Origin of the sequence: Actinomadura sp. 6K520 (assembly GCF_004349245.1) — a bacterium.
In the GTDB taxonomy this organism is placed as follows: domain Bacteria; phylum Actinomycetota; class Actinomycetes; order Streptosporangiales; family Streptosporangiaceae; genus Spirillospora.
The window spans coordinates 1-40379 of sequence record NZ_SMLC01000059.1 but is presented as its reverse complement, the minus strand read 5'-3'; the positions used below and the strand labels follow the sequence as shown (position 1 = coordinate 40379).

The following is a 40379-nucleotide window of genomic DNA, read 5'->3' as shown; positions in this document are numbered from 1 at the left end:
CCCCGTAGCCGTAGCCCCTGCCCGCCTACCGACCTTGTGGAGTTTTGGGCGGGTACGAGGGGCTCGTTGCGGTTGCGTCCGAAAGGGAGCGGTTGGGGCGCCGGATTTCTGGCCCGGAACGGTGAATCGGCCGCCTGACCGGTATGCATACTTGCCGGTATTTATGTCCCGGTCGATGGGAGTCACGGGAATTCAACTGATTGGCCTTGCGTGGGGCAAAGCTCGGTCTAAGGTCGAGTTCCTGCAACTCTCATTCGGTGGGGGAATGGGCGTGCGCATTGACGACTGCCTTGCGCGGATGATGGCGATCCCGGGCGCGCAGCGGGTCACGCTGGTCGACTGTGCCAGCGGGCTCGCCGTGGCGGCCGCGGGCCGGGAGGACCTCGTCGACCAGCACGAGGACGCCGCCGGCGCGACCGACGTGGTGCGGGCCGTGCTGACCTCGCCCGCGCTCAGCGCCACCGCGGCCGGCGACGACGTCGAGGAGATCATGGTCTGCGGTACGGACGGATATCACCTTCTGGCCCTCACCGGAGCGGACCTCGACGGCCATCTGTTCGTCCATTTGCTGCTGGACCGGGAAAAGGGGAATCTGGCGCTCGCCCGGCTGCGGATGCGGGGCCTCATCGATGAGATGACAGAGCCGAGATGACGGAGCCGAGATGACCGAGCCGAGATGACGGGACTGAAATGACGAAGATGACATGACGGACGGCTGACGTGGCGGATATTCCAGAAGTCCTCGGTTCGCTGGAGCGTGCGCGCCTCACCGGCTCACTCCGGGTCGGAGCGGAGGGTGCGTTCCATATCCGCCGCGGGCTCGTCACCGGTGCCGAAAGCCGCCACGCGCCCGGCGCCGGTGGGCACGATCCCGAACTGGCGGCGCTGCTTTCGCTGTTCGACGCCGCCTATTTTCTGCTCGGCTCGGACGCCGAACCGGTCTTCACCGAGGAGCCGGTGGCCGGGACGTCCCCGGAGATCACCGTGGCGACGCTCGTGCACGAGCAGCGCAGGCGGCGCGGGCTGCTCGACGCCGCCTGGCCGGACGGGGCCGTGGACGTCGCGCCGGTCGAGCCCGTCCGGCGCGTCCGGCGGCAGCGCGTCATCCTGACCGGCCTCCAGGCGGAGATCCTCCTCAACGCCGACGGGACGCGGCCGCCGGCGCGGCTGGCGCGGGACCTCGGGCGGACGGCGTTCGCCTGCCTCCTCGCCGTCCGCGGGCTCGCCGCCGCGTCGCTGCTGCGGACGGGGCCCCCGCGACCCGGGCCGGTGCCGCGGCCGGAGCTCCCGGCCGAGTGGGCGCCCGCCGACCACGACCTGCTCACCCGGCTCCGGACGGCGCTCGTGGAACTCGGCTGACCGTGTGGACACTGATCGAAAGGCTGACGAAGGTGGCGAAACGAGCGGCGCCGGCGGTGCGGCTGCCGGAGGCCGAGGTGACGGCCGAGCTGAGGACGCTGCGGGCCCGCATCCCGCAGCTCACCGGAACCCTGGTCGCGTCGGCGGACGGGCTGCTCATCGCGCAGGACCTTCCCGGGTCCGTCGAACCGTCCGGCATGGCGGCCGTGACCGCGACCGGCCTGTCGCTCGCGCACCGCATCGCGCAGACCGCGCACGGCGGCGCGTTCCACGAGGTCGTGATCCGCGGCGTGGACGGCTACGTCGTGATCTACGCCGCGGGGCCGACCGCGTCCCTCACCGTCCTCGCCGGCCCGGCCGTGAACGTCGGGCGGCTCCACCTGGAGTCCCGGCCCACCGCCCGCGCCATCGCCGCGCACCTCGCAGGACCGCGCACCACGAACCACCGCACATGACAACCACGGAAGGGGAGCACGCATGTCCAACCTGGATCTCGCGCTGAAGGACATGATGTCCATCGACGGGGCGATCGGCGTGGCCGTCGTCGACTACAACAGCGGGATGGCCCTCGGCCAGCTCGGCAGCTCCAAGGCCCTCGACCTGCAGGTCGCGGCGGCCGGGAACACCGAGGTCGTCCGGGCGAAGCTCCGCACCATGGAGCAGCTCGCCATCAAGGAGGAGATCGAGGACATCCTCATCAGCATCTCCAGCCAGTACCACATCATCCGCCCGGTGACCGGACGCAAGGGCAAGGGCCTGTTCCTCTACATGGCGCTCGACCGCGCCCGCGCCAACCTCGCCCTGGCCCGCCACCGCCTCCGCGACATCGAGGAGAACCTGGAGGTCTGACACGGCCAACGCCCGCCGCCCCCCACCAGGGGACGGCGGGCACAGGTTTGTCCGGCATGACGGTAGGAGGTTTGTTCCTGCGGGGGTGCGGATTCGCGGGTGGAGTGCGGGTGCTCCAGTCGCCGTCAGGTCGGGCAGGTGCCGCCGGTCCATGGGCAGACGTCCGGGTCGTAGTCCGGGAGCCCGTCCAGAAATCGGGCGTTGTCCGCGTAGTTCCTTTTGATCCAGCGGGCTGCCACCAGAGTCGACACCCTTTCGGCGCCCGCACGTCGCAACGACAAGGCCGCCGACTGGGCGTGCCCCCCTCTGGCCCAGGTATCGTCCAAGAGCAGTACGTGCGACCTCGGAGGCAATGTCACCCCCGCGGTGAAATGGTTCGCACTGACCGCACGCGCGTCCGAGGGCCTCACCGCAGCGCTGAGCTTCACCTCGACCCCCGGGGCCGACCCGCTGACAATGCGGTGGAAGGGATGCTCTCCTGGCCGTGCTGGCAGCGATGGTATGGATGCCCAGTGGGTGACCGGGCAGCCGGCAATCATTCCTGCGCAGGCACCGTGCTTCGATAAAGCCAGGACCGTGAGCATGCCTACCAGGCGATAGTGCGCATCGACGCGAGGTCTGGCTTTGTAGCCGCGCATGATGTAACCCGACTGCTGTAACGCGACCGCATAAGTGACGGGCGCGACGATGTCAGCGGTTCCGATGTGCAGGCGATGCTGCTTGCAGGGGAAGCAGAGCGAGTACCGCTCCTCAATCGGAGTTGTGCACACCGCGCATGTCACGTGGTCTCGTCGTATCGGGTTGCGGAGAAATCCTCCGGCGGAGGCGACCAGAGCCGCGCTCAAGCGCTTCTCCAAGTCGGGCTCCATCATTCTCACGTCGAGACCAGCCGACGCAGATCGGCGTCTATGATGGACTCCTCGCTCAGCAGGCCACCGACGACTGCGAGTACCTGCTGGAGGCTACTCGCCACATGGACGCCGGGTCGGTTGACGAGAGCCTGAGCCCAGGCGTTCTTCCCGACCACCAGATCCGTCAGAATGACCGGGCGGCCGTGTTCGACCGCCATGCGGGCCTGGGCGCGGGCACCGCTGTGCTCCCCTGCCTCCACGACGACCGTCGCCATTCCGTAGCCGGACATGGTGGCATTCCGCATCAGGAAATTACGCTTCTGCGGAGGTGCGTCGGGCCAGAACTGCGAGAACAGGAGGCCGTGCGTGGAGATCTCCTGATGCAGGTCGCGGTTGGCGGCCGGGTAGACCTTGTTGATGCCCGTTGCTATGAAGGCCACCGTACGTCCGCCCGCGTCCAGGGCTGCCCGGTGGGCGGCGGTGTCGATGCCCACCGCAAGCCCCGCTACGACAGTGATATTCCGGGAGACCAGCTCACGGGCGACACTCGTGGCGATGTCCAGCCCGCGATCTGACGCGGCGCGGGATCCGACGACTGATACGGCCCTGTCGCCGGGCACGAGTGATCCGCGTGCGAAGAGGATCGGTGGAGCCTGGTGCACCGCTCGCAGCCGCTCCGGATAGTGGCCATCGAGAATGGTGAGCACCGTGTGCCCCTGGTCCGTCCAGCTCTGGATGTCACGGGAGGCCGCCTCCAGGGGATCGACCTCTCCCGGTGGGTGGACCAGGGCGGGGGGCACGAGCCGGTGCCAGACGTCGAGGGCGCTGCCCGCCTCGACCACCTCGCCTGTGATCTCACCCCAGCCCATGCCCCGGGGACGGACCTGGAGCAGCGCCACCAGGGCGGCTCTCTCCTCAGGGCTGACAGTGTCCATGCCGTCAGAGTACGAGGGTGACCTTGACATCTCCACACTCCGGCGCCGACTCGAATCTCTGTTCGATCATCTCATGCCGAGCCGACAGGAGCTGCGGGGCCGCCCGGGCGGGCCGGGCGGCCGGTGGCGGCTACTTGGTGAGGGTCAGGCCGCGGGCGGGTTGGACGGTCAGTTTGTCGGCGGGCTCGTCCAGGTCGACGACCACCTCGTCGCCGTCGCGGACCTCGCCGGAGAGGAGCTCGCGGGCGAGCTGGTCGCCGATGGCCGTCTGGACGAGGCGGCGCAGCGGACGTGCCCCGTACAGCGGGTCGTAGCCGGTCAGCGCCAGCCACTCGCGGGCCGCGTCGGTCACCTTGAGCGTGAGCTGTCGCTCCGCGAGGCGCCCGGCCAGCTGGTCGACCTGCAGGTCCACGATCTTCGTCAGCTCGGCGGTGGACAGCGCGTCGAACAGGATCACGTCGTCCAGGCGGTTGAGGAACTCCGGCTTGAACGAGCTCCGCACCGCGTTCCAGACCGCCTCGCGCTTCGCGCCGTTCTCCAGCGTCGGGTCGACCAGGAACTGCGAACCGATGTTGGACGTGAGGATCAGGATCGTGTTGCGGAAGTCGACCGTGCGGCCCTGGCCGTCGGTGAGGCGGCCGTCGTCGAGGACCTGAAGGAGGATGTCGAAGACCTCGGGGTGCGCCTTCTCCACCTCGTCCAGCAGGACCGCCGAGTACGGGCGGCGCCGGACGGCCTCGGTGAGCTGCCCGCCCTCCTCGTAGCCGACGTAGCCGGGCGGGGCGCCGACCAGCCGCGCCACGCTGTGCTTCTCGGAGTACTCGCTCATGTCGATGCGGGTCATCGCCCGCTCGTCGTCGAACAGGAACTCCGCGAGCGCCTTCGCCAGCTCCGTCTTGCCGACGCCGGTCGGGCCGAGGAACAGGAACGAGCCCGTCGGGCGGTCGGGGTCGGAGATGCCCGCGCGGGCGCGGCGGACCGCGTCCGACACCGTGCGGACGGCGGCGGACTGCCCGATCAGGCGCCTGCCGAGATCCTCCTCCATCCGCAGCAGCTTCGCCGTCTCGCCTTCGAGCAGCCGACCGGCCGGTATGCCCGTCCACAGCGCGACCACGTCGGCGACGTCGTCGGGGCCGACCTCCTCCTTGACCATCGCGTCGCGGTTCTCGGCGGCCTCCGACGCCTCCTCCAGCTGCTTCTCCAGCGCCGGGATCTCGCCGTAGGTGAGCCGCGCGGACGTCTCCAGGTCGCCGTCGCGCTGGGCGCGCTCCGCCTCGCCGCGCAGCTGGTCGATCCGCTCCTTGATCTCGCCGACGCGGTTCAGGCTCGCCTTCTCCTTGTCCCAGCGCGCGACGAGCCCGGTCAGGTGCTCCTGCTTGTCGGCCAGGTCGGCGCGGAGCCGGTCGAGCCGCTGCCGCGACGCCTCGTCGGTCTCCTTGGAGAGGTTCATCTCCTCCATCTTGAGGCGGTCGACGGTGCGCTGCAGCTCGTCGATCTCGACGGGCCGGGAGTCGATCTCCATGCGCAGCCGGGACGCGGCCTCGTCCACCAGGTCGATCGCCTTGTCCGGCAGGTACCGGGACGTGATGTAGCGGTCGGACAGCGTCGCCGCCGCCACCATCGCCGAGTCGTTGATCTGCACCTTGTGGTGCGCCTCGTAGCGGCCCTTCAGCCCGCGCAGGATCGCGATCGTGTCCGCCACGGACGGCTCGCCGACGAAGACCTGCTGGAACCGGCGCTCCAGCGCCGCGTCCTTCTCGATCCGCTCGCGGTACTCGTCCAGCGTCGTCGCGCCGATCATCCGCAGCTCGCCGCGGGCCAGCATCGGCTTGAGCATGTTGCCGGCGTCCATCGCGCCCTCGGCCGCGCCCGCCCCGACAACGGTGTGCAGCTCGTCGATGAACGTGACGACCTGCCCCTCGCTCTCCTTGATCTCGGTCAGGACGGCCTTCAGCCGCTCCTCGAACTCGCCGCGGTACTTCGCGCCCGCGACCATCGCGCCGAGGTCGAGCGACACGAGGCGCTTGCCGCGCAGCGACTCGGGGACGTCCCCCGCGACGATGCGCTGCGCCAGGCCCTCCACCACGGCGGTCTTGCCGACGCCGGGCTCACCGATGAGCACCGGGTTGTTCTTCGTCCGCCGCGACAGCACCTGCACGACCCGGCGGATCTCCGAGTCGCGCCCGATCACCGGGTCGAGCCGGCCGTCGCGGGCCGCGGCCGTCAGGTCGACGCCGTACTTCTCCAGCGACTGGTAGGTGCCCTCGGGGTTCTCGCTGGTGACGCGGGCGTGCCCGCGCACCTTCTCGAACGCGTCCAGCAGCGCCTGCGGCGTCGCGCCGAACTCCTTCAGCAGGCCCGCGACCGGGCCGCCGTCGGCCGCCAGCCCGACCAGCAGGTGCTCGGTCGAGACGTAGTCGTCCTCAAGCTGCTCCGCGCGGTGCCCCGCGGTGTTGACCGACCGCTGGAGCTGCCCCGACAGGCGCGGCGTCGCGACCGTCGAGCCCTGCGCCTTCGGCTTGGCCGCGAGCTGCTCCTCGGCCTGCCGCCTGATGGCCTGCCAGTCCGCGCCGACGGCCTCCAGCAGCGGGACGGCCGTCCCGTCCGTCAGCCCGATCAGCGCCACCAGCAGGTGCTGCGGCTCCACCTCGGGGTGTCCCTCCGCCGCGGCCCGCCGGACCGCGACCGACACCGCTTCCTGGCTCTTCTGCGTCAGTTTGTAGTCCATGTGTCCCCAGCCCCCGTGAAGTGAGACGCCGTGATTTTCAGCCTTGGTCCCGGTCGCGTTCGTGCCAGACCACGACGCTCGTCTGCCTGATGGGCACCAGGTCGGACCCGGGCGTGCCGCCCCGTTCCCCCTGCCGCCGGCGCTGCTGCGCCAGCCGGGCCGCGACGGAACGGGTCGATTCGAGTTCCATGGCGAGCTCCTCCAGCGCCGCGTGCGCCTTCGCGAGCTCCTCCCGGAGCCGCGCGTTGTCGCGCTGCAGCTCCAGGATGTGCTTGATACCGGACAGGTTGATGCCCTCCTCCTGCGAGAGCCGCTGGATCTCGCGGAGCATCACGATGTCGCGCATCGAGTAGCGGCGGCCCCGGCCCGCCGTCCGGCCCGGGGACACGAGGCCCATCCGGTCGTAGGTCCGCAGCGTCTGCGGATGCAGCCCGGACAGCTGCGCCGCCACCGAGATCACGTAGACCGGAGTGTCGTCACCGAACGGATCAGAATTCATGGCCCACTCCGTTCACCCGCACCCGGGAGACAACGCGCCCGCTCATGTCGTCACTCCTGCTTGGCCTGCTGGAGGAGATCCGCGCGGAGGTCGTCGCCGGAGCTCGTCTCGCGCAGCCGTGCGAGCGCCTCCCGCGTCTGGTCGTCGAGCTTCTGCGGGACCTGGACGTCGACGGTGACGAGCAGGTCGCCCTTGGTGCCGTCGCGCCGGGGGGCGCCGCGGCCCTTCACGCGGAACGTGCGGCCGTTCGGGGTGCCCTCCGGCAGGCGCAGCGTCACCGGCTGGCCCTGGAACGTCGGCACCCGGATCTCCGCGCCCAGCGCCGCCTCCGGGAACGTCACCGGGACGCTCAGCGTGAGGTTGTCGCCGCTGCGGCCGAACACCTTGTGCGGGAGCACCTTGATGTTGACGTACAGGTCGCCTTGCGGGCCGCCGTTCTCGCCCGGCGCGCCCTTGCCCTTCAGCCGGATCTTCTGGCCGTCGGCGACGCCCGCCGGGATCCGCGCCTGGATCGTGCGGGTGCCCGTGGCGCGGCCGCTGCCGTGGCAGATCGGGCACGGGTCGTCGACGACGAGGCCCCGCCCGTGGCAGTCCTTGCACGGCTCCTGGAAGCCGAAGTTGCCCAGGTTGCGGGTCTCGTGGCCGGTGCCCTCGCAGTTCGGGCAGACCCGCGGCACGGTGCCGGCCTTGGCGCCGGTCCCGCGGCACGCGTTGCAGGCGGCCTCGCTGGTCAGCTTGATCGGCACGGTCACGCCGTTCATCGAGCGGCCGAACGACAGCGTCACCTCGGTCTCGACGTCCGCGCCGCGCCGGGCGCGCCGCGTCGTCCCGGTGGTGGTGCGCCCGCCGCCGCGGCCGAACAGCCCGCCGAACAGGTCGCCGATGCGCTCCCCGGTGCCGCCGGTCTGGGGTCCGCCCCCGGTCTGGCCGAACAGGTCGCCGAGGTCGAACGGGAAGCCGCCGCCGCCCTGCTGGCCGCGGAAGCCGCCCGGCATGGACCGCACCGCGTCGTACTCCTTGCGGCGCTTCTCGTCCGAGAGGACGTCGTACGCCTCGGAGACCTCCTTGAAGCGGTCCTCGGCCTCGGCGTCGCCCTTGTTCGCGTCCGGGTGGTACTTGCGCGCCAGCTTCCGGTACGACTTCTTGATCTCCTCCTGCGAGGCCGTCTTCGCGACACCCAGGACCTTGTAGTAGTCCTTCTCCAGGTAGTCCTTGGTGCTCACGGCGCCCCGCCTTCTGCTATCGCCACTTGCCACATGTCTTCACGTGCCCCGGTGGTCCCGTCCCGGCCGTGCCGGCCGGGACGGGGCACCGGGTCCTTCCGGGGGGCGTACCCCCAGATCCCTCGGCGCGGGGCCGGGGATCACTCGCCGTCGCCGCCCGCGTCGCCGCCGCTCTCGCCGCCGGCGTCCGGGTCGGGATCGGCCACCGCCACGCGCGCGGGCCGCAGGACCCGCTCGCCGATGCGGTAACCCGGCTGGAGGACGTCCATGACACTCGTCTCGGTCACGTCGGGTGACAGCGAGTGCATGAGCGCCTCGTGCACGGTCGGGTCGAAGGGCTCGCCCTTCTCGCCGTACTGCTCCAGGCCGAGCTTGCCCGTGATGGCCTCCAGGCTCTCGGCGACGGACTTGAACCCGCCTTGGAGCTCTTCGTGCTCGCGGGCACGGCCGATGTCGTCCAGCACCGGGAGCAGCTCGGACAGCACCTGCCCGAGGGCCTGCTCCCGGACCGCGACCCGGTCGCGCTCGACGCGCTTGCGGTAGTTGTCGTATTCGGCCTTCAGTCTCTGGAGGTCGGCGATTCTCTCCGCCACCTGGCCCTTCAGCGCGGTGACCTCCTCCTCGTCGGCGGCCTCGGCGCCCTCGGCGCCCTCGTCCACCGGGGTCTCCGGGGCGGGCGACTCCTCCGCCGCCTGCACCCGGACCTCCCCCGTTTCGGGATCGATGCGCCGCTTGTCGCGGATCACCGGGCCCTCCTTCTCCTCGCCCTCGTCAGGGGAGGACGTCACGATGCATCACCCTTCGGCTTCTCGTCGTCCACGATCTCGGCGTCGACGACCTCGTCGTCCTGCTGGTCGCCGCCCTGGGCGTCGGCCGTCGGGCCGGCGTCGCCGCCCGCCTGCGCGCCCTCGGGGTTCTGCGCGTACATCGCGGCGCCCATCTTCTGGCTGACCTGCGCGAGCTTCTCGGCGCTGGTCTTGATGGCGTCGACGTCGGTGCCCTCCAGGGCCTTCTTCACCTCGGCGACCGCGTCGTTGACCTCGGTCTTCAGCTCCGCGGGGACCTTCTCGTCGTTCTCCCGCAGGAACTTCTCGGTCGAGTACGCGAGGGTGTCGGCCTGGTTGCGGACCTCGGCCTCCTCCTTGCGCTTGCGGTCCTCCTCGGCGTACTGCTCGGCGTCGCGCATCATGCGGTCGATGTCGTCCTTGGGCAGCGCGCTGCCGCCCGTGATGACCATCGACTGCTCCTTGCCGGTGCCCTGGTCCTTCGCGCTGACGTTCACGATGCCGTTCGCGTCGATGTCGAAGGTGACCTCGATCTGCGGGACGCCGCGCGGCGCCGGCGGCAGACCGGTGAGCTGGAAGGTGCCGAGCTTCTTGTTGTACGCCGCGATCTCGCGCTCGCCCTGGTAGACCTGGATCTCCACGGACGGCTGGTTGTCGTCGGCGGTGGTGAACGTCTCCGACCGCTTGGTCGGGATCGTGGTGTTCCGCTCGATGATCTTGGTGAAGATGCCGCCCTTGGTCTCGATGCCCAGGCTCAGCGGGGTCACGTCCAGCAGCAGGACGTCCTTGACCTCGCCCTTGAGCACGCCGGCCTGGAGGCTGGCGCCGATCGCGACGACCTCGTCCGGGTTGACGCCCTTGTTGGGCTCCTTGCCGGTCATCTCCTTGACCAGGTCGGACACCGCGGGCATCCGGGTCGAGCCACCGACCAGGACGACCTGGTTGATCTCGTTCACCGAGATGCCGGCGTCCTTGAGCACCGAGTTGAACGGCGCCTTGGTCCGGTCGAGCAGGTCGGAGGTCATCCGCTGGAACTCGCCCCGGCTGAGCTTCTCGTCCAGGTGCAGCGGGCCCTCGCTCGACGCGGTGATGTAGGGCAGGTTGATCTGCGTCTCGGTCGAGCTGGACAGCTCGATCTTCGCCTTCTCCGCGGCCTCGCGAAGCCGCTGGAGGGCCATCTTGTCCTTGCCCAGGTCGACGCCGTTGGCGTTCTTGAACTTCTCGACCAGCCACTGGACGATCTTGTCGTCCCAGTCGTCGCCGCCCAGGTGGTTGTCGCCGCTGGTGGCCTTCACCTCGACCACGCCGTCGCCGACCTCCAACAGGGACACGTCGAACGTGCCGCCGCCCAGGTCGAAGACAAGGATCGTGGCCTCGTTCTCCTTCTCCAGGTGGTAGGCCAGCGCAGCCGAGGTCGGCTCGTTGATGATGCGCAGGACGTTCAGCCCCGCGATCTGGCCGGCCTCCTTGGTGGCCTGGCGCTGGTGGTCGGAGAAGTAGGCGGGCACGGTGATGACCGCGTCGGTGACGGTCTCGCCCAGGTACGCCTCAGCGTCGCGCTTGAGCTTCTGCAGCACGAAAGCGCTCATCTGCTGCGGGTTGAAGTCCTTGCCGTCGATCGTGGTCTTCCAGTCGGTGCCCATCTCGCGCTTGACCGAACGGATCGTCCGGTCGACGTTGGTCACCGCCTGGCGCTTGGCGACCTCGCCTACCAGGACTTCGCCGTTCTTGGCGAAGGCGACGACGGACGGCGTGGTCCGCGACCCCTCCGCGTTCGCGATGACGGTGGGCTCGCCGCCCTCCAGAATCGCGACGACCGAGTTGGTCGTCCCGAGGTCGATGCCGACCGCACGTGCCATGTTCTCGTCCTCCGTCGTTTCCGGTGTTCAGCGCGTTTCCGGTTGTGAACGCCCCCCGGTCGCCCCCGGGGTGCGGCCGGTTCGTTGCTGTCCGCAAGGTTGCCCGGCCCGTGCCTCGTTGTCAAATGACTTGAGTCGAGCGGACTCAACTTTGCTGACGTCCTCTACAACAGGACGATTGAGCCACCTATTCCGGTTCCCGGCTGGCTGCAAGAAAACGGGATCTATCGACACTCCCGCCATGAGGTCGATCACCCGCCTCGGGTGATCCCCCGTGACGAGAGGAACTCGATGACCCCCCGAAACCGGTGCCGGGCCCTGCTCGGCATCCTGCTGGCGGCGGGCGCGCTCACCGCGATGCCCGCGCCGGCCCAGGCCGGACCGCCCCCGCCCCCGCCCCCGACGGGCGGCCTGCCCTCGGGCAAGGCTTGGAAGGTCACCCTGCTGACCGGCGACGTGGTCGAGGTCAGGACGGTCAAGGGCAGGGCGCCGATGGTCTCGGTGACCCCCGCGCCCGGCCGCGAGAAGCGCGCCTTCCGCAAGGAGATCCGCCCGGACGGCCACGTCGTGGTCACCCCGCTCGACGTGGCGCCGCTGGTCGGCAAGGTCGTCGACCACGAGCTGTTCGACGTCACCGCCTTGATCGCACAGGGCTACGACGACGCCCGCAGCGAGAGCCTGCCGCTGATCGTCCAGCGGGAGCAGGGCGCCCGCTCCCCGGCGCCGCTCGGCGGGGGCCTCGACAGGACGCGGGACCTGCCGAGCATCGGCGCCGTCGCCGTCCGGCAGCCCAGGGACGAGGCCCGCGGTCTCGGCGACGCGCTCGCCGGGATGAGCGGCCCGTCCCTCCGGGCCACCGGCGGCATCCCGCGCATCTGGCTGGACGGCAGGGTCAAGGCGAGCTTCGCACCCACCGCCCCCGGCGCACCCACCGCTCCCGCCGGGTCCCGGCTCGACCGGAACCTCCGCCAGATCGGCGCCCCGGCGGCGTGGAAGGCCGGGTACACCGGGAAGGGGACGAAGGTCGCCGTCCTCGACACCGGCGTCGACACCCGCCACCCCGACCTCAAGGGCCGGATCGCCGAGGAGCGGAACTTCTCCGAGTCGCCCGGCACCGAGGACCGTGTCGGCCACGGCACGCACGTCGCCGCGACGATCGCCGGGACCGGCGCCGCCGCGGCCGGGGAGCGCAGGGGCGTCGCACCGGACGCGGAACTGCTGAGCGGCAAGGTCCTCGACGACGAGGGCTACGGCACCGACTCCGGCGTGATCGCCGGCATGGAATGGGCCGCGTCCCGCGCCGACGTCGTCAACATGAGTCTCGGCGGTTACCCCACCGACGGCACCGACCCGCTGTCCGTGGCGCTGAACACCCTCACCGCCGAGCACGGCACGCTGTTCGTCGTGGCCGCCGGCAACGACGGCGTGATCCAGTCGGTCGGCTCGCCGGGCACGGCCGAGGCCGCGCTCACGGTCGGCGCGGTCGACGCCCGCGACGCGCTCGCGGAGTTCTCCAGCCGCGGCCCGGTCGGCCGCGCCGCCAAACCGGAGATCGTCGCGCCCGGCGTCGAGATCGTCGCCGCGCGCGCCGCGGGCACCGGGCTCGGCACGCCGGTCGACGCCAACTACACGCGGATGTCCGGCACGTCGATGGCGACCCCGCACGTCGCGGGCGCGGCGGCGCTGCTCGCCGCCGAGCACCCCGGCTGGAAGCCCGAACGGCTCAAGGCCGCCCTCGTCGGCACCGTCGACCCCGCCACCGGCGGCGACGCCTACGAGCGCGGCGCCGGACGGCTCGACGTGGGCGACGCCGTGACCGCACCCGTCCTGTCCGCGCGGAGCGTGCTGGACCTCGGAACCGCGCGGTACCCGGACCACGGCGTACTGTCGGCGAAACTCGCCTGGACGTCCAGCACCTCGCGGCCCGCCACCCTGGGGCTGAGCGTCCAGGTGGTCGACCGGCAGGGCCGCACGGCGGGCGGCGCGGCGAGCGTCCCCGCCCGCGTCGAGGTCCCGGCGGGCGGCGGCGCGTCCGCCGAACTGAAGATCGACGCCTCGAAGCTCGCCTCGCGTCCCGGCCTGTACACGGCCGTCGTGACCGCGAAGGGCGGCGGCGCGAGCCTCGTCACCCCGGTCACCTTCTACGTCGAACCCCCGACGCACACGCTCACCGTCAAGACGACCCCGCTGCCCGGAACGGACGCCGCGGACACCTACGCCTACGCGATCGTGCACAACCTGCACGACACCGTCGAGCACTACTCGATGGTCGAGGTCGCGGACGGCACGACCGAGATCCGCGTCCCGGCGGGCCCGTACGCCGTCGTCGGATCCGTCCAGTACGGCGGAACCGGCGAGACCGACTGGCGGTACGCCCTCGCCGGAACCCCCGAGGTGCTCGTCGACCGTGACACGACCGTCACGCTCGACGGCGCGAAGGCCCGTCCGGCCACGCTGAAGGTCGAGGGCGTCCAGACCAGGGCGCTCTCGAACTACGCGGCCGTCCTGCGCTCCACGCGGCAGGGCACGTGGTCGATGCTCGTCACCTCCGGCGACGCCGAGACCTCGCCCATGATGCTCCAGCCGATGGGCACCCCCAAGACCGGCGGGTTCCGCGCCTACACGGCACACCGGCTCAGAGGACCCGAGGGGTTCTACGACGTGCTGCGTCCCCTCGGCGACGAGATCCCCGCGGACCCGTCGCACGTCGTCACGGCCGCCGAGAAGGCGACGATGGCGCGCGTCGACCAGCGGTTCGCCGCGTTCGGCGGGAACGACGACGAACTCATCGACGACAAGCGCTACGGGCTCACCTCCGAGGGCCTGCTGCTGTTCGACGAGCCCGCGTACGCGACCCGCGCCGGGACGACCCGTACGGACCACGTGTCGACCGGCGGAGGCGTCGGCTGGATGGAGTGGGGAGCCCCCAAGAGCGTCCCTGACGGGTGGGTCGACCAGAGCACGTTCCGCGAGTACCGGCCGGGGCAGCGTGTCGAGCACACGTGGGGGCGCCAGCCGCTGCGTCCCGGCCCGTACTCCGGCACCGGCCTGTCGCCGAGCGCCTGCACGCCCGCCCCGACGACCCGCACGCGCGGCAACCTGCACGTCCACCTGGTGGATCTGCAGACCCGCCCGGACGGGTTCGACTGCGGTGTGGAAGGGATCAACGGGAAGCTCGCGCTGTTCGCCGGTGCCGAGAAGATCGGGGAGAAGGAGGGACCGGTCGGCGACTTCACCCTCCCGTCCGGCCGCGCGGACTTCCGGCTGACGTACGAGAACGACGCGTCGGCGATCCTGCCGGTGTCGACCCGCACCTCCACCTCGTGGACGTTCCGCTCGCCCGCGCCGCGCGGGACGGGGAGCGTCCGCGTCCCGCTGCTGACCGTCGACTACGACCTCGGCCTCGACCTGCGCAACCACCCGACGGGCGAGCCGGCCGTCCTGACGGTCGCCCGCGTCGCCGGCACCGGCACCGGCAGGATCACTGGCCTGCGCTTCTGGACGTCCCTGGACGACGGCCGGACCTGGCAGGCCGCCGTGGTGAAGCCGCTGGGCGACGGCCGTTTCAGCGCGCCGCTCCCGCCGGCCGCCGAGGGCCGGTCGGTGTCGATCCGCGCCCAGGCGTCCGACGCGGACGGCGGCACCGTCGACCAGCGGATCATCCGCGCCTACACCATCCGCTGATTCACGGCGTTCGCGTGTGAAGCTGGACGAACGCCGGCCCTCGGTCGTTCACCGAGGTTCTTCGGGGGCCCCGGTAAGAAGCGGCGGGCCCGGATCACTACCTGGGTGACGACACCCCCGCACGAAGGGCCCAGACCTTGCCGGATCCCGAAGACGCCGCCCGGTTCACGGCGCTGTACGACGCGCACCATCCGCGCGTCCACGCCTATGTCGTGAGCCGGGTCGGCGTGCAGGCCGCCGAAGAGATCACGAGTGAGGCGTTCTGCGTCGCCTGGCGGCGCATCCGCGACCTGCCGGACGAGCCGCTGCCCTGGCTGTTCGGCATCGCCCGCAACCTGCTGCGCGAGTCCTACCGGGCGCGCGGGCGGCAGGACGCGCTGGCCCGCGAGCTGCGGGCCTGGGCGGCCGGGCAGCCGCCCGCCGGCGATGTCGCGGAGGCGGTGGCCGAGCGCGCCGGGATGCTGCGCGCGCTGGCGGCCCTGCCCGGCGCCGACCGCGAACTGCTGACGCTGGTCGCCTGGCACGAGCTGTCGCCGGACGAGGCGGCGAAGGTCGTCGGCTGCTCGAAGGCCACGTTCTACGTGCGGCTGCACCGCGCCCGGCGCCGCCTGGAACGCGCGCTCGCCGCCGAGGCGCGGGCGCCCGGCCCCGCGCCGGCGCGCGGCCCCTCCATGATCACCCCGAAGAGGAAAGCGGTCCGATGAAGCACGACGTGATGAAGGCGCTGTCCGCGGCACGTCCCGAGCAGCTCGATCCCCCGGCGGACCCGGCCGCCGCCCGCGCCCGCCGCGAACGCGACCTGGGAAGGGCGTTCCTGGCCGGTCGGGAGGCCCCGCCCGCCACCGGACGGGCGCGGGGGCGCCGTCCGGTCCGCTGGGCGGTCGTCGGGACGGGCATCGTCTCGGCGGGCGCCGCGGCGGCGATCGCGGTCTCGGCCGTCGGGCCGGGGTCGCCCGGCGGCGGTGCCCCGGGGGGTGGTCCGCGGGGCGAGGTCAGCCTCGGCAAGGAGGCCGTCCTGGTCGCGGCGGAGAACGCGGCGAAGCAGGAGATCGGCAAGTACTGGTTCTCCGACGATGTCGCCGGCCAGTCGTACGTCGTGCGGGCCGGGACGACCTCGTACGTGATGGTCGGCGCGTACACGGAGTCCTTCCGGTGGGCGGGTGCCGAGCCCGGCTCGGCCTCGGGCGGCGCCTGGCGCATGCTCCCGGCCCGGCCGCAGACGCCGCGGGACGCGGCGGCGTGGCGGCAGGCCGGATCCCCGACGAAGATCAGGGTGTGGTCGGGCGACAAGTGGCTCACGCTGAACACCGCGGAGAAGGCGGCGTGGGAGGTCGACCGATCCGACGCTTCGGGCGGTGGCCGGTGGTACGGCCGGATGACCACCGAGGAGCTGCGGAACCTGCCGACGGACCCGAAGAAGCTCACCGAGCGGTTCCTGACCGACGAGGCCATGCGGTGGCGCGCCGTGGGAGCGCCGTCGCCGGAGAAGCTCAAGGAGATCGAGCGCAGGCGCGGGCCGCTCCCCGAGCTCGAACTCGACTCCTTCGCGAAGCTCGGCGCGGTCGGCGGGCTCATCGCGAACTCGCCGGTTCCGCCGGACGTGCGGGCCGGGCTGATCCGGGCGGCGACCGCGCTGCCCGGCGTGACGGCGATCGGTGCGGTGACCGATCCGCTCGGCCGCGAGGGCGTCGCGCTGGCGTCCGAGAGCAGGACCGTCGAGGTCACCGGTGAGTCCGGCACGCCACCGGAGCGGCGGGGCACGTACACGGCCCGCAAGGAGCTCGTCTTCGACAAGGAGACGGGCGCGGTGCTGGCCTCGCAGTACGTGCTGACGAAGCCCGGCGGCCCCTACAAGGACCGTGCAAGCGGGTTCGTCATCGACTACATGGCCGTCCGCGACACGGGCTGGACCGACACCAGGCCGAAGCCGCCCGCCGCGCCGCCGCACTGACCCGGAGCTCCATCCCGGCAGGCCCTCGTCCGGTGCGCCGGATGGGGGCCGACCGGGTGTCCGTCAGGGCGTGAGGTCGGCGGGGCTGGTGCCGGTCGCGGTCAGCGGGAGGTCGAGCAGGGCCCGTTCGACCAGCCAGGTGCTCGGACGGTAGCGCGGGTCCCCGGTGGACTCGGTCAGCAGCGAGAGGATCTCCAGCACGCGGTCGGCGCCTTCGTGGTCGCCCCACTCCAGCGGACCGCGCGGGTAGCCCAGCCCGAGCCGGACGGCGGTGTCGATGTCCTGCGGGCGGGCGAGCCGCTGCTCGGCGATCCCGCAGCCCACGTTCACGATCGAGGCGAGGAGCCGCTGCGCCACCGGTGCCGGCCCGTCCCGGACGACGCTCACCGCGCGGCCCGACCTGAGCAGGGCGGCGAGGGCGGCGCGGCCCGCCGCCACGTCCAGGCTCGGGTGGACGGTCACGGTGAGCCGGGTGAAGAACCCGCCGAGCGGATCGACGCCCAGGGTCCGCTCAACGGGCAGCCGGTCCCGCTGGGCGATCTCGAAGGCGGGCCTCCCCAAGGGCGCGACGAGCACGACGGCCCGGCCGGAAGGCTCGTCCCCCGACTCGACCTCGGCCCCGGACGTTGACAGCAACGCCCCGAGCTCCTCGCGGACATCACCGTGCACCCAGATGGGACGAGCCTCCACGTCCGGGGCCGCGACCTCGGCCGGCTCTTGCTTCGCCCCGTCCACGTACTTGTAGAAACCCTCGCCGGTCTTGCGTCCGTGCAGGCCCGCCTCGACGCGCGCCCGCCCGATCCTGGACGGACGGAACCGCGGCTCTGTGTAGAAGCCCGTCCAGATGGACTCCATCACCGGGTGCGACACGTCCAGCCCCGTGAGGTCGAGCAGCTCGCACGGCCCCATCTTCAGGCCGAGGACGTCCCGCGCGATGCGGTCGATGTCCACGGGCTCGGCGGCCCCCTCGGAGAGGATCTGCAACGCCTCCGTCACCAGCCCGCGCCCAGCGTGGTTGACGAGGAACCCCGGCGCGTCTGGCGCGAGCACGGGTTCGTGACCGAGACGCCTCACCAGGTCGGCCAGCGCATCCGGAATCCACTCGGCTGTGCGCGCCCCCGGGATCACCTCGACAAGGCGCATCAGCGGCACCGGGTTGAAGAAGTGGAGGCCAGCCACACGGGACGGGTCGTTCAGCGCTGCCGCGATCGACGTCACCGGCAGCGAACTGGTGTTGGTGGCAAGGATCGTGTGCTCCGGGCAGACCTTCTCCAGGGTCGAGAACAGCTCCCGCTTGGTCTCGATGTCCTCCCGGACGGCCTCGATGACGAGGTCGCACTCCTGGAACGGTGTCATCGGCTCGCCGACCGGGTGCAGCCGGTCCTTCGCCGCCGCGGCGTCGTCCGCGGTCATCCGGCCCTTCGCGACGAGCTTGTCGTACATCCCGCGGATGTGGACGACCGCGTCCCGCACGGCCTCCGCGCGGACGTCGGCGATCTCCACCGGCACGCCGCCCGCCGCCGCGAGCTGCGCGATGCCGCGCCCCATCGTCCCGGCGCCGATCACCCGGATCGTCCGCACGTCCCGTGCCCAGTGCCCCGCGCCGTCCGCCGCGCGTTCCGCCATGCCGCCTCCTCCGTCCCGCGGGACGCCCCGGTGGGCCGCGCCCCGGCACGATAGTAGGCGCGGCCCCCGCTGCCGGCCCCCGCTGCCGGCGCCGGTGCGCCGTGCGGATCAGTCGTCGTCCCCGCCGTCTTCGTTCTCGCCGTCCTGCCGGTCGCCGTCGCCGTCCTGGTCTCCGCCGTCCTCGCCGTCCTCGCCGTTCCCGGCGCCGCCGCACCCGGCCGTCACCACGGCGGTGGCCCCCACCACCCCGGCCAGCGCGACGGCCGGGGCCGCCGGTGTCAGGAACGCCAGCGCCGCGATCAGTACCTTCAGCATCCTCGTCGCCATGTCCGCCCTCTCCGATGATCTCCGCGTCCCGGGACCGGGACGTCCCCGCCGGGTGCTACCCCGGCGGCGGCCCTCCTCACGAAAGGGGGCCGCATCCGCATCCTCCGCTGGACGGAAGCCCGCCCGCCACCGATCCGGACCAACCACATAATCTGCCCGTAGCCTTGCCAAGTGCGCCAGACGTCGAGTTGAGGAGCACCCATGCGTGAAGCGGTCGTCTGCGAGCCGCTGCGTACCCCGATCGGCCGGTTCGGCGGGGTCCTGAAGTCCGTCCCGCCCGTCGAGCTCGCCGCGACGGTCATCCGCGCGCTGGTGGCACGCGCGGGCCTGCCCGGCGACGCGGTCGACGAGGTGATCCTCGGCCACTGCTACCCCTCGGCCGACGCCCCCGCGATCGGACGTGTCGCCGCACTCGACGCCGGGCTGCCCATCGAGGTCGGCGGCACCCAGCTCGACCGGCGCTGCGGGTCCGGGCTGCAGGCTGTCCTGGACGCCGCCATGCAGGTCCAGCTCGGCGTGAGCGACGTCGTCATCGCGGGCGGCGCGGAGAGCATGAGCAACGCGCCCTTCTACACGACGCAGGCGCGCTGGGGGGTGCGCGGCCCGTCCCTCGAACTGCACGACGCGCTCGCCCGCGGCCGCGTCACCGCGGGCGGCGCCGGTCACCCGGTGCCCGGCGGGATGCTGGAGACCGCCGAGAACCTGCGCCGCGAGTACGGCATCGGACGCGCGGAGCAGGACGAGCTGGCCGTGCGCTCCCATCAGCGCGCCGTCGCGGCGCAGCGGTCGGGGGTGTTCGGCGAGGAGATCGTCCCGGTGACCATCCGGTCGCGTAAGGGCGACACCGTCGTGGACACCGACGAGCACCCGCGCCCCGACACGACGGTCGAGGGGCTGGCCAAGCTCCGTCCCGTCCTCGGGAAGTCCGACGACCAGGCAACGGTCACCGCGGGCAACGCGAGCGGCCAGAACGACGCGGCGGCCGCCTGCGTCGTCACCACCCCCGAACGCGCCGCCGAACTGGGCCTGCGCCCCCTGGTGCGGCTCGTCTCCTGGGCCCGCGCCGGCGTGCCGCCCCGCACGATGGGCATCGGCCCCGTCCCGGCCACCGCCAAGGCCCTGGACCGGGCGGGGCTCGCGCTCGCCGACATCGACCTCATCGACCTGAACGAGGCGTTCGCCGCGCAGGTCCTCGCCGTCACCCGCGAGTGGGACCTCAAGGACGCCGACTGGGACCGCGTCAACGTCCACGGCTCCGGCATCTCCCTCGGCCACCCCGTCGGTGCCACCGGCGCCCGCATCCTCGCCACGCTCGCCCGCGAAATGCACCGCCGCGACGCCCGCTACGGCCTCGAGACGATGTGCATCGGCGGCGGCCAGGGCCTGGCCGCGGTATTCGAGCGGGTCTAGGTCAGGGCCGGCGCCAGGCCGGGGGCGGCGAGCACGACGAGGCCGAGGACGATCATCGTGGCGCCCAGCGGCCGGCTCGCCGCCTCCCCGTACCGCCAGACCTTCTCCACGAGGATCACCGCGGCGATGATCCCCATCCAGACGAGGCTCATCATCCCCGCGGCGAGCAGCACGGCCATCAGCGCCCAGCAGCATCCCAGGCAGAAGGCCCCGTGGTGGAGGCCGACGAGCAGCGCGCCCGGCGGGCTCGCCGTGATCCGCTCCCCGTGGCGGACGACGACGGCGAGCGGTGAACGGCACTGCCGCAGGCACGCGCGCTTCAGGGGGGTGAGCTGGTAGGCGCCCGCGAGCAGCAGCACCCCGGCGCCCGCGCGCACGGCGGCCGCCGGGTCGCCCACCGCGACCGTCGACTGGAAGGCGGTGTAGAGCCCGTACGCGGCCACCCCCGCCGCCGCCCACACGAGCAGGTAACCGGCCGTGAGCAGGTACGCCGTCGTTCTGGGCCTCCCTCGCCGGCGCAGGAGCCGGTCGATCCGCACGATCACCGGTGTCACCGCGGGGAGCATCATCGCCGCCATCATCACGAACCAGGTGCCGAGGAACAGCCCGGCGCTCATGGAATGGTCCATGCGCATCCCTGGCATCCCGTCCCCGGAGTCGCCGTGGCCGGCCGCACCGGTGAGTATCCCGGCGCGCATGCCCGGTGTGGCCAGGTGGTGGACGGCCAGCCACGCGAGCACGGAGATGACGATGAGGACCCCGACGAACAGGAGTTCGCGGGGCGCGGGCCGGGTGCCGTGTTGGTCGTCCCGCGCCGGCGCCCTCACTCGGGCCCGCTCCAGTCGAACGGTATGTGCTTGCTGGAGCGGCCCGCCCAGTCCCACTCGAATCCGTAGGCGTCGGCCCGGTCGGCGAGTGCCCGGCCCCAGGTGGCGACCTGTCCCGGGCCGGTCTCGGAACCGGGTGGATTGATGGTCTGCACCCGTGCTCCCTCGGGTGCGGTGGGACCGGTGAGGGCCTCGGCCCTCGCCTCGACCCGGCCGGGCACCTCCGCATGCCAGGTGGCGAGGTCCTCGTCGACCGAGATCGTGACGGGCGAGTATTCGAGTCCCCGCATCTCGGGGCCGAACATCTCCACGAACTGCGCGGGCCAGCCCCCGGCCTCACCGCCGAAGATCTTCCCGAGCGCTTCGCGCTGGGCGTCGTCGGCGCGTTCGTCCATGAAAACGGCCGCGTAGGCGTCGGAGTGCTCGCCCCAAGCGTTCCCCACGAAGGAGCCCAGCATCACGACGTTGAGGCCGTCGAGCGCGACGTCCCCGTACCGGCCTTCGCGGACGTGCCATGCCAGCACACCGTCACAGTCCCCGAAGGTGGGCGGCTGCGCGTAGGTGCACGGGCACGGGATGGTGCATTTGCAGACGTCGAACCAGTCGCCGACGACGTGCCATTGCGGTATGGCGGCGGTGTCGGCCATGTCTTCTGTGTCGGCTGTGTCTCTTGTGTCGGCCATGTCTTCCCCCTCTGAACGCGCCGCCAGGGGGGAGGGGGGAGGTCCCCGGTGCGACGGCGGAGTCATTCGCTCGATGCCTCGAAACGTGGCCGGGGCCGGCGAGGCAACCTCTCCAACAATCGTCACAAAACGGGAGATCAGCAGCCAGGCGGCCCCGGCAAAACCTTCGTCGACCGCGTCCCGGTCTCGGCCGGCTCCAGGACCGCCCGCGGGTCATGCCCCCTTAGCCGGCCCAGGACGGGGCGCGGCCGGTGAGGGCGATGAGGCGGTCCAGGGCGGGGGCGTCGTCCGGGATCTCGACGCGTGGGCCGAAGAGGCCCTCGATGCCCTGGCCGCCGCTCTGCTCGACGGCCGGTGCGACGAAGGCGAGGCAGGTATCGATCTCGTCCGTCCCCGCGTCGTAGGGCTGGCCGCTGGCGCGGGCGAGGTCCCAGCCGTGCACGACCAGCTCGTTGATCGCGACGTGGCCGGCCTCCTCGCCGGACATGTCCACGCCGCCCGCCTCGGTCATGCCCTCCCAGGCTTCGGGGGAGCGCCACGCGGCGGCGAGCGCTTCGAGCCGCTCGGGGAAGCGGGTGCGCCAGTCCGGGGGGAGGTTCGCCGCGTCGGCGGACGGCGGCCGCGACGGCCCGTCCGGGAACCGCTTGGCGGCCGCCCAGGTGAACGCCAGGCTCAAGCCGCCGATGTGGTCGATGAGCGCGCCGAGCGGCATGTCCGGGCACGGTGTCGGCGCGGTGAGCTGGTCGTCGCGGACGCCCGCGAGCAGCCGGGCCATGCGGCGGGCGGCGGGCGTGAGGTCGGGCTTCGAGGTCATGTGGGCATCTCCGTCGTACGGTCCGGTGTCGGACGGCGGGCCGGTCCCGCCCGCCGATATGGACTCGCGGTCCGCCCCCGTACTCATCGGCCCGATGCCCATCGATATGCGGAATCCCTAAGGTATGGGGGACGTGACGCAACGCGGGACGGTTCGCGAATGGTCCGGGGGTCGCCGTACTGTGGGCTGACCTGCGAATGTGACGCATAAACTACTACCGAGTAGTATTCGGGCCCCGGATGAAGCGCAGTCTGTCGCGAGCCCTACGCTGACTGCCATCGCCCGTACCCCAGGAGGACGGAACAGTGTTCTGGATCACGTTGGTCATTGGGCTCGCCGGAACGGCGGTCGCTCTGGCGCTCGCCGGTCGGCGGGTGCTGTTCCTGTACAACATCGCCAAGAGCGGCCAGCCCGACCCCGAACGGACGCTGCAGGTCAAGCGGGACCCCAAGGGCGCGGTCGAGGGCCAGGCCGTCGAGGTCTTCGGGCAGCGCAAGCTGCTGAAGTGGACCCTCGCCGGCGCCGCGCACTTCGCCGTCATGTGGGCGTTCTTCCTCCTGGCGACCGTCTACGGGGAAGCGGCCGTCCAGCTGCTGTTCGGGCTTGACGCGCACATTCCCGGCCTGCAGACCTGGGGGCCGATCGGCTTCGTCCAGGACACCATCGCCCTCGCCTGCCTCGCCGGCCTGATCACCTTCACGGCCATCCGCGTTAAGAACTCGCCGAAGCGGATCGGCCGCCAGTCCCGGTTCAAGGGCTCGCACCTGTCCGGCGCCTGGATCACGCTGTTCATGATCTTCAACGTGATCTGGACGATGTTCTTCTTCCGCGGCGTCGAGGTCGCCCGCGACAACTTCGGCTACGGCGGGGCCGCCTACTTCTCCCACCTGACCGGCAGGCTCTTCGACGGGATGAGCGACGACACCCTCGAAGTCCTGGAGTCGGCCGGGCTGCTGCTGCACATCGGCGTCGCGCTCGTCTTCCTCGTCTTCGTCGTCCACTCCAAGCACCTGCACATCTTCCTGGCCCCGCTGAACGTCATGTTCAAGCGCCGCCCGGACGGCCTCGGCGCCGCGCAGCCGATGATGTCGGACGGCAAGCCGCTCGACTTCGAGGAGGCCGACCCCGACGAGGACGTCTTCGGCCGCGGCAAGATCGAGGACTTCACCTGGAAGGGCTTCCTCGACATGGCGACCTGCACCGAGTGCGGTCGCTGCCAGTCGCAGTGCCCCGCCTGGAACACCGGCAAGCCGCTGTCGCCGAAGATGCTCGTCCTCGAACTGCGCGACCACGCGCTCGCCAAGGCGCCCTACATGGTCGCCTCGGAAGAGGAGAAGCAGAAGTTCACCGACGAGCAGAAGCTCGCCATGGAGGTGGACAAGGCGCTAGTCGGCGACGACGGCGTCATCCACCCGGACGTCTTGTGGTCGTGCACCAACTGCGGCGCCTGCGTCGAGCAGTGCCCGGTCGACATCGAGCACATCGACCACATCCTCGACATGCGCCGCTTCCAGGTGATGATCGAGTCCTCGTTCCCGTCCGAGGCCGGCGTCATGCTGAAGAACCTGGAGAACAAGGGCAACCCGTGGGGCATGTCCGAGATGAAGCGCCTCGAATGGATCGAGGAGCTGGACTTCGAGGTCGAGGTCGTCGACGACAAGCTCCCCGAGGACACCGAGTACCTGTTCTGGGTCGGCTGCGCCGGCGCCCTGGAGGACCGCGCCAAGAAGACCACCAAGGCCGTCGCGGAGCTGCTGCACATCGCGGGCGTCAAGTTCGCCGTCCTCGGCCCCATGGAGGCGTGCACCGGTGACCCGGCCCGCCGCCTCGGCATGGAGTTCGTGTTCCAGATGCTCGGCCAGCAGAACGTCGAGACGCTGAACGACGCGGGCGCCAAGAAGATCGTCGCGACCTGCCCGCACTGCTTCAACACCCTCGCCAACGAGTACCCGCAGATCGGCGGGAACTACGAGGTCGTCCACCACACCCAGCTCCTCGCGCATCTGGTGGACACCGGGAAGCTCACCCCGGTCACCCCGATCGAGGAGAGCATCACCTACCACGACCCCTGTTTCCTCGGCCGGCACAACAAGGTCTACAAGCAGCCGCGCGACATCATGGCGACCGTCCCCGGCGTCAAGACGCAGGAGATGCACCGCCACAAGGACCGCGGGTTCTGCTGCGGCGCCGGCGGCGCGCGGATGTGGATGGAGGAGCGCATCGGCAAGCGCATCAACACCGAGCGGGTGGACGAGGCGCTGGAGACCGACCCGGACACCGTCTCCACCGCGTGCCCGTTCTGCCTGGTCATGCTGGGCGACGCCATCAACGAGAAGAAGAACTCGGGCGACGCCAAGGAGACGCTGGAGGTCGTGGACGTCTCCCAGCTCCTGATCCGCTCCGTCAAGGGCGAAGGCACCGCCCCCGAGAAGGAGCCGGTCGCCGCCGATTAGCGGTCACGCACCCGCAAGGGACCCCTGGCCACGGCCGGGGGTTCTTCGCGTTGTGCGTTCTCAGCGGGGCGGCTCGGGCGGCGGCACCGCGCCGGCCGCCGCCTCGGGCCCCGCCACCGTGATGTCCGCGTCGCCCGCCACCTCGCCGTCCGTCCCGCCTTCCAGGCTGCGGCGGCGCGTCGCGAAGTAGATGAAGAGGGCCCACGTCACGGTTCCGAAGCTGAGCAGCGGGAGCGCCACCAGAATGACCCGAAGCGGCCACGGGTACCGAGGTGCGGCAGGGCCCGGCCATCGGATGCGCGAGCCTGCGGCGTGTCAGGGCGCGGGGACGGGGTTGCGGCGGGGTCACCCTGGTAAGACCCAGGGATGGTCGTGCTCGTCTCCCTCCTCGCGTTCCTGACGACCCTCGCCGGGGGCCTGGCGGCGATGCGGGTGCGCGACAACCGGCACCTCGTCCTCGGGCTGGCCGGCGGCCTGATGCTCGGGATCGTCGCGTTCGACCTGATCCCCGAGTCGCTGGAGCTGACGCGGCACTCCCCGTTCGGCGTCCCCGCCCCCATGATCGGTTTCGCGGCCGGGTTCCTGCTGCTGCACGTCGTGGAGCAGGCCCTGGCGATCCACCGGGCCCACGAGCACGAGTACGCCCCGCACGTGCACGCCCACGCGCACGCCGGCGGCTCCGCGGGGCTGGTCACCGCGTCCGCGCTCGTCGTGCACAGCCTGATGGACGGCGTCAGCATCGGCCTCGGCTTCCAGTCCGGGACCGAGGTGGGGATCTTCGTGGCCTTGGCCGTGATCGTGCACAAGTTCGCGGACGGGTTCAACACCGTCACCGCCGCGTCACTGAACCGCGCCGACCGCCGGCCCGCCGTCGTGCTGCTGTTCGCCAACGCCACCGCCCCGATCGCCGGGGCCGCGCTCGGCACGGTCGTGCGGGTGCCCGACGCCGTCCTCGGCCCCTACCTCGGGGGCTTCGCGGGCGTGCTGCTCTACCTGGCCGCCGCCGAGATCCTGCCGGAGGCCCACAGCGTCCACCCGCGCGTGATGACCCTGTGCGCCACCGGACTCGGGCTGACGGTCGTCCTGTTCATCGTCGGCCTGGCCCACTGAGGCGCAAAGGCAGAGGGCCGTCCGGGAGCACCCGGACGACCCTCTGTCGCCTTAGGAACGAACGTCCCTGAAGGAAATCAGCCCGTCATCGACTGCGCGAACTCGGCGTTGGACTTCAGCCACTCGTCCACGGCCTGGTCGGGCTTGCCCTTGTACTTGTTCTCCATCAGGTCCTCGAGCGTCCCGAGCTGCTCGTCGGTCATCCGGAACTTCTTCAGCCAGCCGGTGACGTCCTGCTGGTCCTCGGAGAAGCCCTCACGGGCGACGGTGTAGATGCCGTCCGGCTTGCCCATCGCGCCCTTGGGGTCCTTCAGGTCGCGGATGGGGTACTTCGCGTACGCCCAGTGAGGCCGCCACAGCGTGACGACGATGTCCTCCTTGGCGTCGATCGCCTTCTTCAGCTCGGTGAGCATGGCCGCCGTCGAGGACGTCGTCACCGTGAACTCGTCCTTGAGGCCGTACGCGGGGAGCATCTCCTCCTGCGACACCCGGTACAGGCCGGAGCTCTTCTCGATGCCGATGATCTTGCCGTCGTACTGGCCGCCCTTGCCCTTGAGGTCCTCAAGCGACTGCAGCGGCGAGTACTCCGGCACCGCGATCGTCAGCGGCGCCGAGTCGTACCAGGCGCTGACCTTCTCCAGCTTGTCGCCGTACTGCTTCCAGTAGTCCTCGTGGGTGCCGGGCAGCCAGGCGTCGAGGAACAGGTCCACGTCGCCCTTGGCCATGCCCGCGTACAGCGGGCCGGTGTCGAGGGTCTTGACCTCGACGTTGTACCCCTTGTCGGTCAGCAGCCGCTTCCACAGCTGCGTCGCGGCCTCACCCTCGGCCCAGCCCGCGACCATGCCGATCGTGATGTTCTTGTCGGTTTCGCCCCCGCCACCGGAACCGCCGGAGTCGGAGTCGCCGCATCCCGCGGCGGTCAACGCCAGCGTCAGCGACATGGCCGCAACGGCCAGGCCCTTGAACTTGAAGCGCATTCCCGTCCTTTCGTTGACTTGCATACATGGGGGGGAGCGGGACATTCGTCGGCCGGGTGGGCACGCCTACACGGCCCCCGTGGGGGCGGCGACGGCGGGCCGTGCGAACAGTGTCCGCAGGAGGCCGCTGCGGCCTCCCAGAGACCCAGTCAGGCGGTCCAGGTAGATCGCCAGGATGACGACCGCGATACCGCCCTCGAAACCCTTGGCGACGTCCACCCGGTTGATGCCCTCCAGCACCTCGCCACCGAGGCCGCCGGCGCCGACCATGCCCGCGATGACGACCATCGACAGCGACAGCATGATCAGCTGGTTGATGCCGGCCATGATCGACGGCAGGGCGAGGGGAATCTGGATCCGGGTCAGGATCCGGTTCGGCGGCGTCCCGAACGCCTCGCCCGCCTCGACCATCTCCGGGTCGACGCCGCGGATGCCGAGTTCGGTCAGCCGCACCCCCGGCGGCATCGCGAAGATCACCGTGGCGACCACCCCGGGGACGGCGCCGATGCTGAAGAAGAAGATCGCCGGGATCAGGTACACGAACGCCGGCATCGTCTGCATGAAGTCCAGGACCGGCCGGACGACCCGGCTCACCATGTCATTGCGGGCCGCCGCGATGCCGATCGGCACCGACAGCGCCGACGCCACCACCGCCGACACGATGACCAGGGCCAGGGAGTCCATCGAGGCCTCCCACAGCTCCATGCTGTCGATCAGCGCGAAGCCGAGGACTGTGAACACGCTGAGCCTCCAGCCGCTCACGAGCAGCGCCAGCAGCGCCAGCAGCAGCGTCAGCGCCAGCGGCGGCAGGACCATCAGCGTGTCCGTCAGCCCCACGACCGATGAATCGATCGCCGAACCGATCCCGTCGAACAGCCAGCCCAGGTTGTCGGTGCACCAGCCCACCAGGCTTTCGAACCATTCGCCGACCGGAGCCCGGGGCAGCTCGATCGCGCGCACGTCAGTCCTCAACGCCACTGCCCTCCTTCGTCAGCGCCAGTTCCGGCTCCTCGACGACCTCCTCCACGTGCGTGTTGATCGCCCCGAGCGCCGTCAGCAGCGTCACCCGCGGGATCACGCCGACCAGCGTTCCGTCCTCGTCCGCGACCGGCACCGGCAGGTCACTCTCGGCGCACCGGACGAACAGCTCCGCGACCGGGGTGCCGGGGGACACCGGCTCCGGATCCTCCGGGTCGATCAGCCCGTCGAGCTTCTGGACGTTGTCCTGGACCGCGTCCGCGATGACCGTGGCGCGCACCCGGCCGACCAGCTTCCGGTCGCGCCCGATCACGAACGCGGCCGAAGTCTGATGCTCGCGCATCGTGCGCAACGCCGTCCGCGGACCCGTCGTTGACAGTACCGTGACCAGCGGTTTCTCCATGACCGAGGCCGCCGTCAGCACCCTGGTACGGTCCACGTCCGCCACGAACTGCGCGACGTAGTCGTTCGCGGGGTCGGTGAGGATCTCCTCCGCCGTCCCGATCTGCACGATCCGGCCCTCCCGCATCACCGCGATGCGGTCACCGATGCGCATGGCCTCGTTCAGGTCGTGGGTGATGAAGACGATCGTCTTGCCGAACCGTCCCTGCAGATCCAGCAGCAGGTCCTGGACCTCCCGGCGGATCAGCGGGTCCAGCGCGCTGAACGCCTCGTCCATCAGGATCAGCGGAGTGCCGGTGGCGAGCGCCCGAGCCAGCCCGACGCGCTGCTTCATTCCGCCCGACAACTGCCCTGGGACCTTGTCCTCCCAGCCTTCGAGACCGACGAGTTTCAGGAACTCCCGGGCCGTCTTCTCCCGTTCTTCCCTCGGGACGCCGCGGACCTCCAGCCCGTAGGCGGCATTCGCCAGGACCGTCCGGTGAGGAAAGAGGGCGAAGTGCTGGAAGACCATGCTGACTTTGTTCTGCCGCAGGTCCCGCAGCGCCTTCGGCGACATCTTCGCGATGTCCTCGCCGTCAATCTCGACGCTGCCGGACGTGACCCCGAGCAGGCCGTTCAGCATCCGGATGAGCGTGGACTTCCCGGACCCGGACAGGCCCATGACCACGAAGATCTCACCCTCGCGGACCTCGAACGTGGCGTCCACCACCGCCGGTGTGACCCCGAGGTCACGGATCGCCTTGAGGTCGGCGCCCGCCTTGAGCTTCCGTTGGGCCTCGGCCGCCTTACGGCCGAAGAGCTTGGTGACGCTTTCCGCGCGGAGTACTGACACGATCTCCTTTCGGGTTCCCACGGCCGATCGTGGCGCGGAAACGGGTCGCGCTATCCGTCCAGGCGCCCGGACGGGACGACCTCACGCAAAGAGGCCGTCGACCAGACACCAAACCAGTGCGTCGCCCGAAACTACCCGTTCAGAGAACATGTTTCATCTTTCGGTGCTTTCCGTCACGTTCAGGTCACGAATCGAGCACGTCTTACACCCTCGTCCGATGAAAGTTCAGGTAGGAGCGCGATGGCGTGGGCCCCCGCTGGTCCTGGTACCGCGACCCGTACCGCGCCGCCCCGTACGGGTACTCCGCCGGCGAGCTCGTCCGGAACAGGCACATCTGCCCGATCTTCATCCCCGGCCACAACTTGATCGGCAACGTCGCCACGTTCGACAGCTCCAGCGTCACGTGCCCCGCGAACCCGGGATCGATCCACCCCGCCGTCGAGTGCGTGAGCAGCCCCAGCCGCCCCAGGCTGGACTTCCCCTCCAGCCGCGCCGCGAGATCGTCCGGCAGCCCGAACACCTCGTACGTCGAGGCCAGCACGAACTCCCCGGGATGCAGCACGAACGGCTCGTCGGGCTCCACCTCCAGCAGCCGCGTCAGATCGGGCTGCTCCACGGACGGATCGATGTGCGGATACCTGTGGTTCTCGAACACCCGGAACCACCGGTCCAGCCGCACGTCCACACTGGACGGCTGAACCATCCCGGGCTCATACGGGTCGATCTTCACCCGCCCAGACTCGAGCTCGGCCCTGATGTCACGATCGGAGAGCAGCACGCCAGAAAACTATCCCACCCAACCCCCACCCACGATCCGGTACAGTATCCCCAGCACGGAGGCCCACCGGGCCCCCGCACGCGGGTGTAGTTCAATGGCAGAACTTCAGCTTCCCAAGCTGACAGCGCGGGTTCGATTCCCGTCACCCGCTCCAAAGTTTCCGCAGGTCAGCGCCTCGCACAGCGCCCAGCGATCTTGCTTCAAGATCGTATGTCAACCAGATGTCAATGAGACTAGAAACGATCATGTGACATCCCGTGCCACGCAACCGGACCCCACGACCGCCCCGACCCCACCCAAAGTGGACACCTCCGTCAGCCCCTACGCCCTGCTCCTGCGCCAGCCGGCGTGAGCCCCCGCGAGGCGGACCGTCGAGTACCAAGTGCCGCGCGAGCCACTCGGCGCTACCGAAGCCAATGAGGCCAGCGGGGCCGGAGCGGCCAGAACCGCCCGGCCCCGCTGGCATCCGCGCGGGTGCTGTTCACTTCATCGGGGCGTCACCTACGGTCTGGACTGTCCGCGACCCCGCGGTCGCTCACTGCGAGGGAAGTGGGTCGAGCTTGTCGGCCTCGATGACACGGGTAGCTCCGTCCGGCCATCGGCTGGCGAGAAGTGCGAGGAGGTCGCCCCCCAGCCGTCCCTGGAGTCGAACCCAAGGGGCTCGATGGCATCGTCCAGGGGGTTCACGATCTGCAAGCATGGAGGGGCCTGATCGCATCGCACGTTGTCGGCGGCGTCGTTGAACAGATACTTCGTCTCGGGCTTGGCTGCACGGATCCAGGACACGCCGACCTTGTTGGTGAGCGCCTCAGTGAAGGCAGAGCGGAGAGGCTCGCGCGCGCCCTGCGGGGCCAGAACCACAATGGCCACCAGCTCGGCGACACGGTCGCCCTGCCGGTCCGTCTCGCGGAGTTGGGATGGACTGCCGAGGGATCGGTAGAAGTCCCTCGGATCGCCGCCGAGATCTTCGACCGAGCGTCCGTCGGGCCGACGCTTCGTTGTCTGGGTGTTGCGGTCACAGGTGCGGACCAGGCGATTCATGGATCCTCCAAGTGGGTCTCGCTGCTGACGAGCCGCAATGAAACCCGAGCGACCCAGTTCAATCACATGAGCAAAACGCGCGATGGTGATAAGTGCTCAGTAGCGCGACGTGGTGGCGTGGGCCGAGGACGCCGCAGCGCCGACGCCCGAGGGGGAGGCGGCTTCGGCTGTCGTCACTGGTGACCTCAGCTCATTGGCCAAGAACACTCACCGGCAGGTGAGGTTGGTGACATGGTGAGGCTTCGCAGAGGTAGCGAGTGGTCACGTCGTAGTGATGGGCCCGGACGAGAACTGCCTGTTCACCTGCCAAGGCACCTGCCCTGGTTCTTCCGCACCTTCGTCAGGGTCCGGGACCGATCTTGCGAACCCTCGCAGGGGTGATGAGGCCTCGGGACGTTCCTGCCGCAGGTGCTCGGCTACCCCGGGTTGCGAATCCTCGCAGGGGCGATGAGGACCTCACCGGCTCGGCAGCAGAGCTGATCCGAGCCGTGTTGCGAACCCTCGGAAGGGCGATGAGGACGCGCGCCGAGCGAGCTCCTCCTCGCCACCCAGCACTCGTTGTGAACCCTCGCAGGGGCGATGAGGACCGGGCAACATCACCAACCTCACCGCGGCCGACAACATCATGTTGCGAACCCTCGCAGGGGCGATGAGGACGGCCGCGCGCTGCATCTTCGAGCGCACCCAGCAGTTGCGAACCCTCGCAGGGGCGATGAGGACTCCGCAGCATGACCGCCCCGCACCCCATCGTCATGTTGCGAACCCTCGCAGGGGCGATGAGGACGCGTACGCCGAGGTGCAGAAGCGGCAGGCCGCCGGGTTGCGAACCCTCGCAGGGGCGATGAGGAGCCGTCCTCATTGGCGTGGACCGTGGCGCCGGGCCCCTCGTTGCGAACCCTCGCAGGGGCGATGAGGACTCCGTGACGGCCGCCACGTCAGCAGCGGCTCCGCGTTGCGAACCCTCGCAGGGGCGATGAGGACCCAGCGCCTCGCCGCGGCCGGCACCGGACGGTTCTCGTTGCGAACCCTCGCAGGGGCGATGAGGACCGGTGCGGCGCCCCCATGCACCGAGGGCAGGCGCTGCACCTGTTGCGAACCCTCGCAGGGGCGATGAGGACGACGGGTCGGCCTCCCGCTGGACATGCGCCGCCAGGCCACGTTGCGAACCCTCGCAGGGGCGATGAGGACCCCACGGTAAAGCGCCAGGTGGGCAGAGAGAAGAACAGCTTGCCTGGTGTGGAATTTGCAGCGATCCTCCGGTTGTGCTGTCGACCCCGGCGTGTCGCTGAAACGATCTTGATCAACTTCGCTCGACCTCCGAGGATCGAGACGCTACAGGGCCTCGGTCAGGACGCGAGGTTCTTTCCGCTTACCTGCGGTGTCTCGTTTCCCCGAAGGTGAAGAATCGAGCGTCACGTTTGGTGACGGAGCCGCTGCGTGTTGCGGCTACGGTCACTGTTCATGTTGATGACCTTGTTCTCGTCTCGCGGTTGGGAGTCGTGGGATGTCGCGCACCGGCCTGTGGTTCCGGAGGGGATGCCGGTGCTGGTCGATGAAGACCTTCGGTTCGATGATGGCGGCGTGCCCCGCCCGGTTACGGCGGTGAATCGGTGGTTGCGGGAGTTGCCGGCCAGCGGCTGCGCGTCGCCTCGGTCGTGGGTGACGTACGGGCGGGTGCTGCGGGATTGGCTGGAGTTCACCGGGAGCCGCGGTGTCGGCTTGTTCGACACGCGGGAGCGGCTGAAGGAGGTGCTTGGCGCCTATGCCGCGTACCGGTCGTGCGGCCCGGCGGGCTCGCGGTTCGCGGCGAGTACGTGGGCGCAGCACGTGAGCGTCCTGGGCAGCTTCTACCGGTGGGCGGTCGCCGAGGGGCACGCGGCCGCCGAGCCGTTCACCTATCGGCAGGCCCGGGGAGTCTACGGCGGGGAGCGGATGGTGAACCTGGCGGGTGCGGCGCCGACCCAAACCGCATGTGACGATCAAGTACCTGGAGCCGGACTTCGCGTCGATGTTCGTGCGGGCGCTGGCGGGTCAGCGGCCGGACGGCTCGCAGGAGGACCGGTGCCGGGGCCGGGAGCTGGCCCGCAACGCCGCCGTTGGGCGCTTGGTACTGGCGGCCGGGCTGCGGCTGCAGGAGTTCACCTGGCTGCCGGCCGCCGAGATCCCGCCGCTGCCGGAGACGCCGTGCAGCACGCCGGTGCCGTTCCCGGTGCCGGAGGGGATCGCCAAGGGCCGCAAGTTCCGGACGACGTGGATCAGCTACGAGGCGCTCGCCGAGGTGCACTGCTACCTGGAGCTGACCCGGCCGCTGTCGGTCACCGGGTCGGCGTGGCGGCCGGCTCGCGGTGAGCCGCTGCTGGTGACCGAGCCCGGTCCGGCCGGGGGGAAGATCAACGGCACCCGGGTGAGGTGGGCGGAGCTGCGGCCCGCTGAGCGGGAGCGGCTGGTCGCCCCGGACGGCGGGTCGATGCTGCTGGCCGTTCGCGGTGACGGGGGCCCGTTCAGCGCGTGGTCGAGCGTATTCGCGCGCACCTCGCAGCGGATCCGGGACTGGTATGAGCCGCGGTTCCCGCACGTGCACCCGCACCGGCTCCGGCACTCCTTCGCGATCCAGACGCTGGAACGGCTGGTCGGCGGGCATTACACGCAGGCCGCGCAGCTGGCCGCCGAGGCCGGCCACGGGGCGCTGGCTCTGTATCTTTCCAAGGCCGATCCGATGATGGTGCTGCGTGACCTTTTGGGACATTCATCGGTGTTGACCACCGAAAAGTACCTGCGTCGGATGGATATGGCCCGGATCTACCGGGAGGCGCGGGAACGCGCCGGGCACGGGATCGGGCATGGCATCGGGGTCGGGTATGGCGTCGGGCGTCGAGTCGGCCGGTCCGGACACGGTATCGATACGACCGATACGACTGGTGCGGCCGTTGGGGCGGTGAGTGCGTGATGCCCGCCGTGGTGATCAGCGACCCGCCGGGGATCCGCTGCACGTTCAGCGACGGCCGGGGCACCACGTGGCAGGCCCGGCAGGTCAGCGACCAGGTGCTGGTCTGTGATCTGCTGCACGGACTGGCGAGGATGGTGCATCCACACGGCCCGGTGGACGCGGCCAAGACCATCCGCGAGTACGGGTTCGCCATCCGCGCCTTCGCGCGGACGCTGAATGGGCTGGGGCATCGCGGCCGGTTGACCGGACTGGGCCGTGGGCGGGTGACCGAGGCGCTGCTGGGTCTGGAGCACCGGCCGGAGATGATGATCCGGCGGGTGCTGGCGGCGTGTGACCTGCATGACGCCGACCCGGGCGTCCGCGAAATAGTGCTGGGGCGGTCGTTCAGCCGGTTCCGGCCCTATGTCCACGCCGAGCCGTATAGCGAGGGTGAGTGGGCGCGGTTGCAGGCGGTCTGCCGGCAGCAGACCGATGCCGCGCTGGCCGCCTGCCGCCGGGCCGCCACGTTGGCGGCCTCGGGCCGGGATCCGCTGAGGCATGGCTGGACGGATGCGAACACCCTTCATCTGTTGTCCCGCCGCGGTCCGCTGACCGGCGTGGAATTGGCTCGGCTGACCGGGCTGTCGCGGTCGAGAGCCACCGACCTGGCCGGTGGGATACGCCGCCGTCATGCGGAACTGTTCCCGGGTATCGGGACGGTGATCGCCTATCAGCTGCTGTTGGGCTGCTACACCGGGATCGTCCCGGACGGGATCAGCGGCCTGGGTGTGGGTGACATCGACTGGGCCGGTGACGGCGTGATCCTGCTGGACTACATCAAGGGCCGCACCTGCGCCGAGAGTCTGACGCTGCCGCGCTCGGCGGTGCGGCTGTTGGAGCAGTGGCTGGAGTATTCGGCGCTGCTGCGTTCGTTCGCGGCGCCGGAGCTCCGCGACCAGCTATGGCTGCGCTGGGAACCTGCGGGCTCTGTCGGCTGCTGGCATTCCGGCAAGCCGGGCGTGGTGAGCCTGCGCAAATGGGTGGTTCGCCGGGGGTTGGTCGATGACCAGGGGCAGCCGCTGCGCATTCACCGGCACCGGATCCGCACCACCTTCCAGTCCCGCCGGGACCGGGCGGCCTGGTTCGGCAGCACCCGGGCGACGATCGATCCCAACCACAGCCCGCAGGTGGAAGGCGACTACTACCTGTCGGCGACGACGGCGGCGCAGCAGAACGCGGTCGAGGCGATCGTTGAGGACGCCCAGGCCGACCTGTTGCGCAAGGCCCGCCCGCCGGTCGTGCTGAGCGCCGAGCAGGCGGCCGACGCGGCGGCGGCTCTGCCCGCGGCCGTGGCGGGGATGGGGCTGGAGGGCACCGTGGTCGGCGAACTGGCCAGCGGCGCCCAGGACGTGTTCGCCGCGGCTTGCGCGTCGCCGCTGTCGGGGCTGCACGGCCCGGTGGGGAAGCCGTGTCCGGCGCGGCCGTGGGTCTGCCTGCTCTGCCCGCTGGCGATCTTCACCCCGCGGCACGCGGTGAACGTGATGCGGCTGAAGTCGTTGTTCGCCCGGCAGTGGCGGCAGATGCCCGCCGCCCGGTTCATGACCGTCTTCGGCCCGTATGCCCAACGCGCCGACGAGGTCATCGACGCGTTCCGCCGCCACGACCCGGCGCTGGTGGCGCACGCCACCGCCGAGGCCGGCGCGCTCGACGCCGCCGACTCCGACGCCGGGATCACCTTGCGACCCGAGGAGCGCACCTCATGACCGGCACCACGAGCGGCCAGTCGGCTGCCGGTGTTGTTGCCTGGCCGCAAGGTTCGCCGTTCGCCGGGATGGACATCTGCGCTGCCGCCGGACTCGCGCTCCGGCCAGGGGCGACCGGCCCGATCTTTGACCAGGACGTGTGGGACTTCAGCGGCGTTGCCGGGCTGCCGGCGTATCTCCAGCCGAGCTTTCGGCGCCTGGGGTTCATCTCGATCACCTATCCGGCCTGGCGGCTGGTCGCCAAGGAACACATGGCCGCGCTGCTGGTCCCGGGCCATGAGCGGGTCCGTCTCCTGCCCGGCGCCCGCCGGCATCCACTCGCCGTGACCAGCTGCGCACAGCACCTCGATCACCTGACGTGCTGGCTGAACTGGCTCACCGCCCGCGGCATCACCGGTCTCGGCGAGGTCACCAACGCTTTGTGCCAGGAGTTCGCGGCCGAACGCGCCCGGCGCACCGACGCCGACGGCACGATGATCGGCGACCGGCCCCATGCCCGATACCGGGCGCTGCAGACCGTCAGCGAGCTGGCCCGTTACCGCGACCTGTATACCGCCGATCGCTACAGCTCTGAGGTGACCGTGGCGGCCGGGGCCCCGAAGGTCCGGGGGCTGGGCCCGGTGGAGAACAGGACGCCCGTCGTTCCGGATTCGGTGTTTGGGCCGATGCTTGCCGCCGCCTTGTATGTGACCGGGGTCCTGGGGCCGCACATCACCGACCTGCTCGCCGAGCGGGCCTCGCTCCAGGTCCGCCGCCAAGAATCCACACTCAAAGATCCCAGGCGTCCTGAGGCCGTCGACGACGTGCTCAGCGTCATTGCCGGGCACGTCGCGGCCGGTCGGCCACTGGACCGGCTGCCCGAAGACCGGATCCGCGCACGGGCCCGTGAGGGCCGGATGCGCCCGGACGATCCTCTGCTGCCGGTGTCGGTGGACGCCCTGGCCCGCCAGGCCGGATACCGGCAATCGCACATGACCGCGTGGCTGCCCCGGCTACGTCCCGCCCTCGAAGACGCGGTCCGGCAGGTCGGCACCGCGCCTCCCTGGGCACACGATGCGCCCGTCGTGGACCGCGCCGACGGAAACGGCACCCTCCCCTGGACCATGCCGCTGACCGGCAAGCACGCCAGGGACCTGCACGACTACCTGCGCACCGCAGCGATCCTGGTGACCGCCGCGCTCTCCGGGATGCGCAAGAGCGAACTGTGTGAACTGACCACCGGATGCTGCCCGCCCCCGCGAGAGCTGATACCAGGGCTCGTCCGCTACCGGATCACCGGAAAGGTCATCAAACGCGCCCCACTCGGCGGAACCCCAGACGAATGGGTAGTGACCAAAGAGGTCTACGACGCCATCGCCGCCGCCACGAAGCTTCCTCGCACCGCAACCGCAGGGACCTCGCTTTTCGGCCGGTTCACCTTCTCGCTGCTCTTCCGCACCTTCCGGAACTGGGTCAACGGCCCCGCCGGGCAACGCCTCGGCTTCGAACCGATCCCGCCGGGCCAGGTCAACCTGCGCATGCTACGGCGCACCCTGGCCGTCGAGCTGGCCTATCGGCCTGGCGGTCTGCTCGCGGCCAAGATTCACCTCAAGCATGTCTCGGTGGCCACCACCGAAGGGTATGCGGCGCGGCCCGGCGGCTCCCAGGCCCGGTTCCTCGCCGAGGTCAACAAGGAAGAACACAATCGCAACCTCGCGATCATTCAGGCCGCATACTCCAACTTCCAGGACGGCATCATGCCGTCGGGACCCGGCGCCCGGGACCTGACCGCGTTGTTCGCCGACACCGCCGAAACCACGTCAGCGCGTCAGCCGCCGACGGTGATCCCCGGCGACCAGCAGGTCCGCACCATGCTCGGCAAACGCGCCAAGACACTGCACCTCGGCCCGGCGAACTACTGCTGGTTCACCGACCCGGCCAAAGCGCTGTGTCTCCGGCAGGCCGGAACCCCCGACGCCGACCAGCCACTGCTGGCGATGTGTGACTCGGCGCGCTGCCCGCAGGCCACCCACCACCCCAGCCACCGCGAGATCTGGGCCGACACCGTCACCCAACACCAGGAGTTCATCGCCACGCTGCCCCGAAGCCAGAAGACCGAAAGGGCCCGGCTGGAAGCAGAACTCGCCCGAGCCCGCCGTGTCCTTGCCGGAATCGACGCCGCCGCCTCACCCGGAAAAGGACAGCCGACATGGGACGCCTGACCAGCCACGCCCGCGCCCAGGCCGAGCAGAACATCCGCACCGCCATGGACCGGCTGCTACGCGGCGACCTCCCACCCGGTAGCCGGTGCGACATCGCGACCCTCGCCGCGCAGGCCGGCGTCACCCGCACCGGCTTCTACGCCAAAGACGGCAAACCCGGACCCTGGCAGCACCTCGCCGACGAGTTCCACCGCCAGCTCGCCGCACTCCGCGACGCAGGCGGCATCCCCGATCCGCGTGACGCCCGAATCGCCCGCCTCAAAGCCGACAACGACGCACTCCGACGCCGCCTCGCCGCACAAGAAACCGTCATCGCCGACCACACCGCATTCCGGCAACAAGCCATCTCCCGGCTCGTCGCCCAGCACGAAGAACTCCAACGCCTACGCCTACTCGCCTACGCGACAACCCCGCCCGGACGAACCCGGACACCCCCACCGCCGCGCTCAGCGTCCTGCACCCCCACCAGGAAGACACTCGGACGTGATCCTCACCACACCACAGTCCTCGAACGAGACCCGACCCGCACCGCCATCGATGCCGCCGCCCAGAACCTTCAACCCGCCGACGGAGGAATCATGAAACTGACGTTCGCGATCTGGAACACGCTCGACGGTGGCAGCGACACCGGCAGCGACGCCAGGCTCCGGCGGCAGATGGCGTTGCTCGCCACGTTCGCGCCGACGGTTGTCGGGCTGCAGGAATGCAAGCACTGGGACCGGGACTACTTCCGCACCTTCCACCTGGCCGAACAACTGCTCGGAATGCGGGTTTCCTCCGCCCGAGCGCGCACCACGGGTGCCACCCGGCGATCTTCATCCGCGAGGACGCCGGCCTGACAGTGATCGAGCAGCGGCACGAGTACGGTCACCCCTACTGGCACGGCGCCGCCCGTATCGTCGTCCAAGCGGACGGGCACCCGCCCCCCGTGCAACTGGCCAGTATCCGCTTGGCCCCTTCCAGCCCGGTGATCCGGCTCGCTGAAGCTGAAGCGCTCCTGATCGCCAAGGAACACCCCGCCATCATCGGCGGAGACTTCAACGCCCTTCCGGCCCGCGATCCCGAACCCCGCCGAGTTGAAGGACGCTCGCGGCGCAAACTCGACCGCAGACCCGCCCAAGCACTGGAAGAAGCCGGATTCATCGACGTCGGCGCCCACACCAAGGACACCACTCCCACCGTCGGGCACGACAGCGAACTGCCCTACCGCTGCGACCGGATCTACACCACCCTGCCCGCCGGCGCGATCACTGGCCACCAGATCATCACCAATGCGGACAACGAATCCGACCACCGGCCCGTCATCGCCGAATTCGACCTCGCCAACACCACACGCGACACCCAAACCACAGGCCAGTCATGAACTCGCCCGCACCACCCCCTCTGCCCACCCGCCAGCCCGCCAGCTTGGCCGAGGACGGGCACCTCACCCGGCCCACCGCAAACGAGGGAGGCGGCCGGAATGCGCCGGAAAGGGATCACGCCCCACCACCCGCCTGGACCGGCTGCTCAGCGGACTCGTTCTCAGCAATGCTGTCGGTCACCTGACGTCTCCTTGATCATCGGATCCGCCGTTAATTAGACACTCCCGCTGGCTGAGTTCGATGCGCTGTTCGCCGAGGCGGCGACCGACGTACAGCCGGCTGGGCCGGGCCGGGTGCGGATGGCGATGCGGCCCGAGCCGGATGTGGCCGGGCGGGCGGCCGAGCTGGCGGCGCGCGAAACCGGGTGCTGCTCGTTCGTCACCTTCAGCCTGACCGCGACCGGCGGTGACCTGGCCCTGCATGTCAGTGTCGGCGACCGGCACATCGAGGTCCTGGACGTGCTGGCCGCCCGCGCCACGGCGATGAGCACGGCGGCATCGGGCACCGCGACGGGGACGCGGCCGTGACCGGTCCCGGGGGCGGTTCGGGGGGCTGGTTGCGTAGCGGGCAGGTCGCGGCCGCCGCAAGGATTATCTGCAGTTGTCAAGTGCCTTTCCAGCGTGTGGGCCTGCTCCGCTGTCAGGCATGTCAGGCACGTGGTCGGCTGGGGCCTCCACTTGGGAGGCTGTCGAGACCCAAGTAGCTCTGCGTGTGTCTCGACTTCGCCATGCTGCAATCACAACAAAGCCCAAAACCCTTACAGGAAACCCCAGGTGAAAACGGATCACACCCCACTCCGCTCCGCCCCTCATTGTTGATACCGGACGCTGACGCTGGAGACGGTGGGCCAGTCGGCCTTGGCGCGGATGGTGAGCAGGTTGCTGGCTTTTGGACAGGCAGGGCTGGGGATGGCTGCGGGGTTGGGGAGGGCGCAGCCCGGGTCAAGAATGGAGGGTGAGGGGTAGGTGGGCCAGGCCGCGCAGGGCGATGCCGGGGCGTCGTTGGGGTTGCATCGCGCGGGTTATGGCGACGTAGGCGGGGCTGAGGAGGTGTTCCAGGACGATCTGGGTTTCCAGGCGGGCCAGGTGCGCGCCGAGGCAGAAGTGGATGCCGGAGGCGAAGGACAGGTGGGCGGGTTCGGGGC

At 70.5% G+C, this 40379-nt stretch carries 33 protein-coding genes, 1 tRNA gene, 1 pseudogene and 1 CRISPR repeat array; of the genes and pseudogenes, 17 read left to right on the top strand and 18 right to left on the bottom strand.

All coding sequences use genetic code 11. The features are described 5' to 3' along the window. Positions 1-271 precede the first annotated feature (271 nt). From E1289_RS17695 to E1289_RS17680, 4 genes are all read left to right on the top strand, one after another. A complete protein-coding gene (locus E1289_RS17695; RefSeq protein WP_243712891.1) occupies positions 272-652 on the top strand; it encodes a hypothetical protein in 381 nt (126 codons plus the stop codon). Between the two features lie 68 nt (positions 653-720). Then, positions 721-1359, top strand: a complete 639-nt coding sequence (locus tag E1289_RS17690; protein WP_131981464.1) for a hypothetical protein — start codon at positions 721-723, stop codon at positions 1357-1359. A gap of 32 nt (positions 1360-1391) precedes the next feature. Further along, positions 1392-1814, top strand: coding sequence for a roadblock/LC7 domain-containing protein (locus tag E1289_RS17685; protein ID WP_243712890.1), 423 nt, complete (start codon positions 1392-1394; stop codon positions 1812-1814). 22 nt (positions 1815-1836) lie between these two features. Continuing rightward, positions 1837-2208 (top strand): hypothetical protein, encoded by a 372-nt coding sequence (locus tag E1289_RS17680; RefSeq protein WP_131981462.1) that lies wholly within the window; start codon positions 1837-1839, stop codon positions 2206-2208. Between the two features lie 125 nt (positions 2209-2333). On the opposite strand, the gene E1289_RS17675 is transcribed toward E1289_RS17680, so the two are convergent. From E1289_RS17675 to dnaK, 7 genes are all read right to left on the bottom strand, one after another. Then, positions 2334-3065 (bottom strand): amidophosphoribosyltransferase, encoded by a 732-nt coding sequence (locus E1289_RS17675; RefSeq protein WP_131981460.1) that lies wholly within the window; start codon positions 3063-3065, stop codon positions 2334-2336. A 17-nt stretch (positions 3066-3082) separates the two neighbouring features. After that, on the bottom strand, positions 3083-3994 hold the full coding sequence (locus tag E1289_RS17670; RefSeq protein WP_165970524.1) for a DNA-processing protein DprA: 912 nt from the start codon (positions 3992-3994) through the stop codon (positions 3083-3085). A 130-nt stretch (positions 3995-4124) separates the two neighbouring features. Next, positions 4125-6722, bottom strand: a complete 2598-nt coding sequence (gene clpB / locus E1289_RS17665) for an ATP-dependent chaperone ClpB (RefSeq protein ID WP_131981456.1) — start codon at positions 6720-6722, stop codon at positions 4125-4127. A 37-nt stretch (positions 6723-6759) separates the two neighbouring features. Then, entirely contained in the window at positions 6760-7221 is a 462-nt protein-coding gene (locus E1289_RS17660; RefSeq protein WP_131981454.1) for a helix-turn-helix transcriptional regulator, read from the bottom strand. Between the two features lie 50 nt (positions 7222-7271). Continuing rightward, positions 7272-8444 carry a molecular chaperone DnaJ gene (gene dnaJ / locus E1289_RS17655; protein ID WP_131981452.1) on the bottom strand — a complete coding sequence of 391 codons (1173 nt, stop codon included), beginning with the start codon at positions 8442-8444 and terminating at the stop codon, positions 7272-7274. 140 nt (positions 8445-8584) lie between these two features. Next, entirely contained in the window at positions 8585-9235 is a 651-nt protein-coding gene (gene grpE, locus E1289_RS17650; protein WP_131981450.1) for a nucleotide exchange factor GrpE, read from the bottom strand. After that, positions 9229-11088: a molecular chaperone DnaK gene (gene dnaK / locus E1289_RS17645; RefSeq protein WP_131981448.1), complete on the bottom strand. Its 1860-nt coding sequence runs from the start codon at positions 11086-11088 to the stop codon at positions 9229-9231. Before dnaK ends, grpE begins: the two co-directional genes overlap by 7 nt. Positions 11089-11379: 291 nt before the next feature. Here dnaK and E1289_RS17640 point away from each other — a divergent pair, with 291 nt between their 5' ends. The 3 genes from E1289_RS17640 to E1289_RS17630 all read left to right on the top strand — a co-directional run bounded on the left by E1289_RS17640 (position 11380) and on the right by E1289_RS17630 (position 16723). After that, a complete protein-coding gene (locus E1289_RS17640) occupies positions 11380-14772 on the top strand; it encodes a S8 family serine peptidase (RefSeq protein WP_131981446.1) in 3393 nt (1130 codons plus the stop codon). A gap of 137 nt (positions 14773-14909) precedes the next feature. Continuing rightward, positions 14910-15476: a sigma-70 family RNA polymerase sigma factor gene (locus tag E1289_RS17635; protein WP_131981443.1), complete on the top strand. Its 567-nt coding sequence runs from the start codon at positions 14910-14912 to the stop codon at positions 15474-15476. Next, positions 15473-16723 carry a CU044_5270 family protein gene (locus tag E1289_RS17630; RefSeq protein WP_131981441.1) on the top strand — a complete coding sequence of 417 codons (1251 nt, stop codon included), beginning with the start codon at positions 15473-15475 and terminating at the stop codon, positions 16721-16723. The genes E1289_RS17635 and E1289_RS17630 overlap by 4 nt, the downstream gene beginning before the upstream one ends. A gap of 63 nt (positions 16724-16786) precedes the next feature. Here the strand turns inward: E1289_RS17630 and E1289_RS17625 are convergent, their stop codons facing one another. Continuing rightward, positions 16787-18349 carry a 3-hydroxyacyl-CoA dehydrogenase gene (locus tag E1289_RS17625; protein WP_131981439.1) on the bottom strand — a complete coding sequence of 521 codons (1563 nt, stop codon included), beginning with the start codon at positions 18347-18349 and terminating at the stop codon, positions 16787-16789. 108 nt (positions 18350-18457) lie between these two features. Next, positions 18458-18676 carry a hypothetical protein gene (locus tag E1289_RS17620; protein WP_131981437.1) on the bottom strand — a complete coding sequence of 73 codons (219 nt, stop codon included), beginning with the start codon at positions 18674-18676 and terminating at the stop codon, positions 18458-18460. Positions 18677-18877: 201 nt separating this feature from the next. Between E1289_RS17620 and E1289_RS17615 the strand changes: the two genes are divergently transcribed. Continuing rightward, positions 18878-20086, top strand: coding sequence for an acetyl-CoA C-acetyltransferase (locus tag E1289_RS17615; RefSeq protein WP_131981435.1), 1209 nt, complete (start codon positions 18878-18880; stop codon positions 20084-20086). Here the strand turns inward: E1289_RS17615 and E1289_RS17610 are convergent. The 3 genes from E1289_RS17610 to E1289_RS17600 all read right to left on the bottom strand — a co-directional run bounded on the left by E1289_RS17610 (position 20083) and on the right by E1289_RS17600 (position 22410). Beyond that, positions 20083-20913 (bottom strand): DUF2182 domain-containing protein, encoded by an 831-nt coding sequence (locus tag E1289_RS17610; protein WP_207929017.1) that lies wholly within the window; start codon positions 20911-20913, stop codon positions 20083-20085. The two genes, E1289_RS17615 and E1289_RS17610, sit on opposite strands and share 4 nt — an antisense overlap. Further along, positions 20910-21596: a DUF1326 domain-containing protein gene (locus E1289_RS17605; protein WP_243712888.1), complete on the bottom strand. Its 687-nt coding sequence runs from the start codon at positions 21594-21596 to the stop codon at positions 20910-20912. Before E1289_RS17605 ends, E1289_RS17610 begins: the two co-directional genes overlap by 4 nt. A gap of 223 nt (positions 21597-21819) precedes the next feature. Continuing rightward, positions 21820-22410 (bottom strand): TIGR03086 family metal-binding protein, encoded by a 591-nt coding sequence (locus E1289_RS17600; protein ID WP_131981433.1) that lies wholly within the window; start codon positions 22408-22410, stop codon positions 21820-21822. Positions 22411-22715: 305 nt separating this feature from the next. On the opposite strand from E1289_RS17600, the gene E1289_RS17595 reads away from it, so the two are divergent. Next, complete coding sequence (locus tag E1289_RS17595; protein WP_165970523.1) at positions 22716-24863, top strand: (Fe-S)-binding protein; 2148 nt, start codon at positions 22716-22718, stop codon at positions 24861-24863. Between the two features lie 60 nt (positions 24864-24923). On the opposite strand, the gene E1289_RS17590 is transcribed toward E1289_RS17595, so the two are convergent. Beyond that, entirely contained in the window at positions 24924-25103 is a 180-nt protein-coding gene (locus E1289_RS17590; protein ID WP_131981431.1) for a hypothetical protein, read from the bottom strand. A gap of 126 nt (positions 25104-25229) precedes the next feature. Between E1289_RS17590 and E1289_RS17585 the strand changes: the two genes are divergently transcribed. After that, complete coding sequence (locus E1289_RS17585; protein WP_131981429.1) at positions 25230-25973, top strand: ZIP family metal transporter; 744 nt, start codon at positions 25230-25232, stop codon at positions 25971-25973. A gap of 77 nt (positions 25974-26050) precedes the next feature. Here the strand turns inward: E1289_RS17585 and E1289_RS17580 are convergent, their stop codons facing one another. The 4 genes and pseudogenes from E1289_RS17580 to dcd form a co-directional block, all read right to left on the bottom strand. After that, entirely contained in the window at positions 26051-26950 is a 900-nt protein-coding gene (locus tag E1289_RS17580; RefSeq protein WP_131981427.1) for a glycine betaine ABC transporter substrate-binding protein, read from the bottom strand. A gap of 66 nt (positions 26951-27016) precedes the next feature. After that, positions 27017-27739: pseudogene (locus E1289_RS17575) on the bottom strand (ABC transporter permease subunit); the annotation flags it as partial. A gap of 172 nt (positions 27740-27911) precedes the next feature. Next, entirely contained in the window at positions 27912-29162 is a 1251-nt protein-coding gene (locus tag E1289_RS17570; protein ID WP_131981423.1) for a glycine betaine/L-proline ABC transporter ATP-binding protein, read from the bottom strand. Between the two features lie 202 nt (positions 29163-29364). Further along, the gene (gene dcd, locus E1289_RS17565; RefSeq protein WP_131981421.1) at positions 29365-29940 is read right to left on the bottom strand and encodes a dCTP deaminase; all 576 of its coding nucleotides are present in this window, start codon (positions 29938-29940) and stop codon (positions 29365-29367) included. An 80-nt stretch (positions 29941-30020) separates the two neighbouring features. On the opposite strand from dcd, the gene E1289_RS17560 reads away from it, so the two are divergent. The 7 genes from E1289_RS17560 to E1289_RS17525 all read left to right on the top strand — a co-directional run bounded on the left by E1289_RS17560 (position 30021) and on the right by E1289_RS17525 (position 39762). Continuing rightward, positions 30021-30094 (top strand) — tRNA-Gly (locus tag E1289_RS17560). 1245 nt (positions 30095-31339) lie between these two features. Further along, positions 31340-32169: a CRISPR direct-repeat array (repeat unit 30 nt; unit sequence GTTGCGAACCCTCGCAGGGGCGATGAGGAC). Between the two features lie 784 nt (positions 32170-32953). Continuing rightward, positions 32954-33928: a hypothetical protein gene (locus E1289_RS39630; RefSeq protein ID WP_243712887.1), complete on the top strand. Its 975-nt coding sequence runs from the start codon at positions 32954-32956 to the stop codon at positions 33926-33928. Continuing rightward, positions 33928-35670, top strand: coding sequence for a hypothetical protein (locus tag E1289_RS17545; RefSeq protein ID WP_131981417.1), 1743 nt, complete (start codon positions 33928-33930; stop codon positions 35668-35670). Before E1289_RS39630 ends, E1289_RS17545 begins: the two co-directional genes overlap by 1 nt. After that, on the top strand, positions 35667-37871 hold the full coding sequence (locus E1289_RS17540; RefSeq protein ID WP_131981415.1) for a site-specific integrase: 2205 nt from the start codon (positions 35667-35669) through the stop codon (positions 37869-37871). Before E1289_RS17545 ends, E1289_RS17540 begins: the two co-directional genes overlap by 4 nt. Then, on the top strand, positions 37859-38710 hold the full coding sequence (locus tag E1289_RS39015) for a hypothetical protein (protein ID WP_207929015.1): 852 nt from the start codon (positions 37859-37861) through the stop codon (positions 38708-38710). The genes E1289_RS17540 and E1289_RS39015 overlap by 13 nt, the downstream gene beginning before the upstream one ends. Before the next feature lie 2 nt (positions 38711-38712). Further along, a complete protein-coding gene (locus E1289_RS17530) occupies positions 38713-39234 on the top strand; it encodes an endonuclease/exonuclease/phosphatase family protein (RefSeq protein ID WP_131981413.1) in 522 nt (173 codons plus the stop codon). Between the two features lie 300 nt (positions 39235-39534). Next, entirely contained in the window at positions 39535-39762 is a 228-nt protein-coding gene (locus tag E1289_RS17525; protein WP_207929014.1) for a hypothetical protein, read from the top strand. Positions 39763-40176: 414 nt separating this feature from the next. On the opposite strand, the gene E1289_RS40145 is transcribed toward E1289_RS17525, so the two are convergent. Next, a partial coding sequence (locus E1289_RS40145; RefSeq protein WP_131981411.1) for a cytochrome P450 occupies positions 40177-40379 on the bottom strand: 203 nt, incomplete at its 5' end.

What these genes read in the sequence shown, in the direction of transcription:
- E1289_RS17680 (WP_131981462.1), top strand. Translation starts at nt 1,837, where the DNA reads ATGTCCAACCTGGATCTCGCGCTGAAGGACATGATGTCCATCGACGGG.
- E1289_RS17670 (WP_165970524.1), bottom strand. Translation starts at nt 3,994, where the DNA reads ATGGACACTGTCAGCCCTGAGGAGAGAGCCGCCCTGGTGGCGCTGCTC.
- clpB (WP_131981456.1), bottom strand. Translation starts at nt 6,722, where the DNA reads ATGGACTACAAACTGACGCAGAAGAGCCAGGAAGCGGTGTCGGTCGCG.
- E1289_RS17660 (WP_131981454.1), bottom strand. Translation starts at nt 7,221, where the DNA reads ATGAATTCTGATCCGTTCGGTGACGACACTCCGGTCTACGTGATCTCG.
- dnaK (WP_131981448.1), bottom strand. Translation starts at nt 11,088, where the DNA reads ATGGCACGTGCGGTCGGCATCGACCTCGGGACGACCAACTCGGTCGTC.
- E1289_RS17640 (WP_131981446.1), top strand. Translation starts at nt 11,380, where the DNA reads ATGACCCCCCGAAACCGGTGCCGGGCCCTGCTCGGCATCCTGCTGGCG.
- E1289_RS17630 (WP_131981441.1), top strand. Translation starts at nt 15,473, where the DNA reads ATGAAGCACGACGTGATGAAGGCGCTGTCCGCGGCACGTCCCGAGCAG.
- E1289_RS17625 (WP_131981439.1), bottom strand. Translation starts at nt 18,349, where the DNA reads ATGGCGGAACGCGCGGCGGACGGCGCGGGGCACTGGGCACGGGACGTG.
- E1289_RS17620 (WP_131981437.1), bottom strand. Translation starts at nt 18,676, where the DNA reads ATGGCGACGAGGATGCTGAAGGTACTGATCGCGGCGCTGGCGTTCCTG.
- E1289_RS17615 (WP_131981435.1), top strand. Translation starts at nt 18,878, where the DNA reads ATGCGTGAAGCGGTCGTCTGCGAGCCGCTGCGTACCCCGATCGGCCGG.
- E1289_RS17605 (WP_243712888.1), bottom strand. Translation starts at nt 21,596, where the DNA reads ATGGCCGACACAAGAGACACAGCCGACACAGAAGACATGGCCGACACC.
- E1289_RS17600 (WP_131981433.1), bottom strand. Translation starts at nt 22,410, where the DNA reads ATGACCTCGAAGCCCGACCTCACGCCCGCCGCCCGCCGCATGGCCCGG.
- E1289_RS17585 (WP_131981429.1), top strand. Translation starts at nt 25,230, where the DNA reads ATGGTCGTGCTCGTCTCCCTCCTCGCGTTCCTGACGACCCTCGCCGGG.
- E1289_RS17580 (WP_131981427.1), bottom strand. Translation starts at nt 26,950, where the DNA reads ATGCGCTTCAAGTTCAAGGGCCTGGCCGTTGCGGCCATGTCGCTGACG.
- E1289_RS17545 (WP_131981417.1), top strand. Translation starts at nt 33,928, where the DNA reads ATGCCCGCCGTGGTGATCAGCGACCCGCCGGGGATCCGCTGCACGTTC.
- E1289_RS17540 (WP_131981415.1), top strand. Translation starts at nt 35,667, where the DNA reads ATGACCGGCACCACGAGCGGCCAGTCGGCTGCCGGTGTTGTTGCCTGG.
- E1289_RS39015 (WP_207929015.1), top strand. Translation starts at nt 37,859, where the DNA reads ATGGGACGCCTGACCAGCCACGCCCGCGCCCAGGCCGAGCAGAACATC.
- E1289_RS17525 (WP_207929014.1), top strand. Translation starts at nt 39,535, where the DNA reads ATGGCGATGCGGCCCGAGCCGGATGTGGCCGGGCGGGCGGCCGAGCTG.